This window comes from Bacillus marasmi, from assembly GCF_902168435.1.
GTDB classification, from domain to species: domain Bacteria; phylum Bacillota; class Bacilli; order Bacillales; family Cytobacillaceae; genus Bacillus_BU; species Bacillus_BU marasmi.
In genome coordinates this window covers 1-43,279 of record NZ_LR656188.1, presented here as the reverse complement: position 1 = coordinate 43,279, position 43,279 = coordinate 1, and the positions used below count along the sequence as shown (strand labels likewise).

General features: G+C 40.9%; 57 protein-coding genes. 5 read left to right on the top strand and 52 right to left on the bottom strand.

The features are described from left to right. Positions 1-41 precede the first annotated feature (41 nt). The 3 genes from FXW34_RS21645 to FXW34_RS21635 are packed head-to-tail and all read right to left on the bottom strand — an operon-like array spanning position 42 to position 2,348. Entirely contained in the window at positions 42-503 is a 462-nt protein-coding gene (locus FXW34_RS21645; protein ID WP_147536113.1) for a hypothetical protein, read from the bottom strand. Between the two features lie 11 nt (positions 504-514). Then, positions 515-1,096 (bottom strand): replication-relaxation family protein, encoded by a 582-nt coding sequence (locus FXW34_RS21640; RefSeq protein ID WP_147536112.1) that lies wholly within the window; start codon positions 1,094-1,096, stop codon positions 515-517. After that, on the bottom strand, positions 1,038-2,348 hold the full coding sequence (locus tag FXW34_RS21635; protein WP_187119062.1) for an FtsK/SpoIIIE domain-containing protein: 1,311 nt from the start codon (positions 2,346-2,348) through the stop codon (positions 1,038-1,040). Before FXW34_RS21635 ends, FXW34_RS21640 begins: the two co-directional genes overlap by 59 nt. A gap of 275 nt (positions 2,349-2,623) precedes the next feature. Between FXW34_RS21635 and FXW34_RS21630 the strand changes: the two genes are divergently transcribed. Both FXW34_RS21630 and FXW34_RS21625 read left to right on the top strand, forming a co-directional pair. Next, a complete protein-coding gene (locus FXW34_RS21630; RefSeq protein ID WP_147536110.1) occupies positions 2,624-2,854 on the top strand; it encodes a helix-turn-helix domain-containing protein in 231 nt (76 codons plus the stop codon). A gap of 85 nt (positions 2,855-2,939) precedes the next feature. Further along, the gene (locus tag FXW34_RS21625; protein WP_147536109.1) at positions 2,940-3,470 is read left to right on the top strand and encodes a hypothetical protein; all 531 of its coding nucleotides are present in this window, start codon (positions 2,940-2,942) and stop codon (positions 3,468-3,470) included. A gap of 42 nt (positions 3,471-3,512) precedes the next feature. On the opposite strand, the gene FXW34_RS21620 is transcribed toward FXW34_RS21625, so the two are convergent. The 3 genes from FXW34_RS21620 to xerA are packed head-to-tail and all read right to left on the bottom strand — an operon-like array spanning position 3,513 to position 6,013. Further along, a complete protein-coding gene (locus tag FXW34_RS21620; RefSeq protein WP_147536108.1) occupies positions 3,513-4,565 on the bottom strand; it encodes a GH25 family lysozyme in 1,053 nt (350 codons plus the stop codon). After that, positions 4,565-4,972, bottom strand: coding sequence for a phage holin family protein (locus FXW34_RS21615; RefSeq protein ID WP_147536107.1), 408 nt, complete (start codon positions 4,970-4,972; stop codon positions 4,565-4,567). The genes FXW34_RS21620 and FXW34_RS21615 overlap by 1 nt, the downstream gene beginning before the upstream one ends. 48 nt (positions 4,973-5,020) lie before the next feature. Continuing rightward, positions 5,021-6,013, bottom strand: coding sequence for a site-specific tyrosine recombinase/integron integrase (gene xerA, locus FXW34_RS21610; protein ID WP_246141247.1), 993 nt, complete (start codon positions 6,011-6,013; stop codon positions 5,021-5,023). Positions 6,014-6,134: 121 nt separating this feature from the next. On the opposite strand from xerA, the gene FXW34_RS23115 reads away from it, so the two are divergent. Further along, on the top strand, positions 6,135-6,296 hold the full coding sequence (locus tag FXW34_RS23115) for a ribbon-helix-helix domain-containing protein (RefSeq protein ID WP_187119061.1): 162 nt from the start codon (positions 6,135-6,137) through the stop codon (positions 6,294-6,296). A gap of 111 nt (positions 6,297-6,407) precedes the next feature. On the opposite strand, the gene FXW34_RS21605 is transcribed toward FXW34_RS23115, so the two are convergent. The 46 genes from FXW34_RS21605 to FXW34_RS21390 form a co-directional block, all read right to left on the bottom strand. Beyond that, the gene (locus FXW34_RS21605) at positions 6,408-8,909 is read right to left on the bottom strand and encodes a BppU family phage baseplate upper protein (RefSeq protein WP_147536106.1); all 2,502 of its coding nucleotides are present in this window, start codon (positions 8,907-8,909) and stop codon (positions 6,408-6,410) included. A gap of 28 nt (positions 8,910-8,937) precedes the next feature. Continuing rightward, positions 8,938-9,072 carry an XkdX family protein gene (locus tag FXW34_RS21600; protein ID WP_147536105.1) on the bottom strand — a complete coding sequence of 45 codons (135 nt, stop codon included), beginning with the start codon at positions 9,070-9,072 and terminating at the stop codon, positions 8,938-8,940. 1 nt (position 9,073) lies between these two features. Further along, positions 9,074-9,367, bottom strand: coding sequence for a hypothetical protein (locus tag FXW34_RS21595; RefSeq protein ID WP_147536104.1), 294 nt, complete (start codon positions 9,365-9,367; stop codon positions 9,074-9,076). A gap of 12 nt (positions 9,368-9,379) precedes the next feature. Beyond that, entirely contained in the window at positions 9,380-11,968 is a 2,589-nt protein-coding gene (locus FXW34_RS21590; protein WP_147536103.1) for a phage tail protein, read from the bottom strand. Between the two features lie 11 nt (positions 11,969-11,979). Beyond that, entirely contained in the window at positions 11,980-12,807 is an 828-nt protein-coding gene (locus FXW34_RS21585) for a phage tail domain-containing protein (protein WP_147536102.1), read from the bottom strand. A 10-nt stretch (positions 12,808-12,817) separates the two neighbouring features. Then, a complete protein-coding gene (locus tag FXW34_RS21580) occupies positions 12,818-15,865 on the bottom strand; it encodes a phage tail tape measure protein (RefSeq protein ID WP_147536101.1) in 3,048 nt (1,015 codons plus the stop codon). Beyond that, the gene (locus FXW34_RS21575; RefSeq protein WP_187119060.1) at positions 15,866-16,249 is read right to left on the bottom strand and encodes a phenylalanine racemase; all 384 of its coding nucleotides are present in this window, start codon (positions 16,247-16,249) and stop codon (positions 15,866-15,868) included. A gap of 56 nt (positions 16,250-16,305) precedes the next feature. Next, on the bottom strand, positions 16,306-16,608 hold the full coding sequence (locus FXW34_RS21570; protein ID WP_147536100.1) for a segregation and condensation protein B: 303 nt from the start codon (positions 16,606-16,608) through the stop codon (positions 16,306-16,308). 24 nt (positions 16,609-16,632) lie between these two features. Then, the gene (locus FXW34_RS21565; RefSeq protein ID WP_147536099.1) at positions 16,633-17,109 is read right to left on the bottom strand and encodes a phage major tail protein, TP901-1 family; all 477 of its coding nucleotides are present in this window, start codon (positions 17,107-17,109) and stop codon (positions 16,633-16,635) included. A gap of 11 nt (positions 17,110-17,120) precedes the next feature. Then, positions 17,121-17,528 (bottom strand): DUF5072 family protein, encoded by a 408-nt coding sequence (locus FXW34_RS21560; RefSeq protein ID WP_147536098.1) that lies wholly within the window; start codon positions 17,526-17,528, stop codon positions 17,121-17,123. Between the two features lie 4 nt (positions 17,529-17,532). Then, positions 17,533-17,880, bottom strand: a complete 348-nt coding sequence (locus FXW34_RS21555; RefSeq protein WP_147536097.1) for an HK97 gp10 family phage protein — start codon at positions 17,878-17,880, stop codon at positions 17,533-17,535. Further along, positions 17,877-18,197, bottom strand: coding sequence for a hypothetical protein (locus FXW34_RS21550; RefSeq protein WP_147536096.1), 321 nt, complete (start codon positions 18,195-18,197; stop codon positions 17,877-17,879). The genes FXW34_RS21555 and FXW34_RS21550 overlap by 4 nt, the downstream gene beginning before the upstream one ends. Beyond that, the gene (locus FXW34_RS21545) at positions 18,194-18,520 is read right to left on the bottom strand and encodes a phage head-tail connector protein (protein WP_147536095.1); all 327 of its coding nucleotides are present in this window, start codon (positions 18,518-18,520) and stop codon (positions 18,194-18,196) included. The genes FXW34_RS21550 and FXW34_RS21545 overlap by 4 nt, the downstream gene beginning before the upstream one ends. Before the next feature lie 2 nt (positions 18,521-18,522). After that, the gene (locus FXW34_RS21540; RefSeq protein WP_147536094.1) at positions 18,523-18,786 is read right to left on the bottom strand and encodes a hypothetical protein; all 264 of its coding nucleotides are present in this window, start codon (positions 18,784-18,786) and stop codon (positions 18,523-18,525) included. A gap of 14 nt (positions 18,787-18,800) precedes the next feature. Then, the gene (locus FXW34_RS21535) at positions 18,801-19,787 is read right to left on the bottom strand and encodes a major capsid protein (protein ID WP_147536093.1); all 987 of its coding nucleotides are present in this window, start codon (positions 19,785-19,787) and stop codon (positions 18,801-18,803) included. 12 nt (positions 19,788-19,799) lie between these two features. Beyond that, complete coding sequence (locus FXW34_RS21530) at positions 19,800-20,504, bottom strand: DUF4355 domain-containing protein (RefSeq protein ID WP_147536092.1); 705 nt, start codon at positions 20,502-20,504, stop codon at positions 19,800-19,802. Between the two features lie 296 nt (positions 20,505-20,800). Further along, positions 20,801-21,019 (bottom strand): hypothetical protein, encoded by a 219-nt coding sequence (locus FXW34_RS21525; protein WP_147536091.1) that lies wholly within the window; start codon positions 21,017-21,019, stop codon positions 20,801-20,803. A gap of 10 nt (positions 21,020-21,029) precedes the next feature. Next, positions 21,030-21,269 (bottom strand): DUF2829 domain-containing protein, encoded by a 240-nt coding sequence (locus FXW34_RS21520; RefSeq protein ID WP_187119059.1) that lies wholly within the window; start codon positions 21,267-21,269, stop codon positions 21,030-21,032. 44 nt (positions 21,270-21,313) lie between these two features. Further along, positions 21,314-22,210 carry a minor capsid protein gene (locus FXW34_RS21515; RefSeq protein WP_147536089.1) on the bottom strand — a complete coding sequence of 299 codons (897 nt, stop codon included), beginning with the start codon at positions 22,208-22,210 and terminating at the stop codon, positions 21,314-21,316. Between the two features lie 135 nt (positions 22,211-22,345). Next, positions 22,346-23,671, bottom strand: a complete 1,326-nt coding sequence (locus tag FXW34_RS21510; RefSeq protein WP_147536088.1) for a phage portal protein — start codon at positions 23,669-23,671, stop codon at positions 22,346-22,348. Further along, positions 23,672-25,069 (bottom strand): phage terminase large subunit, encoded by a 1,398-nt coding sequence (terL, locus tag FXW34_RS21505; protein ID WP_147536115.1) that lies wholly within the window; start codon positions 25,067-25,069, stop codon positions 23,672-23,674. After that, complete coding sequence (locus tag FXW34_RS21500) at positions 25,062-25,622, bottom strand: terminase small subunit (protein ID WP_147536087.1); 561 nt, start codon at positions 25,620-25,622, stop codon at positions 25,062-25,064. Before FXW34_RS21500 ends, terL begins: the two co-directional genes overlap by 8 nt. Before the next feature lie 225 nt (positions 25,623-25,847). Further along, positions 25,848-26,375 (bottom strand): hypothetical protein, encoded by a 528-nt coding sequence (locus tag FXW34_RS21495; protein WP_147536086.1) that lies wholly within the window; start codon positions 26,373-26,375, stop codon positions 25,848-25,850. Then, positions 26,372-27,757, bottom strand: a complete 1,386-nt coding sequence (locus FXW34_RS21490) for a DEAD/DEAH box helicase (RefSeq protein WP_147536085.1) — start codon at positions 27,755-27,757, stop codon at positions 26,372-26,374. Before FXW34_RS21490 ends, FXW34_RS21495 begins: the two co-directional genes overlap by 4 nt. Beyond that, positions 27,754-28,038: a PDDEXK family nuclease gene (locus tag FXW34_RS21485; RefSeq protein WP_147536084.1), complete on the bottom strand. Its 285-nt coding sequence runs from the start codon at positions 28,036-28,038 to the stop codon at positions 27,754-27,756. Before FXW34_RS21485 ends, FXW34_RS21490 begins: the two co-directional genes overlap by 4 nt. Before the next feature lie 552 nt (positions 28,039-28,590). Next, positions 28,591-31,014 carry a virulence-associated E family protein gene (locus FXW34_RS21480; RefSeq protein WP_147536083.1) on the bottom strand — a complete coding sequence of 808 codons (2,424 nt, stop codon included), beginning with the start codon at positions 31,012-31,014 and terminating at the stop codon, positions 28,591-28,593. 19 nt (positions 31,015-31,033) lie between these two features. Beyond that, the gene (locus FXW34_RS21475) at positions 31,034-31,258 is read right to left on the bottom strand and encodes a hypothetical protein (protein ID WP_147536082.1); all 225 of its coding nucleotides are present in this window, start codon (positions 31,256-31,258) and stop codon (positions 31,034-31,036) included. A 12-nt stretch (positions 31,259-31,270) separates the two neighbouring features. After that, positions 31,271-31,438, bottom strand: coding sequence for an NrdR family transcriptional regulator (locus tag FXW34_RS23760; RefSeq protein WP_425457460.1), 168 nt, complete (start codon positions 31,436-31,438; stop codon positions 31,271-31,273). Beyond that, a complete protein-coding gene (locus FXW34_RS21470) occupies positions 31,425-31,712 on the bottom strand; it encodes a MazG-like family protein (RefSeq protein WP_147536081.1) in 288 nt (95 codons plus the stop codon). Before FXW34_RS21470 ends, FXW34_RS23760 begins: the two co-directional genes overlap by 14 nt. Then, complete coding sequence (locus FXW34_RS21465; RefSeq protein ID WP_147536080.1) at positions 31,703-32,728, bottom strand: hypothetical protein; 1,026 nt, start codon at positions 32,726-32,728, stop codon at positions 31,703-31,705. The genes FXW34_RS21470 and FXW34_RS21465 overlap by 10 nt, the downstream gene beginning before the upstream one ends. After that, positions 32,728-32,973, bottom strand: coding sequence for a DUF3310 domain-containing protein (locus FXW34_RS21460; RefSeq protein WP_147536079.1), 246 nt, complete (start codon positions 32,971-32,973; stop codon positions 32,728-32,730). Before FXW34_RS21460 ends, FXW34_RS21465 begins: the two co-directional genes overlap by 1 nt. Next, on the bottom strand, positions 32,945-33,136 hold the full coding sequence (locus FXW34_RS21455; RefSeq protein ID WP_147536078.1) for an IDEAL domain-containing protein: 192 nt from the start codon (positions 33,134-33,136) through the stop codon (positions 32,945-32,947). The genes FXW34_RS21460 and FXW34_RS21455 overlap by 29 nt, the downstream gene beginning before the upstream one ends. 32 nt (positions 33,137-33,168) lie before the next feature. Beyond that, a complete protein-coding gene (locus FXW34_RS21450; RefSeq protein ID WP_147536077.1) occupies positions 33,169-33,354 on the bottom strand; it encodes a hypothetical protein in 186 nt (61 codons plus the stop codon). Between the two features lie 99 nt (positions 33,355-33,453). After that, positions 33,454-33,870, bottom strand: a complete 417-nt coding sequence (locus FXW34_RS21445) for a hypothetical protein (RefSeq protein WP_147536076.1) — start codon at positions 33,868-33,870, stop codon at positions 33,454-33,456. A gap of 12 nt (positions 33,871-33,882) precedes the next feature. Then, positions 33,883-34,491, bottom strand: a complete 609-nt coding sequence (locus FXW34_RS21440; RefSeq protein WP_147536075.1) for a beta clamp domain-containing protein — start codon at positions 34,489-34,491, stop codon at positions 33,883-33,885. Between the two features lie 2 nt (positions 34,492-34,493). Next, the gene (locus FXW34_RS21435; protein WP_222705342.1) at positions 34,494-36,473 is read right to left on the bottom strand and encodes a DNA polymerase; all 1,980 of its coding nucleotides are present in this window, start codon (positions 36,471-36,473) and stop codon (positions 34,494-34,496) included. Then, positions 36,473-37,222 carry a DUF2815 family protein gene (locus FXW34_RS21430; RefSeq protein WP_147536073.1) on the bottom strand — a complete coding sequence of 250 codons (750 nt, stop codon included), beginning with the start codon at positions 37,220-37,222 and terminating at the stop codon, positions 36,473-36,475. The genes FXW34_RS21435 and FXW34_RS21430 overlap by 1 nt, the downstream gene beginning before the upstream one ends. Beyond that, the gene (locus FXW34_RS23110) at positions 37,222-37,383 is read right to left on the bottom strand and encodes a hypothetical protein (RefSeq protein ID WP_187119058.1); all 162 of its coding nucleotides are present in this window, start codon (positions 37,381-37,383) and stop codon (positions 37,222-37,224) included. The genes FXW34_RS21430 and FXW34_RS23110 overlap by 1 nt, the downstream gene beginning before the upstream one ends. Then, positions 37,380-38,552 (bottom strand): DUF2800 domain-containing protein, encoded by a 1,173-nt coding sequence (locus FXW34_RS21425; RefSeq protein ID WP_222705341.1) that lies wholly within the window; start codon positions 38,550-38,552, stop codon positions 37,380-37,382. Before FXW34_RS21425 ends, FXW34_RS23110 begins: the two co-directional genes overlap by 4 nt. After that, positions 38,552-38,992, bottom strand: a complete 441-nt coding sequence (locus FXW34_RS21420; protein ID WP_147536072.1) for a hypothetical protein — start codon at positions 38,990-38,992, stop codon at positions 38,552-38,554. The genes FXW34_RS21425 and FXW34_RS21420 overlap by 1 nt, the downstream gene beginning before the upstream one ends. A 74-nt stretch (positions 38,993-39,066) precedes the next feature. Next, on the bottom strand, positions 39,067-39,384 hold the full coding sequence (locus FXW34_RS21415; RefSeq protein ID WP_147536071.1) for a hypothetical protein: 318 nt from the start codon (positions 39,382-39,384) through the stop codon (positions 39,067-39,069). 44 nt (positions 39,385-39,428) lie between these two features. Further along, positions 39,429-39,632: a hypothetical protein gene (locus FXW34_RS21410; protein WP_147536070.1), complete on the bottom strand. Its 204-nt coding sequence runs from the start codon at positions 39,630-39,632 to the stop codon at positions 39,429-39,431. Positions 39,633-39,662: 30 nt separating this feature from the next. Next, a complete protein-coding gene (locus FXW34_RS21405; RefSeq protein WP_147536069.1) occupies positions 39,663-39,911 on the bottom strand; it encodes a hypothetical protein in 249 nt (82 codons plus the stop codon). 119 nt (positions 39,912-40,030) lie between these two features. Further along, positions 40,031-40,213 carry a hypothetical protein gene (locus FXW34_RS21400; protein WP_147536068.1) on the bottom strand — a complete coding sequence of 61 codons (183 nt, stop codon included), beginning with the start codon at positions 40,211-40,213 and terminating at the stop codon, positions 40,031-40,033. A 78-nt stretch (positions 40,214-40,291) separates the two neighbouring features. Beyond that, the gene (locus tag FXW34_RS21395; RefSeq protein WP_147536067.1) at positions 40,292-40,648 is read right to left on the bottom strand and encodes a hypothetical protein; all 357 of its coding nucleotides are present in this window, start codon (positions 40,646-40,648) and stop codon (positions 40,292-40,294) included. A 153-nt stretch (positions 40,649-40,801) separates the two neighbouring features. Beyond that, positions 40,802-41,017, bottom strand: coding sequence for a helix-turn-helix transcriptional regulator (locus FXW34_RS21390; RefSeq protein WP_147536066.1), 216 nt, complete (start codon positions 41,015-41,017; stop codon positions 40,802-40,804). Positions 41,018-41,185: 168 nt separating this feature from the next. Here FXW34_RS21390 and FXW34_RS21385 point away from each other — a divergent pair, with 168 nt between their 5' ends. Both FXW34_RS21385 and FXW34_RS21380 read left to right on the top strand, forming a co-directional pair. Continuing rightward, positions 41,186-41,788 (top strand): LexA family protein, encoded by a 603-nt coding sequence (locus FXW34_RS21385; protein ID WP_147536065.1) that lies wholly within the window; start codon positions 41,186-41,188, stop codon positions 41,786-41,788. Positions 41,789-41,851: 63 nt separating this feature from the next. After that, positions 41,852-43,258 carry a recombinase family protein gene (locus FXW34_RS21380; RefSeq protein WP_187119057.1) on the top strand — a complete coding sequence of 469 codons (1,407 nt, stop codon included), beginning with the start codon at positions 41,852-41,854 and terminating at the stop codon, positions 43,256-43,258. Positions 43,259-43,279 lie beyond the last annotated feature (21 nt).

The following is a 43,279-nucleotide window of genomic DNA, read 5'->3' as shown; positions in this document are numbered from 1 at the left end:
GTAGAGGACGGCACATAAAAACAACTAAACAAAACGAGGAATTATATAGCATTTCCGACTTGCTTGAGGATGTTTAAGATTAAAGGCGATAGCTGGATGAGAACATATCCTAATCCGCAATTCATCATCACACTCCACCCACGGTCATTCATGCCAAACATGAAGAAGAAACAAGCTCCAACAATGATAATCGATGCAATCGGAAAACTAATGGCAACGAGCAGCTCGACAACTGGATCTAGTGCATGAGCGATTATTTCAAGCGACTTTTCGCCGATGGCAGCCGTTGCCGTTGCGGGAATTGCTTCTGGAGATGCAGCAAACGCTCTTGACGCACCCAAAACCGCACCTATTGGAGAACCGAAAGCCAAAGGAAGGGCTAACCCTGCCCCTAGCTTTCCAATTTTGTCAAGTTTGTCATGGAATCGTTCCTTCTTTGCTCTATCCCTCTCCCTATATCCGCCAGACATAAAATCTTTAATAGACATAGCTTGCGTTCTCATGTTGTGCCCTCCTATTTAATGTCATCCCACAAATACACCTGGCATTTAAGACCTTCGCACAGTGCCTCTAAGCGTTTCTTACGGTACGGTGTTGTCGTTACCCACACAAGCACAAACTGAGGATTAAACGTATATAACTCTTTATATCTCTTAATTTTTTCTGTGTTCTGGGACATGGCTTGTTTATAATCGACCTCAACAAAATGGTGGAGTTTGTTAGAAGTGTAGACCGCATCAGCTACAAGCGATAAAGAGGAATTAGGGATGGATATTTTTACTTCATTCTTCCAGGTAGATGGTTTTCCCTTTGCGATGAATAGATCGTTTCTCATAAGAAAGTGATTCACCTGAACCGTCTTTTTTCTCACCTTCTCAGCTTGCACACGTTCACGGCCAGCTGCGTTCAAATAATACACTTTTTTCCTTTCCTCGGTGAAATATGACAGGTATTCACTCATGTTACCGAGCACACGTTGAGCATTTCGAGTCTGACCAAGTTCGTGCATTTTTTGCAATTGTTCCCTTGATAAAAAATCACATTTCCGTAAGCTCAAAAGTATCGCTTCTTCTCGTCTTTCTTTCTCCAATGTCACTTTCCCTCTGCTCCTTTCGTGGTCGAATCACAATATGAGGTTTGATCAACTTATCAATTTGATCGTTATCGATAAAAGGTGTTTGCACAATCTGTGTGCCATCAGGCGTCTTATAAATAGCACGACCTGGTATTGGCAAGGATTCTGCTCCCGACTCATCAAGCACTACCCTAGAGGCTACAGCGTCACGCAATTTATAAGTGATGACCGTATCGCAGTTTTGTTTGATTTGAGCATTCATCACCTCGGCTTTTGGGTACTGGGAGCAATAGATCAACCTGTAACCTAAGCCTGCACCGATTCGCGCTATTTCCGAGAGCGCTTCTTCGCACTGCTTCGCTTTTTCCTTTTTATCTTTCCCCGTGACGATGTTGGGCGAGATTTGTGCTGCTTCATCAACCACAATGATATGTCGAGTGCGAATGCCAGCTTCTTTAATGTCCTCGCATCCATTCTGATCAAACTCCCTTTCTGTTTCTTTCATTTCGTTTTTAACTTTAGTTAACACTTCAAGCGCACTCTCCAAGTCTGTGGCCACAGACTCAACTTGTTTCGCGTTTTTAAAACGTGTGAAGGCTAAACCACCTTTAAGGTCAATCAGCGATAATTTGACGTGCTCTGGATTCTGATGGATAACAGTCGAAATGATTAGTTTTAGAAGAACAGTTTTACCTTTACGTGTGGCTCCTGCTAACGTGATATGTCCTTGCTCAAGATCATGCGTGATGAAACCATAACGAGTTTGCCCGAGAGGTATCTCCCAGTTGGAACATTCATCAAGCATTGTCTCATCAAATAGAAGATTAGTTGGAAGGTCATTACAAAGTACTTTTACTCGCAGCATACCATCGAACTCAAGCTCGACGTCTTTTTGATGTACGCTACTTCGCGTTTGGAAGATGTCTCTTATCTGTGTCAGCAAATTAGTTTCAAAGTTTAATTGTAAAAACCGTTTAAAATCGATATAGGTTTTCTTATTGTTCAAGCCATCACGAATGTGGTCCAGCTTGCCTTCAAAATCTGAGAAAGATAGTCCCAGTGGAATCCTGTAAACGTACTCTGTTCCCCAATCATGCTTCTCCTTTCGGTGCAGCTGGATAGTTTTAATATCGCCGTTCTCTTTTACCGTTAGCTTGCAGTTATAACAAATTTTTTGGATTTTTTCGGCATCGTTGACGAGAGCAGACTTTTTTAAAAATGCTAATCCAGCTAAACCACCAAACATTGTTGCTGACGCAATTTCAAAGAGCATCCCACCACCTTCTTTCATTTATCTATTGATAAATAGTTTACTTGAAAACGAATTATAAAAATGTCGATCAATCCATTGAGGCAGTAGATACGTGATAATACGTGATAGTGTGCATGTAGCGACTTTGAAAGCGAATAGTGAAGCGTATTTGATACTGTATAGTAAAGTGTATTTGATACTGTTTGTACGATATTCCAAATTAATTATCCGAAAAGGTATAAAAAATTGAACTTTAGGACAAAACTAGGCTAAATACATATGACGAGGTGTGAAAAATGTTTAGCTTTTTTGGACTAGGTAAGGATAGAAGTAAGTTTGGAAAATGGTTAGATAGAAGGGGAATTTCCCAAAAGTGGGTAGAGGATAACGCTAAAGTGAGTAAAGGTACTGTTAGTCGATTATGCAGTGAATCAGATGCCAAACCAAATGGATCCACAGCAAATAAGATTCTGAAAGCACTAAAGAAAGTAGGTCATAGCGTAGATTACGATGATTTTTGGATGTGAGCTCCCGCATAAGGGGCTCTTTTTATTATTAAAGAGGATTGTTTCATACAATATAGAATTAATAATTTGAAAAGGAGGAATTGTAATGAAGAAATTATTTTTGTTGTGTTTTGCTGCTTTATTTTTAGCAGCCTGTGGATCAGATGAAGTTGTAAAGGAAGATCCAAAAGAAAAAACTGAACAGGTTAAAGAGAAAAAGTCCTCGGAGAAAAAAGAAGAATCAAAGAAAAAAGATGCCCCGAAAAAGGAAGAAGCGAAGATTAACACTTCTGTTTTTGCCTATGCTAAAAAAGTTGAAGTAACAGACGCGAGAGATATTACTCAACATATCACCGTTTTTGTACATATGAGTGAAAAAGTAACACCTGGATTAGCCACTCAACACGTATTCAATCAGACATATAATTTTATACAACAAGCTGATTTGGACGGCGCAAAAACCGTAACGATTGCTGTTAAACAAGGTGATATTAAAATTGCACAAATAACTGTTAATAAAGAGGATTTTACTCCGAATGATACCGAACCAATGATAAAGCTAGTTTTAGCTGCATCTACAATCGATTCAATGGTTCCAGAAGTTAAAGAGTTTGGTGTTGCTACAGGTAACTGGTAAAAAGATTAAAAGCCCCTCCGATTATGGAAGGGCTTCACTTTTTTACTTTACAATCGCACCAGTGCTAGGATGTCCGTAGATTTTAACACGTCCAAAATTAGCAGTTTGGATTTCAAAAACCCAACCGCCAAGATCTTTTAAGATTTCATATGATAAACCACCGAATTTCGATGGTTTAAGCGTTCCGGCAATGTTGGAAGGATTAGCCTTAACTGCTGGTCTATTAAGCTTGTAAACTGTCCACGTTGACGCCGTAGCTGGAAGATGGATTGTTCTTTTTGCTGCTGGTTGTGTTTGAACAGGAATATTTCCTTTCAACATCAAACGTTGGCCAGGATAAATCTTATTAGGATTTTCAATCCCGTTTAGATTTGCAATGTATCCGACAGTAAGGCCGTATTTTGTAGCAATAGCGCTCAATGTATCGCCTTTTACAACGATGTGCATATAAGCATCATTATTCGGATGAGCTGTAGTCGGTTGAGGTGCAGCTGCTACTTGTTCGCCCGTGAACCAATCTAACGGTTTGCTGCCAGTCAAAATATTGATATCAAGATTACCATCATAGCCTGGGATACGACCAACACTTGTATATTGGTGCAAGTCACACGGATAAGCAGGCTTACTGTTCAAATCCCCGTTATTTTTGCCGTAGTGAGGAATCCAAACTGCATCAGCTTCCGATAAATCCAAATGAAAGCTTGTGAATAGATGGTGTGCGATATACACTCCAACTTTTTTAGCTCCTAATTCACGGAGTTTTTTAATGTACGCTGATACACCAGCTCGCATATCAGACATTGATTTCTCTTCCACATCAAGCCAATACACTTCTGGACTAAACTCTTTGGTGCGATTATAAAAATCTGTAGCCTCAACTTCCATATCAGCAATGCTTACGCCTCTTACCCACGCATATGCTTGGGTTGGTACGCCACGTTTTCTAAATTCGGCATGGTGTGTTTTATAGTGCTTGTCGATAGTTTTTGAGCCATATTGAGTGCGTATAATAGCAAGGTCAACGTGCTTAGCTAACTCGTCATAGTTAATATTACTTGGTACTTGGTGGTGTGAAATGTCGATGATTTTACCCATTACTTGCCATCCCCTTTATCTTTAAGTTGTGAAAATGCTTGTGATAAGAAAGTTGGAACTTTAACACCCATTTTCCCTAAATTCTCAAAAATGCTGATACCCTCAAGACCGATTAGAAACATAATCATGCCGTTACGTGCTACGTCTCCGCTGCCAGTCACAATGTCCAGCTGGTTAGCTACGATAACAAGCACTATCATAGCGCCTTTTTTAAGCAATCCCTTTGCTGCAGTTTTCGAACTGATACTTTTTGTATAAAAACCAGAGAGGATGCCAGTTAAATAATCAGATGCCATTAAAACAAAGTAAGCCAGTATCAATTGGTCAAACCCCCCGAGTAGGTACGACGTAACGACAGTCCCTCCTCCTACGATTGATGAGTAAAGTGTGTCTGTGTTATGTTTCAAAACATACCATCTCCTTTTAATAAAAATAAAAAGAGCCCCGAAGGACTCTTATTGAACATGAAATTTCTTATGTGCCTGTTTCTTCCGTTCTTCAGAAACATGTGCATATATCATCGTTGTAGACGGCTGCTCATGACCTAAAATATGTTGCACGTCTGCAAGGTCTGCTCCATTTTCCATCATGAGCGTGGCCGTTGTATGTCTGAATACGTGAGGTGTAAGTTTCTTTGAAAGCTTTGCACGTGATTGTATTTTTTCAACAATTCTTTCGATGGCACGCCCCGACATCTGTCTAATTGGTCTGCGCTCCGTTGCGAATAGATATTCACAATCATCATTTCTGCTTTTTAAATACTTTCTCAGCTGGTGCATGGACTTGATGGACAGGTAAACGATTCTTTCTTTATCACCTTTTCCGATTACGTGCATGGACATTTCTTGGCTATTAATATCAGATACTTTCATGTTTCTAATCTCTGACAAACGGCATCCTGTGCTATACATCACCTCCATAATCGCCCTTTCGCGTAGGCTTTTGCACGAATCTCGAACAATCTCAAGTTCTTCAATCGTTAGGCCTTTTGGTAATCTTTTCGGCTTTTTAGGCGGGTTAATCTTTGCAGATGGATCGCGCAACAACATTTCCTCTTTTACCATCCACCCGAAAAATGTTTTTAACTTAGACAGTTTAGATTCCACAGTGCTCATCATCCACTTGCTATTACTGGCTAGATACTTCCGTATATCTGATGTTGTAACCTGGACAACCGCCTTATTTACATATGCGGAGAACAACGCTAAATCATTTCGATACCCAGACAACGTGATCTCTGATAACCCCTCAATTTTCCGAGCTGCTAGATAAATATCAATCTTATCCGCAAAATCATTCTCGATGTCCTTCTCAGACCTTCTTGTAATTTCGTAGTTGCTCAACACTTCCTCAAGTCTTACTTCCAGTTTCATCATCTCGACGTCAGGTACCAAAGTGCTCACGGTTACTTTTAAATCGTTAGCAAGTCTGGCTGTGTCGTTTGCCAATATATCTCCATCTCCCTTAGTTTGTATTGGTTATATAACCCTTATAACTAGAATACAAACAAACATTCCCGTTGTCAACAACAAGTTATATAACTTATACTGGTTATGGAGGTGCTACATAATGGCAGTAGACAAAGATAAAAATAAACAAATATTAGTGACCTTCCCAAATGAGATGGTCGACCAAATCGAGCAGTATTGGCATGATAAAAAATTACAAAATAGAAGTGATGCAATTCGCAAGCTTGTTGAAATAGGACTAAAAAAAGAGCAATCGGAGTGATCCGGCTGCTCTTTTAATTGCATTTAAATAGATCTGTTGCAGTGCTTACAGGCAATCTGTTTCTTGCCATTCACAAACTTTGCTTACGTCGCAATATCTTCCGATTGTGCATTAATCAACGTTTCTAAATTCATAACTACCTATCCAATACTTTATTTCGTTTGTATCAAATGGAGTGCTGTTATTATAAATTAACCACATGTATGTCTTTTCAACATCAGTACACCTAATACAAGGACTTGTTAATGGTAGTAGTTCTCTTGTGCCTAATCCTCTTGTGTTGTCCATTGACATTAACATGGTTTCGTTCGTTCCACTTTTTGACAAAACTGCTTGACTAACAAAATAATCTTGTTTTTGACCACTGTCTGATGCTGTATTTAAAGTAGCAACAATATCGTCATGTTGACCTTGTATATAATAAATTCCATCGTAGTATCGGTTAACTGCTTGTTGACCGTAGTAATCTTCAATGATTATATCTTCAAGTGGTCTAATTTCAACCTTAACATCGACTTTAGAACCTTCTATGTGATAATGGACTTTTTCCTCCAACACATATCTGCTTACTGATTTTGTGTTATATGCCATTATTCTGTTCTTAACATATACATCAACTTTGTCACATTTAACTGTTTCATCAGTCACTAATCGTTTACCGTCACAAATAACTTCAATTTTATCTGTTATCCCTGTAGCGAATCCTGTTTCAGCGTCACCATTACTACCATGACATCCGCCTGTTCTCGCTTTAGTTCCTCCATCCCCATTGTTAACAGCTTGAACATAATAAGGTCCAATCCAATCTGTTAAATCAGCATTAATAACTGTACCACCTGTAAACTCTTGTGGCTCTGATTCTGTGTTTACATTTTTATTAATTAAATGAAAAGCAAACAGTTGATTGACAGAAAACTTTTCAAAAGTGAATTTGATGTCAGAGTTTGAACCGTACTTTGAATATATATCCAACACTTTATTAGTGAAATTAAATACCACTAGGTTTTTCTTAGGGATAGTTAATGATTCAACCGTTGAACTTGAAACAATACATTCCTTTTTAATGCTAAACAACGGATCTGCAACGTCTAATGTTTTAGCGTAATTATCAGGCAACAGACTATAATTAACCCTCATTGTTGCTTTTACTGTACCGTTATTATAAGAAACCTCGGTAACTCCATTTTGCTCAACTATTTCAAATTCTTTTCCAGTGTCTAAAATATCCACCCATGAAGAGCCATCTTTTCTCGCAATAATAAATCTCCAACCCCACCGATTAACAGAATCGCCAATATTACCGTAATTGCGTGATATCGCCCTTAATTTGTGTGGCTTTGTTTGGTCTGATCCAATAATTTCTAAAAATTGAATTGCGGAATAGATTTTAGCCAATTCATATTCGTTAGCGTTAATATCACCAGCAGAGAACCTTTCGAACGCTTTAAACGTCTGCTCGTTCAAACTCAAAATATTGCTATCTCTTTTTACTAAATAATCATTCAATAAGCATTGTTTATCGAAGGTGTATCTTTCAGGGGTACAGTCCACAACACCGTAATATACTGCACCATCGTCAACCTTTGTGTAATCGATTATAATTTCACAAGTAATCCCACTATTGTTGTATGGAGGAATAATAACGGTTGTAAATCCATTTGCATTTTCTGTTACTTCAAATGCACTGTCTCCACCACATACTTTTTTGTCATCGCTGTCGTGGATATCTATTCTATAATTCATGGAAGCGTGGTTGCGAGCGAAAGTTTTAAGGAAATAGGACTTATCCATGTCAACTTTGCCGTATATTTTTGCATCAACAATAGCAGTAAGCAATTTAGCGTATTTTACATCCGTATCCCTGTCAACTGTGCTATATGCTGAGAATGGATATTTATTTCCTTGCAACATTCTGTATTTTTGAATGGCATCAAGTGTTACTTCTGTTACACTTCCTGTTGCCGGTGTTGCGTTATTAACAGGAGTTGTCCCTGTTATCATATTTCTGAGATTTTGTGTAATATCCGCATCATCAATCAAAGTGACTTTATCTCTTTTATTAGCAAGTCCACCATCAACATATATTTGCTCCGCTTTTTGAGCCATATCCGTCGTAAGAGTTTGGATATCTGACCGAGCTTGTGCATCAATACCCGTACCATTATCACGTAAATCCTGTACTACAGTTTCGATGTCTGCAAGTGCTTGAGTAATGGATTGCAACTCGTTTGTGCTCTCGACAGATTCGTCATCCAGCAAGCCTCGACTAGCTGTATAAGCAAACCGTCCAGATACCGCGACCTTACTTGAGCCGTCAAGATACACCATCACCTCCGCGAAATGAACACCAGGCACGATATAAGCTTGCGTAGCCAATACGACCTCGCACTTACCTGCTGTTGCATCCGTGATTGTACAGTCCTGGAAAACAGATAGCTTGTCCGGCTTCTTGACCGCTAATCTTACCGCAGTTCCAGTTAGATCGTACGGTTCCCCGTCGCTTAGGATGGTGATAGACAGTTTAATCGTGTTCAAATCGTTCGTGTTAACGATGAATTGTTTATTTCTGAGCTCTTTTACTGTGTCTACAGCAACATTGAAATTTTTCAGCATTTCGCACCTCCTCAAAATAAAAAGAGTCCTATGATGTATAAGACTCTCCGGTTATTACTTGGTATTGTTCTTCGGTGATTTTACCGAATTGCACATATTTTTTAATGCGCGATGCGTCCTGGTAAATGGACCAATCGTTTTCAGCTTGTTTATGCCAATCCATTTCATAAAACCCCCTTGAGCATCAACTCAAAGATAAGATCAGTTTGCTGTTTCTTCATTTCGGCCACCTCATCGATTTTTGGTGGTGTCTGATAATTATCGCTAAGGTCAAGTGATAATAACTCATTGGTAATCGATCCCCCTACTACCGTGTCGTCATTGACAATAATGTACTCGGCCTTAACGCCTCTTAATGCTCCATCACTCCACACAATATCTTTATCATCAATAGATACATCGTTTACACCATCTATTACGTTTAAAATATTCTCATCTTTATACAGTACAATTTTCACATTTTCACCCACTTATTGATACGTTATTTCTACAGTGCAGGATGTTGTACAGATAGCGTAGTTTGAACCGTTATCAGAATATAGTCCGAAACCGCGATAAGAGCCGTTTGCAAAAGCAGCGTAAACACTAGAGCTAACATTAATCCAACCTGAATGTCCCCATCCTAGACTAATGCTACCAATCTCGCCGCTAAGACTAGGTGCTCCTCCTGGTTGTCCTGTATGTCCGTGCGCACGCAATGATAATCTTTGCGGTGACGAAGATCCTCCGTTATTGGTTCTTGTGACATGTACTCGCATGGATTTAATCGTTTTTCCTGTGCCGATTGTGTCTAGGATAGATGTGCCGAAGAACCAACATCCTCTACGATTTCCGTAGCCGTAATTACCTTGCTTAACACCATCATTTGACCAGTAACCAGACTCAGACCAGTTGTTACCGCTATTAGTACCAATTTGTCTAGTTGCTTCAGGTGGTGGAGGTGGTGTAGGTGGAACTGGGGCAGACGGAAACGTAAAATTACTCAATACATCGCCGCCGCGAGCCTCATAAATATTTTGTGTTGCTCCTGCCGGTGCTGCTCCGTACCCTCTAATGATTCCGGTATCAACAGCTGCAAGACCTGAACTAGAAGCTAATCCATCGCAGTTATCTATATAAACATGTGAGTTTGACTCACTGCGAACAACGTCGGCCACATTCCACCCTTTACAGTTATGGAGTCTCGCAGCCGTGCCGCCTGAAACGACATAAGCAGCGTAACTTTTGTTGTTGCCAAACACTTCCATGCCTATTAAATTCACATATTTACATCTATCGGCTTTTATTGCCGCGAATGTTTCCGAATCTGTGTTGACCGTACCGTTTCGCATTTCGATGCCGTTTGTACATCCTTTCGCTAATACGGTGCCGATTACTTTGTTGAGCTTGGTCTGGAAGTCGATAATGATATCACCTGAGCCGTGGAAGCCGAAAATATTGATATTTTCAAAAATGTTTCGGCCGTTATCAACATGGACACGGATTGTACATACAGCATAGTTAATCTTATCTAGACTATCCAGCGCACCCTGTACTGTCCTTTTAGCTGTTCCCCAAGTAAAACCGTCATCATTGTCGTCACCGTTAAGTGGGTCAACGTAAAGATTAACATCTGTTTTATTAACTCTCTCAACAGTAGGCGAGTATAAATCACCGACATAGAGTTTATCAAAACCTCCTCGCTCAGCGTCAAGGTCTGCGATAATCTCTCCCATAGCGTCCAGCACTTGCATTTTTCCGTTACCGTTTTCAGGTCCTCCAAGGATTAAGGTACCGCCTCTAATTCTGTCAAATAGCATATACCCAACAGTGATGAGGTCGGCAACAATCCCCTTACCTGTCATCGCATAATTGAAGGTTTGACCGCCATCTTCAGAGCATCCAATTCCGGCAGAATTAATGACCACTAAAATGTTAGGGTCTATTTTATCAATCAGCAAAAAACCACCATTCTCAGGGAAGGTGATTTCTGTTTGAGCATTCTGTAAATCCTTCGTGGCTTGCTGGACAGCGATGGCAAGAGCTTCAAATGGTAAAGGTCGCTTACCGTCTATCGCGTCAGCAATCGTCTTGGTTGCGTTGTGGATGCGTCTTTGCTGCTCGAATATATTGCTAAAGTTGGATAGCGTCACATCGCAATCAAGCACTTTTCCTTTTCGACTAAGCTTCTCAACGATCTCAACAATCCTTGCGTCAACTTTAAAACCATTTAATCTGTCATCAACTAGGATAATCGTGTCACCTTCATTCGGATGGTTACGATTGTACCCAGCTGCTCGCAGGTCTGATAATTTAACGGTTAAAGTGATTTTCCAACTGTTGTCCACTGCTTCTTTTAATCGATTAGTAGCAGTTTCTGTATCCGTAACACGGTCATCACGTATCGCTTTAATTGGTCTGACTCCATAAACTTCAGCAAGTGGCGAGGTGTAGGTTATGTGTAGATCATCCTTGCCAAAAAATTCTCCGTAGGTGCTAAAGTCAAGCGCATCAACTTCACGCTCAAGTGATTCCAGGTTAAATTTATGGCGGTACTGGAAGTCTGTAATGTTGCCTATCTGCGTCCGTAAATTGATGTTGTTTCCAGTAACACTAAACTCAGCACCGTATCTCTCAATGGCAGTTTTAAAAAGTTCTAATCCGTAGTCATCCCCGAAATTTTCAAATTCTCGGGCGTAAAATGTGCCGATAATGTTATATGAATAGCCTGAACCAGTGAAGATGAAAGCCATCATATCATCGAAAGTTTTTGAACTGCTAAACGTTTCGTATATAACGTGATTTCGCATATCATCGAAAAAACTGTGTAGGCAGCTAAACTCCCTTGTGTAGCTGTTCCCTTCTGACACATCACGTAAAAGCATGATAGGGTATTCTTCACCAGCAAAATCAATAACGCGCCACAGTTTATCGATATTGTCGAAAAAAGGTGCGTTGCTTCTTGTCTTGTGTAATTTTAAATAGAATTCCTTTTCGCCATTAACCCGGCGCTTTCTGATAATATCGGAGGCGCCTGTTAACGGGTAAACTTCGCCATTCAAATCCTTAATTGCTAACATTCTGCGCCTCCTTATCTATAATAAAACGGGAAATCAAACTTCAGTGTTCCTGATGTTGCCCCAGTAACTTTTATTTCGTTCCAGCCAGGCTCCAATCTAATCAGTTCGAGGTTTGTGTCTCTTACAATTGACAGGTCATTCTTCGTTGAGTGGACACCATCAATCTTGATACCGTGACCAGCTAATGTCGTGCCTGTATAGCTCCACACCGAGCCGTTGGTTAGATTCTCAAGTTTAAGGTTGGTGCTTGCTCCAAGGTATTCGATTACTAGCCCCATGCCCTCCTCTGGATCTACGGCTTCAGTCCCACCGTTGTAAACTTGGATGGTGGTAGGATTGTTAAACGAGTAATCGTATTCTATATCCATGTTCAAGGTTGTGTCCGGCGTTTCAGCAAACGGTAAGCCGACCGTTTTAAAGGTGATAGAGTCGATTCCGTATTTGCCGTTTTGGTCAGGTGCTAAATTGCTATTTCTGCGGACAAGATACCTTTTCTTGTATCTGATTTCAGCTTCATAAAAAGTCTCATGGCCGTCAGATGTTACTAGGCCGTTATATCGCCCTTCGTAAATCCAGAAAGGTTCTACTCCACCTAACCACTTTAAAACCTCGTCGCGTGTATCTGCGTACTCCATAACATCAGGAGACTCAAAAACAAACGGAGTAACGATTGTTTTCGGTCCATAATCAGCGCCTTTGTCAATGTCACCAGGTCTGCCTTGAATCTCTGATTTATACTCTCTGACATCTGCGGTTGAAACGAGAAAATCACGGGCGATGAGCCCAATCTCGGAATACAATTTCTTTTCACCGTTTAACTTTTCAATTAATACGTCCAATTAGGCTCACCTACTTCCCGTAAAATCCGTCTGTAATTCTAGACCGTCTAGCATTGCCGCGTTCAACATAAGTGCGTACTTGCTCACCGTCCCACTCGTTATAAACGTTAATCGTTGGTTGATCGTATCCTTCTGACCTGTCTAGTCGGTCTTGGATGATGATCGTGTCACTGGTCTGCTTGGCTGATTCCCTTGCATATTTCATGCTGACATCATGTGGGATAACTTGGGCACCGTTTGGCAAGTTGACTAGCTCACCTCTACCACCTTCGTTCATGATGGCGAAACCGCCTTGCCAGTTATCTGTTCCTCGAGCAAGTTGTGGTATTTTACCTATGTGGACACCCGGTATTTTGTTAATGATGGAGATTGCACTGTTAATTCCACTAATAACACCGTTAACGAAGCCTTTTACTTGTCCGACTAGCTTACTGACGGCACCAGAAATACCACTAAAAACGCCACTGACAAACGAGGTTAAACCATTCCAAGCGCCTTTAATGGCATTAAACACGCCCGTAATTTTGTTTGATACGCCGTCCATGATGCCTGATATAATGCTTCGGATACTATTAAAAACACCAGATACTACCGAACTTAATCCGCTGATAACAGTACCGATGCTATTAATCGCAGAACCGATAAAGGTCATGATGTTCCTAAAAACTCCACTTACAACGCTGAACACTGTGGTGAAAATACCTGTTACAACCTCGATAATCGGTCTGATTACATCGATGATACTAGCAATTACCCCAGCTACAAAAACAATAATCGGCACAATAACTGCCATGATTGCGTTAATGATTCCGGCTATAAATGCGACTATCGGACTCACAACTGAAATGATATTAGCGACTACCTCAACGACCACCGTCACGATTGCCATGATGATTGGCAACAATGCCTGGATAACGGACATAATCACTCCTATGATTGCAATAAATGCAGGTGCAACAGTCTGAACAATGTTCATAAACGCTGCAATCACGCTTTGGATAACAGGCAGTAATGCACTGATAAGCACACCTACTAACGGCACAACTTGAGCGATTATGCCAGCCACGATTGTAACAACTTGCATGATAACAGGAACTAATTGATTAAATAGCGAAATCACAACCGGTAATACGGTTTGAATGATAGACATAAACGTCATGCCTACTTGCATCACCACAGGAATCAAGGTTTGTAGTGCAGACATGATCATCGGAATAACTGCAGATGCTAGTTGACCAATCGCTGTGCCGATGGTGGTTACTACCGGAATAATCATTTGGGCAATCTGTTGGAAAGCTCCAATAATCTGAGGTCCGAAGTTTTGAAATAGCATGATGACCATTTTTACCACTGGATTCAGGCCAAGAAGAATAGATCCTAGTTGTATTCCAAAGCCACTACCTACTCCACCTGCATCCTGGAATCCTGAAATAATACTTGAGAATAGAGTTGTGAATATTGGGATAACTGCTTGGATAATCCCCCAAATTGTTTGAAACACAGCTCCTATTTGTGAGCCAATCGTGCTCAATGTGCTTATGATGGTCGGGCCCATATTGCTGAATGCTTCACTGAGAGAAGCTGCAACATTTGCCAAAATAGGTTGGATAGTTGTCCACAATCCTTGCAGTATAGGAGTAATGGTTTGTATTACACCTGTGATTTTGTCACGAATAAAATCAAACACCATCATCACATTATTTCGAAAGGTTTCGCTTTTTACCATCGCCACACCAAAAGCGACTCCAAAAGCAGCAATTGCACCAATTACTAAGCCGATTGGACTTATTAAAAAGCCAAGAGACGAAACAAGACCGCCTATTGCTAATGCCATGATTCCTAATACTGTTAGTACAGGACCTGATAACGCGGCAATTCCTAAAGCAAAAGCGATGATTTTCTTTGTGCCGTCATCCAAACCGTTGAACTTTTCTACTAGGTCAGTAACAAACTTTGCTATTTTTGTAATTAACGGGGTTAACTGACTCATAACGCTGATTGTTGCTGACTCAATAGCACCGCTAAGGTTTTCGAGCGCCCCACCTATACCTGCTTTCATTTGTTCAGCTGCAGAGGCACTAGCGCCCGCAGAGTTTTCAAGTTCTTTCGTTAAACCTTGTAAACCTTCCTGACCTTCATTGAGTAGGATGAGCATACCGGATGCGGCTTCTGTACCGAAGATGGTGGATAATGTTGCTAGTTTTTGGGTTTCTGTCATTCCAGCCATCGCAGTTTCTAACTCTCCCACGATTTGGTGCAACGGCTTAAAGTTTCCGTTTGCATCGACTGCGCTAAAACCTAATGCTGACATAGCTTCAGATGCTTCTTTAGTAGGTGCAGCTAATCGATTAAAAGCCATTCGCAATGTGGTACCCGCGTTAGATCCATCAAGACCAGCGTTGACCATAATACCGGTAGCAGCTGATAACTCCTCGATGCTAATGCCTAAACTGCTTGCAGCTGGTGCCGCGTATTTAAACGCGTAGGATAAATCACTAATCCCGGCAGCCGTTTTATTGGCTGTCATAGCTAAGATATCAGCAACCTCGTTGGATTGGTCTGCTTCTAATCTAAAACCATTCAGCGCACTGGCAATCGTATCAGCTGTTAAAGCTAGATCCTCGCCAGATGCTTCAGCCGCAGAAATGATACCAGGCATTGCAGCAATTACTTGATTAGCATCAAAACCTTTTGCCGCCATTTCAGTCATGGCTACGGCTACCTCACTGCTTGATAAAGATGTAGAGGCACCTAATTCGAGAGCAGCGTCTGTCATTTCTTGTAGCTGGCTTGCACTTGCACCAGCAATAGCACCAGCTTTACGGATTGCACTATCGAAGTCTGCGGTTGTTTTAATCGCATTAACAAATGGCATCGTAACACCTGCAGTAATACTTGCACCTGCAATCGCCATTTTCTGACCAAACGAACTAATCCTGTCACCAGCTGCCTTGGTTCGTTCTGATAATTGATTCAATGTATCGTTAGCACTCTGAAACGCCCTATTAAAACCACTAGCGTCTCCTGTGATTTTTGCACTTAAAGTATAATCAGCCATCTATTTACCCCTTTCTTTCGGGATAGGCTTTTTCATTCCGTTTGCCTTGTAGACCATGTCTACCCAACCCTTACCGTTTTTCTCTTCCATTTCGAGAATGGTTTTGACGGCGTTTTCGTTGTATTCCTTGTCTGCTTTCGATTGCTTTTTAGGGAATAACTCCATAAACTTGCGACCTTTTTTACGGTTAGCGTTCGCTTCAGCGTTTAACATGGCATTCCGCATCCAGGTCGTGTCATGGATAAATTTATTTTCATGCTCTTTCCGGATGAACATCTTTTCCTTTTCGGTTAAAAGGTTAAATTCACTCGGTGACATATGAAAATGGACAACAAAAAAAGCTAGGTCCTTTTCATAAGAAAAATCCCTAGCCAATTCTGCCATTTTTATATCGTTCGGAGTTGGATCATATTCTCTCGGTAGACTGCTCTCAATGAGCTCTACCGGAACATAAAACCCAAATCTTCCTGTAATTTCTCAACAATCGCCATATTGACAGTGATTAAGCCGTTTTCCTCAACCACTTTTTGAAACATCTCTGCTGCCTCTCTCTGCTTCACGACTGAGTTTGTATTCTCTTCAATTAGTGCGAAAGAAAACAAAGCTTCTAGAGTAGCATATGGCATGATGCCATTGTTGCGGGTAACCTCGCCGACTACGCTTGTTTTCGTAACCATTTCAATCGTTTTCACTTTTTGGGTATTGTATTTCAACGTGTAAGTCGTTCCATCAACAGTAAACATATGTTATTTCACTCTCCTAAACTATTAAGGTGTAACAGGGATGGCAACATCCTCAAGGTCAACCAGCGGACCAGTACCGTCAAACGATGCAGTGTAAGTGACTGCATCATCATAAGGAGCTTCAACAGGGTAGCTTTTTAATAAAGCAAGACCGGCAAACATTTCTGTTTGTGCTTTCTGATTAGTTACCTTTAAGAGAACAGGCTCATCAGAATCGAAGGCTGCTTTCAACTGCTTATGAGAATCATCGCTGCGGACATAGACGCCGTCGTTATCGATGGACCATTCCTTACCGCCAGCAATCTTTTGTTTCCATCCATCTGCACTATCTTTAGCTGTAACCTCGATGGTGTCTTTATCACGGTTGATAGTAAGACCTTGTTGACCAGCGATAGCTAAAAGTGCAGCTCCTGTAACATCCCAAATGGATAAGATAATATCTTTACCGGCAATCGCTTTGCTAAGCTGTCCAGTTAATTGTGTGTATAAAGCTGAACTCATTTGAATTCCTCCTAAATTTTCATTTTATATCCTGAGAAAACAACAAAATCAAAACCGATGACGCCGTGCTTTGTTCCATCGACTTCATTGATAATCTGAGAAACACCGTTCGGAATTTGAAGGGTTACTTCATAATCACCAGGCAACTCGATATCCTCTGTTAAAGCTTCTTCAAGCTTGTGGACTGCCTCGAATAACTGCACAGATTCTGGACCAGTAGCGTGAACATGAATCACTGACTGATATCGGTCTTTCATCATCGTTTTACTTTTCTCAGGGATAGAGCCAAGCATTTCAGCATGGTAATAAGGCATAGGAGCGTTAACCGGCACGCTATCATAACAACGTAATCCAGTATTCTCCTCAACTTTTTGAATAACGGCTGCTAATACCGTTGTAAATGATAGTTTCTGAAGCACGGTATCACTCCCTTAATTTATTGCGTAGATCCTCTTTATAAATAGGTCGCTGTGTGTCGACATTTCGCTTTAAATAATATTGTCCTGGCACGTAGCCACCATTGACTAATCGATGCCCATACTCAACGTGTGGAGCGTAATGGACGTTGTATCCCATCTCATCACCACGGTATTGTGCAGACTTACGTAACTGTCCGCCGCCCTTGTAATCTCCAACAGGTGTGCCCCCAGATTGCTGAGAACGTGTGTAAATGTCACGGATGTTTTTCTCAGCCACTTCTTCAAAATCAGCCTCGCTTTTCTCAATCAGCTTTTTAGCCAATTGAGTAGTGCCTACCCATTCAAATCTCACAGCTCATCACTTCCATACCTGTTAACGACTAAAATGCGCCAACGGTCTGTGTCCTCGCCTCTGATTTGAGTAATGGTGTGATACTTTCCATCAAACTGGATGGTGACAGCTTTCAGAAGGTTTTCCTTTGTTTCTCGCGTGATGATTTTACGGTTATGTGCCGTAACCTCGCGATTGTCTAAGGCAATTTGTTCAGCTGTCCAATTGGAAAAGCGACCTTCTGACTCACTGATCTGCACGAGCTCCATAATCGGATTATTCAGTGCATCAGTGCCTGTCTGTTGATGGGCAAAAAGAAAAAGGGGTTGAAATCTCATAGAAACCTCAACACCCCTCTATTAGCATTAGCTGCTTTTTCTTTCAATCTGAGAAAGTTTTCAAAATCAGCCTCGTATTCTTTTAAAATATCATCCACAAACGAAACGCTGAATGTGTCAACGTTCTCTTGCTTAATACCTTCGTGGTAGGAGCGATTGTGCATAGCGCAAATCACTTCCACTGCAATGGAGTCTAGCTCCTCTGGAAAAGCAGTTAAGCCCAGTCGTAACTTAATACGGTCCGTTGCAGTCTTTTCTAACTCATTCAGCAATCCCTCAGTTATGTCAGGCTTTCGAATAAGAACCCTAGATGCAATATCCATGGTTATTCACCGTCTTTCAAACTAACCTCTGCTTTTTCAGCGCCCTTTTTCCCTCTTGCTTTTTTGCGTTTAGGTTGTTCCTCTTCTACAACTTCATCTTCTACTTGTTTTATAAACGGACCCTTAAATTGGTTTTGTTTATTCAGCAAGTATTCGATGCGCTCTTGAGAAACTTCAAAGCCAGCACGAGGGTAGGTTTGCCCTACCTCGTACAAGCGCTTATTATCCTCGATATCGAAGAAATTAGTAATTACTTTATATGCCATCTGGATTCAGCTCCTTAGGCGTTTGCAGTTGTGCCAAAAGTAAATTTCACAACGCGGATTTTTTTAGTGTCGTATACCTTTGTCCAGTTAGTTCCAGTAGCTAATTCAGCATTAGTTGGGAAATCACCAGCTACTTCCGTCTCAGTCCATTTAATACCACGTGGGTGGAATAATTGGATACGACGGTTGATTAGGTAATCGATACCAGCAGAGTTCTGAGCGTCACGATCAACTTCTGTTGGAACAATGTTAGGGTCTGAGCCGTTACCTTGACCGATAGCACCTTGACCAAACAGGAACATGTCGCCGATACCAGTTGTTGTGCTGAACGGTACCATATCGTCAACGATTACACGTTTGTCCATGAAATACGGAATTGGTTTGCCTTGATCAGCGACTGGTACGTATTCAATCAAGTTTAACTTGCGTAAAAATGTTTCAGTGTAAGAATTCATCATTACCGCAGTTAATAGCTCTTTGCTATCTCCAAGTAATTGAGTCGAATCTAAAAACGCTTCTGGTGATAACACATTAGCGCCGGCAGCCTTCTCTGAAATATCAAATACGTTAGTAGCCATTGACTCGGCCGCAAAAATACCTTTTAAAATGTTTAATAAGATACGTTGGTCTTGACGTACCCAATAATCAGATACTAATTCTGCAATTTTACCCATTGGGTCAGTGCCGGATAAAGCACCAGCTAGGTTGTTAGCCCCCCACATTTGAGCACGCATGATTTTACGCGCTACATCTTTGCCGGTTGTGATACCTTCAGCAGTTAAGTCTGTTGCTTCTGCCACAGATGTTGCTTCTGTATCAGCTAAATCATTCCAGTAAGGCATGTCCATTAATTTAGACGGTCCACTCGCTAAAATGTTAAACTGTGGATCGTTCACGATAATACCTGATTGATACAATGCTGATTTTTCAACGGTGCGGTTTGTTACATACTCCGTAAATACTTCTGGTTGGATAACATCTGCTAATTTTACTTCTGCCATCTTTTATTCCTCCTATTTGCCTGCTAAGGCTTTTAATGTTTTGTATCGTTCGGGATCTTCTCTTTTCAAGCGTCCCTGCTCCGTTAAATTAAAATGTTCTTTACTAAATGGATTCTTCAGTCCTGGATTCGGATTCACTTTAGGTGATTTACCGGACAAAGCTTTTTTAACGCCTTCTTCGACCTTTGCATTGATTAAATCCACAAACGCTTTTACCGCATCCTGTGTGTCCTCGGCTGTTTCTTTCACCACGAATGCAAGCACATCATCATTGGCAGTAATGCCTTTTTCAGAAAGCATTTTAGTAGCTTCTTTGGATAAGCCGTAGAAAGCTTCTTTTTTCTTGTACTCCTCGAGCTCACCTTGAAGCTTTTCCAATTCGTATTGCTTCTTTTGGTCCTCGTTCATTTTGGCAAGCTTTTCAGCCTCTTTAATCGCCTTTTCAGCTGCTTTCTTTTCACGGGCCAGTCGTTGCTTTATGATTTCTTCTAGCTCATCCTGCGTGTAGGTTTTCGCTTTTTGACCTTTATCTTTGTTACTGCTACCCTGATCACTTCCGTTATCCTGATTATCTTGATCGTCGTCTTGGTTATCTTGATTATCAGAATCGTTATCATCAGCAAAGAATTGCAAGTTTAACGGCAATAACGGTTTTCTTACTGGTGGTGCCCAAGTAATCACAGGTTTTGTTAACGGTAAAAATGGATTTAATTTCATGTCTATTCTCCTCACTCTTTATAGCCTTGGTGGGCTTTATTATTAACGCATGCAGTTTAACGTCACCAGCACGGTTATGGACATAAAAAATAGCCCCGGCAATTGCTAGGACTTAATACTTCTTACAACCTTTAAACTCTCTTAATCTATACATAAACTCGCTACCTATTGGAATTCTCAGAGTGTTTCCGCATTTGCTGCACACGTGTAAGTCTGAGTGAGCGATTAACTTATAGTCATGTCTTGCTTGTCCAAGTCTCACCCATAACCATCGAAATAGCTTCATTCCGGCACCTCTATTCATTTGCACTTAAATAAATATCTTGTTTAGCTGACTCAATCATGCCGAGCTTTTCCAAGAAAGAAATATCGCCGCATGACCCAGTGATAAACTCGCCATTAGTTTGCATAATCTGAACCACTAACCCTTTAACAGCGCCTTGTTGGTACAGTTTAGTTATTTCCTCAACTAGCCAAGCGACATCGTTGTTAACAAGATTTTTTACGCTTCCCATATTTCACCGCCTAACCGTTTTCAACCTCTTCCCAATCAATTGCTAATAGATCACTTATGCTAGGAACCCACGTGTTAAACGAATTATTCACATTCTTGATAACTAAAAATGGCTCTATAATGGCATGTTCAAAATCTGTTCCTTTGTGTAATTGAATGTACATACCTTTGCCATTCCATCCACGACGAGCAATCGTTGCACCATCTAATAATCTGCGTAATGCCCAACTAAAGTCACCTATTGTTTGCATCTTTACTCCTCCGCCTATAGTTAAATTCATTTGCCTCACCCTTTTTAATCGTTTTCAATCGGTACAGTTGTAGTCCTGCACCAGGCGTGAAAAGGTGGATAATTAACGCCCACCTTAGCATTGTTAAACTCAAACTTCTCACCGTTCAGTCCTCTACAAGTTGGACTGGTGCGACGGTCCATAACGGAGCTAATCTCATAACGCTTAATACCCGCATCCATAAAGGCTTGCTTATTAGCTTGATTGGTCACGAAAGCACTCTCTGTAACAATTAACCTCAGAGAATCATTTGCACCAACGCCCATTCTGTTTTTGATGATTCGAGCCATTGCCTGATAATCATCGCCACGGATAATGGCGTCTCTGATTTCATTGGTGAGCATGTTAATGAGTCGTTCCTTATTCGCCCAGATACGGTCTGAAAAGTTCGCACCGTTAATCCACTTCTGATTGATGGTCTGTTGAAGCGTAATATTATTCACACTAAAAAAGGATGGGGCATTGTCCAATCCCTTCATCGTTGACAGGTATCCTTTTTCGTATGCTTCACGTAATAACTTTTCAAAGCCTTCCTGTTCAAATGCTCCAAGCTCCATCATCTGCATCCTGATATTAAGCTGCAAACCCTCTAGCCTATTCAACTGGTAAATCGATTCACGAACAGGCATAAGGTGAGCATGCTGAGGATACTTCCTCGCGAATGTGTCCATGTCTTGATACAGTAGATCGCGCTCAGCCGGAGATAATGCCAGGACTAATTGACGATATTCGATTACTTTATCAGTGCCATATCGTGTGTAATAGCTAGCAATCTCTTTCTTTACGCTTTCCTCAACTCTCAAGTATTCCTTGCGGAGCTTTTTATCAAGTTTGGCATTTTGTTTGTCCTGGGAGATGAACAGTTGCTCCATTCGTTTTTCCCAGTAAGATTTGTTAACCATGACGTTTTCCTCGATACCGCCCAGCGTAATAAGAAACAGTAATTATGGTGAGGTAAAATATAAAATCAACTAACAGGCCCTCAGAGACGATAATAATAAAATTTATTAAAATGAGCGCAGGGATTATAAATTTCATTATTCCTCACCGCCAGTTTCAAAGTCCCCGTTATTATCTTCCGGATATGGATTGCTCTGGTTTTCAGCAGCCATACGTTCAATTTCTTGCTTAGGATTATCAACGATAGACAGAATACCGAGTTGAGTTTCCTTCGAAACAACACCCTGCAGTTTGCTCGCTGTGTCGGCTTCATCCTTGGTATTCCGTGGGATGTTTCTCGTAAACTTGTAATTAAGATTACGCCACTCATCTTTTTTAGACTGCTCTATATTTGTAGGCAAGTTGAACACCATTTTAAATCGACGATTCATCCCTGATACAAACTTTCTATCCTTCATGGCTGCCATGTTCTTCATCGGTTGCAATTTAAATTCAAGTGCAACACCAGAAGCACTGCCAAAGGATTCATCGTTGATATTGGCCACCATGCTAATCTGATAGATCAGTCTCTCGAGACGGTCCAGTAAATGCTCTTGTGAATCGTCACCGTTTGGCTTTTCCATAAACTCAGCAATGATGTCTTTGATGTTATCCGAACCGAATAAATTGATAATGCGGTTGTCACGGATATTCTGAAGCGAAGTTTCATCCAACTCAACGCCAAGTATTTTCAGATAAGCGTCGGCGAAATAGTCAACGTCGTTCGCCTTTTCTGAAATTGCTTTATCATAAGCATTGATCAATGTCTCCACTGATTCAAAGATTGACTTGCGCTCCTCGTTCTCGATGTATTCAATAACCGGCACGCCGTCGTAAAAATTCGATGCTGTTTCACCGAAAGCAACATCGTCAACCTTTCCAGACAATGCAACTTCTTCGCTTGCTGTAAACAATTGACCTTTTAACTCGTCGTCATCGTTTATCAGATAACGGACCGCAAATAAAGGCTTCTGTGCAATCGTATCATCGTAAACAATGAACATATCCAGTGGATTATTATAGGTGCAGCACGTTTCCGACTCCTCATTCTGGTAAAGGATCTCGAAGCCGTGGCCATAAATGGAGCAAATTTTTGATAACTCTGCTACGTTATCATCCATATCATTTCTTGTCTGAAATTCGTCTACTCGCTCATTTACACCAGGCTCGTCATGTGAAACCTTAACAGGAATCCCGATAAAATAACCGTTGAACGTGTCCACGATGTATTTTGCATAGTTAACCACTAGGCGGTTATCCGGTTTATACTCTGGCTTATCTTCCTGGCTTAAAATAGGCGCGTCACTTTCATACAATTTTTTAAGCCGTTCATAACGTGGTATCTCTGCCTGGTGCAGCTCGATAAAATGTTGCACGACATCTGATGTAATCTCTTCTTCTGCTGGGTGTATGAAAACAGCCATCTATATCCCTCCTTTGAACGTTTTAATTTGAACTGATGCTCCCATTTTTTCAGCGATTCCGGTGAGAGCATCCGGAGCATCGTCGTGTGCATTCTTACCCTCTTTTTGATATGTGGTTAATACTTTATATAATTCCGGCCATTTATTACGCCATCCCTCTGGAAAATAAACATGATCCATTACCCATGTAGCATTGGATAGAATACGAGCTTTTTTGTTTTTACCCTGGAAGAACCAATTAAACTTTGTTTTATTCGATTTAAATTTTTCCTTCAGAATACGTTCAACGCTTCTGGCATAGCCCCGACCGCCGTTATTAGATTCAATATGAGCAATGTTAACCTCAATATCATAAAGCTTTTTAGCAAGTAAGGGCTCAGTTACTTCCATACCTTCTTTGGTGTAAACGACATCCAGAATGTAAGCATCATCGTCGAAAGTCTCGCCATAAATAAAAGACGCCAGGTAATCAGAACCTTCGTCTGCGGTATCAGTGTAAGAAGCGATTCGCTTAAACACAGGTTTATTATTCGCTTGATACGTTTTGAAATGGGAATACAGCTTTCCTTGTATGTCAATGGGCTCCTGTTGGTAGTTGGCTGATGCGATATCAGCACCCATAGTCTTTGTTTTACGGTCATACTCTTTACGACTTAATACATCCTCACAGAGCATCGTGCCATCGTCTTGCAAGGCCTTCATGTTTACGTGCTTCACTTTATATCCAAGCTTGGGCAATTCTTCTAGAGCCTTACCTGCTAAGTCCTGACTGTGCCACCTTGTCATGATTAGAATGATTTTACCGCCAGTCTCTAAACGAGAAAGCATCGTATTCGTAAACCATTCCCAGTGCCCTTGCAGCACATTTGCGTTATTAGCCTCTAGTGAGTTTTTAATCAAGTCATCGATGAGAATATAATCAGCACCAAATCCTGTCGCAGTACCTGTGGGAGACGTTGCTAGATAGTTGCTGTAGCTACCATCCAACGCCCATAGATTCATAGCGCCGTCGCCTTGCTTAATGCGAATGCCTGGGAACACATCTGAATAGACGGCTCTGTTTGGGTCTGCCTTTAATTCTTGAATAGTGTTTCTCACACTTTTAGAAAACGTGGTAGACAAGGTTTCGTTATACGAACCAGTCATAATTTTAAGTTTAGGATTATTACCCAAAAGCCACTCGACAAAATTACCTGCAGTTCTAGATTTACCGTGACGAGGCGGCATGTTGAAAATTAATACATCGTCATCAGATTCAGAGAAGGCTTGCAGATCGTCAGCAACCTCAATCAAATATTTACGATCATACTTGTAAAAGTCGGGCGATTTTAAATGGCAATACTCAAAAAAATCACGTTTTGCCAATGCAATCTGTGCACCCAACTGGACCTTATTCATGTTTACCACTTCGGGCCAACTCCCGAAGCTCCTCTGTTGTTAAGCCTTCATAAGGATTATTCACATTCATGTTTCCAGAAAGCTCAAGCGTATCCTTGAACATGCCTAAGTGACGTCCGATAAGCTCCAAAGCTTTCACCTTATCGTAAGACTCAACGGATATACCGAACTTTGTTTCTTTGATTCCTGAAATGGCAGCCTTCACATTTTCGGATAGTGAATCTGTATCAGCGATTTCAACCTGTTTATACTCGCCACCAGAATCAGTTTTCTTGGTGATAACCTTGGCAAAATCAGCACCGTTAACAAAAGCAATCTTTGCAAGCTCTTTTAAAACTTTATCCTGGGTAATCTCAGTACGCTTTTCACGTGCTTTCATGCGCTCATTGATATATTTCTCAACCTTAGCATTTCTTAGCATCCTGCTACCGTTTACACTTGCTGTCTCATCATTCTTCACACGGGGATAAGCTGCCTTGTAAGCCCTTGTCGCATTAAGGTCAATTAAATACTCATCGACGAATCTTTTCTGTTTTTCCGTTAACTTTGCCAAAATTATCACCTCCTGGTCTCTTCTTCACGAAACAAGAGGCAAAAGGACACAAAGAAACTTTCTCGTTGATCCGGACTAACCAAATGCAACCGATACACTTCTTCATACCCTTTCGCCTCCTGGCAAATAAAAAATGCACCTGCTAAATTAACAGGCGCATTGAAAGACGTTTATTCTACACTAATATGATAACAGAAAACCTTTCAACATTTTTTCAATATTTTTTTAACGGGTAAACTCAAGCGACGAAATACCAAACAACAACACTGACAAATCATTGATAGCAATCTTCGTGTCTCGGTATATCGTTCCCTGCTCCACTTTGTACAGCTCGCAAAGTTCAGGCACTGTAAGCCGTTTTTCGTTAAGATATCTGCAGTTAATAATTTTATATCTCCTAAACTCTTCGTCGGATCCATTTAAGCAACTTTCTCTGAAATGCCCTAACATCTTTTCGAAGTGATTCATCATCTTCAAAGTTTTTAACTGATATTTCATCAATGATTCCAGTGTCAGTTCTTCTAAGTCCAATATCGTATCCTCGTATTCTTCGACCTGTTCTTCCACTCCTGCACAATGATCTTTTAACTTCCGGTAGTTTTCCAAAAGAAGTTTCGTATTCCTTAACCGCCAATCCTTTTCTCTTTTCTTGTGCTCTCGCTGCTGGGCTTTATATTGCTTAATCGCTTCGTGGCTTGCTAAAGAAACGATTAATTCGATTTGCTGTTTTGACAGGCTGATTTTTCCACTCACAAATGCTCACCATCCTTATGGACTTTTTCAATTCTTGCTTTCAATGCTGCCATTAAAGAATCTTGGGTGCTGGTCTTGTTTTCCAACGCAGCTGCTACATCCTCATCTACTCCACCTTCAACTGTTAAGTGATGGATAATCACTTTCTCTGTCTGTCCTTGCCGATGGAGACGCTTGTTAGCTTGCTGGTATAATTCCAAGCTCCAATTCAACCCGAACCAGATCACGTGGTTTCCTCCGTCTTGTAAGTTCAAACCGTATGCAGCTGATGCGGGATGGGCAAGCAGAATATCGATTTCACGGTTGTTCCAATCTAGTTCATCCTGCGGAGTTTTCAACTCTCGTACTCGAAGGTGTGTTTTCTCTAAAGCTTTCTTGATTCTTGCTTTGTCATGCTGAAAGTTATAAAACACCAAAGCCGGTTTCCTGTTTAATCCCTCAACCAATTCCATAAAGGCTTCCAGTTTACATTCATGGATGTTGACTATGTTTCTGTCCTCGTCATATACAGCCCCGTTACACAGCTGCAGTAATTTATTCGTTAGCACGGCAGCTGAGCCAGCATCGATGGTGGACTCATCCACCTGCAGTAACATTTCTGTTTCCAACTTGTTATATGCTTTTTGGGCTTTATTATCTAAGATGACTGGAATGTTGTTGTACGTGATGTCCGGAAGCTCCAAGTAGTCCTCTGCTTTCATACTGACGCATATATCACCAATCAATCGTTGGATGGCTTCATCGGCTCCCGCCTTCGGTGCATAGGTGAAAACTCGTTCTCGATTTCGCTGATCCGGCTCAAAGTATCGTTCACGGAAACCCGTGATTCTCTTTCCGAGTCGCTCCCCCTGGTCCAGTAAAAACACCTGCGCCCATAAATCCAAAAGCCCGTTTGGGGCTGGTGTCCCTGTTAATCCCACGATTCTCTTAATGTGAGGTCGTACCCAGGACAACGCTTTGAATCTTTTAGCCTGGTGATTTTTGAAACTACTAAACTCGTCTACAATCACCATATCGAACGGCCAGGCATTTCGGTAATGCTCAACCAACCACGGAATGTTTTCACGGTTAATCACGTAAATATCTGCTGGTGTGTTCAAGGCTTTTATTCGTTTGGCTGCGGATCCAAGCACGGTAGAAAATCTTAAAAGTTTCAGGTGCTCCCATTTGCTTGCTTCTCTTACCCATGTGCTTTCGGCAACCTTCTTGGGGGCAATCACTAAAACTTTGTTTATGGTAAATCGGTTATATTTCAAATCGTTAACGGCTGTTAAGGTGATGACCGTTTTTCCTAGCCCCATATCTAACAGCAATCCAAGCGCTGGTGTATTCAACACTCGGTTAATACAGTACCGTTGATAGCTGTGCGGAACAAATTTCATTTAGCTTCGCCTACTTCTTTGATAAAATCATCAACGCCTTCTTTACTGTCAATCACTCGGACACTGCACCCGAAGGAGGAAATGTCGTTCATTTGTTTAATTTGCAATGGCCTCGGCTTTTTGCCTGGTGCTTTTAGTTCTACAAAATAAATTCTATTGACGGGAAAAATTACAAGTCTGTCTGGAACACCATCATTGCCAGGCGACTCGAATTTGTACGCTTTCCCTCCTGCTTTTCTTACTTTGTCTCTTAGATAGGTTTCAATATCTCTTTCTCTCATTCCGTACTAAACACCCTCAGTATATTTTGACATTTGTTTGCTATTTCTTTGTCAACCCAAGGTGGATTTCCATCGGTGTAAAACCACACTGTTTTCGCACCGCGCATTACTAACTCGGAATAAGTAAATTCGAAATGGCGGTCCGAAGGTATAAACCGGTAATGTCGATTAAAAAGAATCTGACAACCGTTTTTTAAAATGACCTTTCCATACGGTAGATTCTTTTTCGTGTTTTCGATTTTTGACACCTCAATCGCTCCAATCATTTAAAGTGTTACTTTCTACGTACGCACGCGTATAGATGTGTGAATTAGGCGTATTAGGCATAATAGGCTTATAATATTCTCTTTAATCTACCTAATTTTTATTTATATATAGAATTAAGGTAACAAAGGTAACATTAATAAATAAATGGAGTTAAAGCCTTGATAAATCTACATTTGTAAGTGTTACCTTCTCCGTTACCTTTGTGTTACCTTTGTTACTTTGTGTGTTACCTTTGTTACTTTCTAAAATCTTGATTTTATAGAAGGTAACACTAGAAGGTAACACCTAAAAAACCTTAACGCAGCCTCCTTTTACTAATCCATATGGTCCGTATCGCAAGGGTTTGTGTTGTTTTTTCCATCCGGGAATCTTCTCTAGGATTGCATTTATTCGAAGTACATCTGCGCGTTTTATATACTTTAAATCCCCGTAAAACAGTTCAACCCAAATTTCCTGTGCACAGATTCTGTCTCTTTTTACCCAATCCGGACTAGGCGCAATTTTTCCAAATTCACCGTTCCAGAATAGCCGTCTACTATCTTTAGACAGGTCGTTCCAATTTGGAGGTACAAGGCGATCAACGAATTCGAGAATTTCACTTTCCCACACATCCACAGCTTTATGCTCTTCTTGGGCTTTTTTAGCTTCCTCTAACAAATCATCCTTTAATATCAAGGACTCCCCTAATCTCCAATTCATAACGGCTTCAGCCCATATCTGGTCAACCTCAATAGGTAAATCATCGAAAACATTTTTAATTGGTTCTTGTTTCGCAGTGTCAACCGGCCAAAACCGCCTATCCCCCGTTGCATCATTTAAAAAATCATGCTCGTTTGTGGTTCCAAAAAAGACACATCTTCTAGGGAATTTTTCTGCTTTTCTTGCATAAGCTGGTCTATAGTTATCTACTTTTCTACTTAAAAAGCTTTTAATTACTTCTCTGTCTGACCGATTATAAGCGTGCATTTCTGCAATCTCTAAAATCCAGTTACCGGGCAACAACTCAGCTGCCTCTTTCCCGTCAAAAGTTTTTAAATCGTCGGAAAACCAACTTTTTGCCATAGTATCAAAAATAGTTGATTTCCCTTGACCTTGATTACCTACAAGAACAACCATCGTGTCATACTTGCAACCCGGTTCCATTACCCTGGTCACTGCAGCTGTGAATGACTTCCTAGTTACTGCCCTCACATAAGGGGTATCATTAGCACCTAAATAGTCGATAAAAAGAGTATCTAATCTCTTTGTACCGTCCCAAGATAAGCCGTTAAGGTAATCCATAACAGGATCGAATCTGTTTTTTGAAGCAACCTGTGCAAGTGCAGCATTTACTTTGCTTTCACTCCAAAACTCTAAAACTCGTTCTAAATAGACCATTAATCCATCGTCGTCAATAGAGGACCATTGGAATAACCCCTCATCCTTCTCACGTGGGTGCCATGGCAAAGGACCTTGACCAACAATAATGTTTGAGAATTCATCAAGTTTAATTTTACCTTTTATATTTGAGTCATTTTCTAAGGCAATCATGATGTTTCTGCTACTTTTAACAGGCTTACCCGTATTAGGATTCAATTCAAGCTTTCTTATCCAGTTAAAATCATCATCTGTTGCAGGTACGTCGGTAACAGGCTCACCAAAATCAGCTACCACGCGTTCATACCGTTCTTGGTTAATAAGTGCACCAACGCCTGCATCATTTAACGCGAAGGCTGCCATCTGTGTGAAAGATGGCAACTTATTAACAGGCGTATCAGGCTTTGCCTCGTCATCTAAATCCCCGTACTTGTGCATCCGGACCAGGTCAAACGCGTTTACCAATCGACCACTACACGGGTCTGTCGCATGGTGAGAATATAAGAACAAACCGTGCTCATACACGATGGCACCGCCCACGGTAGAACCGCCCAAGTAAGTGAGACGGTCATCGACATCCGTAGGTGTATAAATGCCAGGTAAAAAGGTTTCGATTGCCTGATAGATGTCATATTGTCGGCAGAAAGCACCGACTACCCCTTTCTTTTCTAATGGGTTACCTTGCTTAGCTGCAAGCCTTACATGCGCTTGATTAGCACCTGGTACTTCTGGCCACTCTTGAATGTTGCGCCAATCTCCATACATCGCGAGTAAACCGTCTGTATCTAAAAACGGCTTATCACCATACATGAAAACATATTGACTGTCTGCACTACATGACGGCCAATACATCAACCGAGATGCTTCGAACGTAGTCGGGTCCGCAAGACTCATCCCGATTAATGAAGCTAACTTTCTTGCTAAAGGCTCATACTCGTCAGCTGATGCTGTTCTGTTTAAAGGAACAAGTACACGTAACCGGGGTTTATTCTCCTCATGTTTTCTGGTGCTATAGGTAGCATAAGCACACCCGAGCCCCTCCAACTTGGTGAGTACATCCCTTGTGCCTCCTGCCGGTATATTATCAAGGTCAAGGGTTAACACATCCCGGCCTATTACATTGGAAGCCTTGCGCCGATCTCCCGTAAGAGTACCGGCAACAAAGCCCCCAACATCTTTCAATTCATCCTGCCTCGACTTTGGAAGTTTAAGGTATTCTGCCAGTGTTTCTGTGCCACGCACTGCTGTGCGTAGGCGCTCCACCAGCTCTGACCAGTAAAGCGTTTGAGCAGGCCACTGCGTGGCTTTGCGACTGCCCGCAGCAGAGATGATTATTTGTCTATCGAATTGCATGGCACATTACCTCTTTCTACTAGCCATTGAATTTACTGCCGCGTTTTCCGTTTTTATAACCCTTATTAGGTTTTTTGGGCTTCTTCGGTTTTTTCTTTTCATCATCTTTTTTGTATCGCTTAATGATGTTACTAAGCGTGCGTATCTTTTTTGCTTGCCCGTTGTTGGTTTTGGTTAATTCGATGTTTGCTAATGTCAGTTCGCCAATTTTGTCATTGAGTGCTTTATAATCGATATCATCCACGAGCGACAGCCCCTAAGATTTTTTATTTTGTATTCTTTTTTGGACATACTCATCAAGAGTGTTACATAAGATAGTTTCAAAGGTACTAAACCGAGTGAGGCAGTTTGGACACTCCCGACGTCTCCAAACGCCTCCATTTTTACGCCTACTGTTATAAACATGAGTTTCATTTTCGCACACTGGGCAGTTCACAGTTTCCACCCTCTTTTACTTGTTCTGCGATAGCAACCGCCACTGCCGCAAGCTGGATCAGTTCTCCATATAAATCATCTGCATCAGATTCTTTAAAACTCGCAAGTCCCATATGTCCTTGCATGGCTTGGGCTACTTCCCCGAACTCTTCACCAAGGATTGCTAACCAAACACCTAGAGGATGACGCTGTTTCCCCCACATCGCATTCTGGCGTAAACGTTCTGCAGCCACATCAACCAAAACTGATTCTTCTAGCTCCATAACTTCACCAACTTTCTCAATGCCTCATTTTCAGCATTCAGCCTAGCGATTTCATCGTCAGTAAAAGAATGTGTTGTTTCTAAATCATCTTTTAAGAATTCACACTTCGCGCGGTAAGCATAGACTTGATCGTTGAGATTAATATTTTCCATTCTTAACTGGTGCAACTCATCCTCTACATCAGCACAAGCTGCATGAATGCCTTCAAGCTCTTTCAGCTTTTCTTCAAGTCCAAAAATCTGTTCCTTGTACACTTTCTCAGCCTCGCCAGCTTTTGCGACAACTTCCTCGTATTCAGCCGATAACATTTCGAACTGAGCCTTCCAATTGGTTTCTGGCTCTTTGATTTCAGGTGAAGGAGTCGCAAGCAAAGTGTCGGGAACTATCTTTGAAGCAGAGTCCTTTAACTCATCCCAAGCTTGTTTCCCGGCTTCTACGAAACTCATGGGCTTTTCCTCCTCGGCGGTAACAGTTTGACGACCTCGACGATCAATGATGCGACCTTTGAGCTCGTCTTTATGTTTTTGTTTCCAGTTGATTAGTTTTTTATAAGGGACGCCCAATCTTTCAGCGATTTGTTTATCTTTCAAATTCTTATTCAGTGAAATATATTTTTCAACTGGAAGCCAATCTTCTTTAACGGGAGCAACTGCCACAACCTCTTCCTCCTTAACTCTTTCTTTTATTTCAATTCGGTTATTCCGCAAAAACTCATAAAATGCTCTTTCATCCATTCCCAGTGCTCTGCGGATAGGTGTTCTCTTTACACCTTCAGAGATGAGCCTTTTTACTTCTGAAATGGTCATGTCCTGACCTTTAATGAGAATATTTTTGTATGGATCTTCTTTTCCACTTTCAAGTTTTTGGCCGATGTCACGCATCTCTTCATCTGTTGAACATCCTTTGCATACGTGAATATGTGAATTGGAACCTTTTTTATTTTTCTCGCATGATTCACAGACTTTGAAAAGCTCATCCAACTTACATAGCAGATTTAATCGCTCGGCCTTTTCCATCAGCTATCAGCCTCGTAACCTTGCAATCTTTTAAGATAGCCTTCTGCTTTCTGTAAATCTTCCAAGCCGTTTTTTTCCTTGTACCGGCAAATATATTTAAGAGCATTCCCAATCGCAAAACCTTCAGCAACCGTAAACTTTCTATCTGGAAAGTACCGTTCGATAAATTCAATCACGTCAATATCACCTTTATGGTAATGAAGAGGTTTTTCAATCTTATCGAATAATTCCTTTATAGTTTCCATTGATTAACCCCTTTCTTGTTTTGTCATATTTCCACACAAGGCGGTTTCTATAGTAAAGCTCCCTAAACCACGCTTTATCACCAGTGGCAAGAGCTAAATCAATCAGAGGAGATAAATCATAAACTACTTGCTGACCGTTAATAATTAACTTGCTTTCTCTCATAAATTTACCTCCCTGTTTTCATATAATGTTGATTAAAAAACCCATTTGCCTAACGCTAACCCTATTGCTAAAACAATGAAAATTAACGCAAACCCTAAAGCTAACAAAGGTGTAAAAAAATCGTAATCGCCAGCTTTATCAGATATAAAAACAAACCCGAGTAGCCCAACAATAATTAGCAATAGTAGCAAGCTCCAAAAAGGAATTGTAAATGTCATGTTCTCACCTCTCTCCTTGCGGTCTTTTTCAAAGGCTCGAACAAATGAACCTTATGACCGTCCTCAATCCGATACAACAACGTCCATTTAGGCGAGCGTTTACGTTTCCGCGCCATTACCTATAACCGCCTCTGGAATATGATCAAACTCTTTAAAGTAAGAGCTCATATCCTGTAATGTGAGAACTCCTTTGGCGTTATTCTTGTTGTAATATACTTTTATGGAGTCTGGATCCACCGTAAGCATCTGGTGAAATCCTGAAATTTTCTTGGTAAACATTTCGTATGTTTTGAAGTTTATGATTAATTCTCCAACTCGCACGGGAAGCACTTTAGAGGAAGAATACAGACTCTGCAATCGTTCTAATTCTGCCATCTTGGTTTGCACTTCTTTAGGAAAAGTGTGGGAACCCTTGTGTAATTTCCGAAGCGCTTTGGCTTCATCAACTTTCTTTTGTTTTGCTTGTTTCATTTCTGCTTTAATGGAGTTAATATCACCGCTGACGATAGTTAGCATCAAACATTCCTCCTAACTCTTTCGGACTGGTAAAATTAATGCTAGTAAACTTTTATCCTCGTTCTCGAATACAACCGGGCGAAATGAACCGTGAAAGTGTATCGTGACGGTTTGGCACCCAGTAGTCTTAAACAGCAACAAGGCTTGTAATAGGTACAAAGCATCTAGGTATAGGGAGACTTCAAATTGAACATCGAACTCGTATTGGTATTTCACTAACGGCGAATCATATCGCACCGTGCACTCTGTAAAATCTAGTCTCGGTTTTTCTTCTACAATTGAGCCGACGTCATAAATAGATGCGGCTGCGTGGAGTATATCCTTGAGATTTATTTCAACAACTTGCTTTGCCAGGCGGTAGTCTGGAATAATCCTAGAAATATCAGGATAATCACCTTCTAGCTTTTTACCCGTTGGGGTTAACACTGCTCCATCTGTTCGATTATGAATGTTCCTCGCTAAATATAGTCGATGAGCATCCGTGACAACGGCATCCCCGTTTTCAAGGTGTTTAATCCCTGTGAGCATTTTGTATCGTTCCGCGTTCGTCACCACGTGAGCACTTTTACAAACTTTCTCAGCATGTTTCATAAAAGTTTTGTAATCTAACAAGTTTTTCACCTCTAATCCTTCTGGTAATAATCCGCAATAAACCCTGCTGCTTTTAATGGGAGCCCTGGTGCCCAACTGATAGGCTCGCCCATGATTTCTGTCACTCTGTCCAGGTCTGCCAGCTGTCTCGGAACATCCAAAACAACCTCATCATGAATGTGCATTAATGTTTGGTATCTGTTAGCTTCAAGTCGGAATAAGATTTCTGCTAAGCAGTCACGAGCAATCGCTTGGACTATGTTCTCCGTTAGCTTACCGCCGTAGGTAGATTGCTTTTCCCACTTCTTTGTTGTTTGGTTCAAGCCGTAATAGTGAATAGCTTCTTTTCCAAAATCATTTTCAGCTAAGAACGGCTTAACATAAAATAGCTTTCGTCCACTTGGGAGGGTTACCGTTAAAAAATCTAAACCGTTTTGAATATCACTTTCACGAGCAAGAATTAACCCTCTCACACCTGCAGGCTGTCCCGTTCTCATCACAGACAACGCTGCATTTTCTAAACTGAACCATAGATCTTGAATTCGTTTGTTTGAGGATCTCCACCGCCTCACGATGTCTGGAAGTTCTTCTTCGGTTAATCCCATGTTGAGAGCTCCCATTGTGAGTAAGGCACCAGCTGCACCTTGATACCCTAGAGCTAATTCCGCAACCTTGCCTTTTTGACGCAATTCATATTCTGGATTACCCTTTTTGATTAATTCCAAAGGCACACCGAACATTTGACTGGCTGAAGCTTCGTATATTTTTCCATGTGTGTTGAACACATCTAACCGCCATTGTTCACCTGCAAGCCACGCAATCACCCTGGCTTCAATAGCTGAGAAGTCTGATATTAGAAGCACGTTTCCTTTACTCGGAACAAAAGCCGTTCTGATAAGCTGTGAAAGTGTGTCTGGGATATTTCCGTAAACAATTTTCAATGCTTCATCTTTACGGTGAACCACCAACTGGCGAGCATGATCTAATGTCTCAAGATAATTTCTAGGAAGATTCTGAACTTGAACTAAACGACCTGCCCAACGTCCAGTACGGTTAGCACCGTAAAATTGTAATAACCCTCTAACACGACCATCGGTGCAAACAGCATCGACCATGGCTTGATACTTCTTCACGCTTGTTTTCGATAGTTCTTGGCGAATCTCAAGCACTCTTTTTACTTTGCCTGATGTGGTCTCGATGAGATTAGAAACCGTTTCTTTTTGTAAGTTTTCGACTTCAATCCCTTGCTCTGCCAACCATTTCGATAACTGCTGAGCACTGTTCGGATTGGCTAGTCCAGTAATACCGCCTGCTTCAACCGTTAAGACTGCTGTCGTTAGGTCACTTACATGTAAAGCACCTTCAATCATTTGCATGTCTACGGCAATTCCTGTTGCATTAATTCGTTGATCAAGCTCCCATAATCTTTGTTCTTGTTCTGGTATAGGGAAGTTTGAAAGCTTTCTCGCAATCTCTTTTTCGGCTTCGACGTCTTGAGTACAATATTCTTTAAAAAGTTCCCATTTTTCCGGCTCATGATGTGGCAATGTCCTGGTGCGGTCACCATTCTTTTTAGAAGGTTTCGTAGGTGTACAGAAAAGTTTAATAAGTGCTTTTCCGGCTGACATTTTTTGTTTTTCTTGAGGTAAACCCAATGCAACTGCAGTCGGTCCTAACCCTGCCGTATACCCGCAATACAAACCGTGGAACATGGTGCAACGCCATTGGGAAAGCCATGCGAGAGGATTCCATTTAAAATGCTCAGCTAAGCTAAATATTTCAAAAGCTGCATTATAAGCTTTCTTTATGACATTTGGGCTTATAAGGGCTTGAATTATTTCTTGTGGAATCTTTTCACCGTTGGCTAAATCTATAATTTGAGTAGGTTGTCCGTTGACTGAGTACGCAAACAGTAATACTTCAAAATCAGGGCTCTGAACATACTTATAGAGCCCTGATTTCTTAATATCGATTGAAGAATACGTCTCCAAGTCAATATTCAAAGTGTGAATCATATCCCGTACACGCCACCAATTGGCTGCCCAGTGATAGGGTCAAACTGTTGTGGTTGCTGAGGTTGAATCTGTGGTTGTGTCGGCTGTTGCATCGGTTGCATCGGTTGAGTCGGTGCTGGTTGCATGCCGTAAGGCATTTGAACATTAGGCTGTTGGTATTGCGGTTGTTGATAAGTTGGTTGTGGTGCAGGTGCTCCTCCGAAATCTTCATTTGCAGCTGGTGCAGCAGAACCTAATGGCTCACCATCGCGAGTTTTTTGAACGTTAGTTGATAAATAGCAACCTACCCCTTTTTTCCCTGCTTGAGCATATGGAGCAAAGTTCACGGCAATACGGCCATACATACCGGAATAAACTTCAGTAGGATCCATGATTGGGTTTAAGTTAGCATCTACAATCTTAGGCGGTTGATCTACTTTAGAAGATGCAGAGAATACCCAATGCCCCTTGCATTCTTCACCGAATGGCATTCCATCAGAAGGCTTCACACCGTCACCGTCATAAACTGGAATAGCAACCATTGGAGGGATAACCCCGTTCCAGCATTTTGATTTACCATTTTGTTTAGCTGCTTCGATAGCTGCATCAATGCGTTGTTTAGTAGCTACATCAGATTTAGGAACGAGAATAGTTACGCTGTATTTTGGCTCTCCGCCATATTGGTTTTCGCGAGGTTTTAATAGATTTACATAGCTGAAACGAACTTCACCTGTTACGATACGAGTTGGATTTTGTTGATTTGACATTATTTCACTTCTCCTTTATTAATCATTTGTTGAATTTTACTTGATAAAATAAATAGTCTTCTGCTCAGCTCTCTACGAGTTTCATAATTTGTTTCCTTTATCATTGCTTCCCTGATTTCTTTTGCCTCATCTCTAAGGATATCTAAGGCAATGTTTTTCACGCGAAATCACTCGCTGCATCAGGCTTGCTAATCGCCTGACGTTTATCACCAATAGGTGCAAGTGTAGGCTTACCGGATGTCTTAACAACAAGCCCTGGCTCTTCTAGCAAACTTCTAAACTCTGCTTTACCAAGTTGTTTCTCAAGCTTCGCAACGGTTAATGGCACCCGTTCATAAAGCATCGTTTCAGCGATATTGTTTTCCTGAAGATGTTTAAAGGCTTCATCGATATTCTTATATGAGCGAGATCCACGACCTTCAACAGCCTTCCAGCCAGGAATCTCATTACCTTTCAAGCACTCCGCAAGGGCATAGTCCTTCAAAGCACTAAGCCATGCTTCGATGTAAGCCCCTTTCTCGAGCATTTGCCCGACTTCTTCATCTGATAGCAAAGGCGGTTTCAAGCTTGTGAAATCAGCCAAAGCAGTATATTGGTCAGCACGTGCTCGACATTGTGCTTTCGCTTTGCAAAACTTGCAATGTTCACCAGGAACGAAGTCACCATCACCGTTATATGCTCGCATGGCGATTGGTTTAATCTCCTCGCCCCAAGCCAACAGGTCAGATATGGACAAAGTGTATTCTGAGATGCTGTCCAATCTTGGTTGGATAATAGCAAGATGAATAGTATCGATTAGATACAGCAGGCTATATTCCAGGTAAGCTCCAAGTGCATAAAGCTTCATCTGTGGATTGTCCTCCGCACTTACCGGAACACCCTTCCCGTACTTAAAATCATTAATGTATAAAGTGTTTCCACCAATGATAATGCAATCCACCGTACCAAAGCCTTCCGGTGCATACGTGCTGTAATTCAATCGTTTTTCCACTGCTACATAGGGAGCAGATGAAAGACTTAATGTGAGCCCTTGCAGATATTCTAGATAGGTGTCTGTGTGCTTGAGCATTTCATCCTGGTATAACTCATGCTTTTTCATTTTGTTTAAGCGAGTGTTAAATGTGCGCTGACTCATAGGCTCGGTGAAGTGTTTTCTAAGTTTCAATTCTGCAATTTCATGGGCCAGTGTGCCTTCTTCTGCGAAAGTGCTTGTTGTATCCGGAAACTGTTCCTCTAACCGTACCGAAGGGGTACAAGTTAACCATCTATGTGAAGCACTTGCTGATAATAGTGCATGGGCACGCTCAGCGTGTGCGATTTCTTTGGTCACTATATTTTCGCCCCCATCTCACGAAGCTTGGTAGCGAATGCTCCGTATTGCTCTTTTGGCAATTGCATTAGAGCAGCTGCGCCAAATGCTTGAAGTAATTGAACAAGATCTTCGCGTTTGCCAGCATCCACTAACTGTGTGGCAGCTACCGCGATTTGCTCCATGCTGTAAGTAGGTGCTGATGTTGGTACAGCTTGGGGCGTTGCCTGTTGCTGAACTGGCACGGCTTGAACAGGTGGCGCAACAGGAGCTTGTTGAACTGGTACTGCTTGAACAGGTGGTGCAATTGGTGTCTGAACTACAGGCTGATGTGCCACAACTGGTTCTTGAGCAACCTTCTCAGCAATAAAGCTTGATGCTTGCCCGCCTTTTAATGCCTCTGCAAGTGCTTGGATGGCGCCAGCTAGCTCAGGCGCGTTTATATTTACTGTGATATTCATTGATAAGTAGCCTCCTAAATTGGTAAAATAACAGTGATAAGTTTGTTTCACGGCTCGTGTTGGTAGCACGGGTCTTATTTTTTCTCTTTCCAATCTACAACGAATTTTTCCACTTTGTACCAACCCACAAGTGACTTATGCGTTTCAGTTTCAAAATCGCAATAGAAGCCTTTTGATACAAAATAATCTCGAATAACCTTCAGTTCTCTTAAATCACTAGCTGCTGTTATTGTTTGCTGCCACCCGGAGTAACCTTCTAACGCTGCCTTCTCGATTTGTTTCACGATATTTTTTAATGTGTCTCCTGATAAAACGGATTGCTTATAAAATTCAATACCTACGTCGCTTAATTTACGCATATCCTCAGGGGATTTAAGTTTGATCTCACTCACTTTTCTCACCTCCCTTCAAGCACTAATTGTTATCGGAATGTGAACTAAACTCTATTAAATCTGTAAGGTAGTTCAAGCCTTTGTTTTCCTTCTAAAGTTCTGTTTGCGAAATCCCATGTATCATCACAACTAGTTAATTCAATAATGGTTTTTAATGCTGATTCGTAACGTTCTACTTTGTTCTCTAGGTGCTTTATTTTTTGTTGTAATCCCATTTCAATCAATTTATCTGAAATAAATTCACCCATCTTTTAACCACCTCTACTTCGCATTTTGTTTCAACCGAACTTACAAGTATCAATTCCGTTATATGTCCCTAACCAATAGGTATCATCTTCGTGCCAATATCCTTCGTCGTGGTCATATCGATAACAGTAAATTTCACCATCTTCATTAACGAAAGGGTTGGTATATGTGTCGTAACAAGGAGTTCCAATCTTCCAATATGTCATTACTTCTTCGTCAAGCATAGGACAATAAATCTTTCCCCACTCTTGACCATTTGACCAGCTTAGTTCTTTATCCATTTCTCCACTTCCTTATGTCGCAATTGGTTTCAATTAATCCATGAACCCAGTAATTTTTGAGATTACTAGAGCAGGTACTGATAGAACAAACAAGATGCAAAGCATAAAAAGGTAACCCATTATTCCCAGCCCCCGTTTGCTAATTGGTAAAGCACTTTGTTTTTTAACTGAAAAGCTAGTTGAATCAGTCCTTTTCTTGAAAGCATCAATTTCCCATCAATAACCTTGAATTGATCATCAGGTATATTTTTATAGACGGGATACTTTGCTTTCATTTCACTGATTGAAATGCCTTCTCCCACAGGTCCACCTCCTAGAAATATTCATTAAATCTTTCATCAAGTTTCGCCAAGGTGCCAAAAAGAGAAAGCCGTTTAGGCTTAGTTTTTGCTTTCCAAATAAAAGTTTCTAAGGTCCACAAAGGAATCTAAATGGTATTCAGAAAATCCAATACCGTATTCGATTGATCTTTTTGAAACATCATAAATATCTTCAGTAACACGGAAATATTCAAAAGTTCTGAAATACAAGGTTTTAAGGTTAATTTCTTTATGGTGGCGTTCGAAGAGACAATCAACAGTAACGATATTTTCATCTATTCCTTGAATTGAATACGCAATTAATTTAGGCGCCCTATTTTCACGGGACGTCATGAACTCGATAATCTCCTCGAATAACTTTCGATCCCCAATAGACTTTAGTGGTTCAAGATTTGTTGCTAAGTATTTGCCATCCATTTTTACTACCCTCTTTCTTATTCATTTCAGCAAGGATTCGAGGGATGGAAGTCTTTAGAAAGAATTGCTCCATCTCCCCCCAGGTATCCTTACTGATATCCGGGAGCGATATTTCCACCTTTTCTATTGAAATGTTTTCCATATCCCGCACCATCAACTACAGATTCTCTGTAGTTGGCCTTTAAAAAAAATGATGTCGCCCGCATTAACCTTAGTTAGTGTTACAAATTTCAAAGCTGTATCCATGCGAAATATTTTTCGGTATTTTTCATATTGGATGTATGTTTTCTCTGACATACCAAGTCTTTTTGCCATTTCAACTTGTGTGAAGCCCCCTAAAATTCTAGCTTGCTCAATGGTGTATTTCACAAGCTCACCTCCTTCTGTTAACTACTTTACTACAGAGTTTCTGTAGTTTCAATAGAAAAATACAGATTTTCTGTAATTAATTAAAATTTATTATTTTTTAATACAGAAAACCTGTACAAATTTACAGTATATAATTATAATGAGTTATAAAGAAACGAGGTGAGAAAAATGAAAATCGGGGATAAAATAAAGGACTTGCGTAAAAAACATAAGTTAACGCAAGAGGATCTAGCAAAGAAACTTGATGTTAGACCTACAGCCGTTTCTGCCTGGGAGAGAAATGCTAACAAACCCTTAATGGATAAAATAGTGGTTATGGCCGAAATGTGGGATGTTCCTGTTACATACCTATTAGATGTGGATGATATTGGAGAATCATCTGACATGGAGTTACTACCTGTGTATGGAAACATCAGTTGCGGTAACGGTGTGCTCGTATATGATGCGCCAGAATCATTCGAAGCCACACCAAAAGATTGGTTAAATGGCGGAGAGTATTTTTACATGACTGCTAAAGGTGACAGTATGATTGGTGCGAGAATACACGAAGGCGATCTGCTTCTGATAAGAAAACAAGACGAAGTAGAAAATGGAGAGATTGCAGCCGTTGCGGTAGATGATACGGCTGTATTGAAAAGAGTATTTAAACAGGATGATTCCGTTATTCTCCAATCTGAGAATTCTAAATATCCCCCGATTTCTTACATACCGGGTCAAAATAAACGGATTAAGATAATCGGAAAGTTGAAAAAAGTTGTATTAAATTTCTAGCTAGGTGTTTAATCATCGGAGTGGGCGACGGCTCACTCTGTTTTTATAGAGAGGATGAGTAACATGACTATCGGAATTTATATCCGTGTTAGTACGCAAGAGCAGGCAAAGGAAGGTTATTCTATTCCAGCTCAAAAAGAACGTCTTATTGCCTATTGCACAGCGTTAGGCTGGACAGATTATAAATTTTACATCGATGAGGGTGTGTCTGCAAAGGATTTGAACCGTCCAGAGTTGCAAAAAATGCTGGGAGACGTTAAGAAAAAACTAATCTCAACCGTGCTAGTATACCGCCTTGACCGATTGACCAGGAGAGTAAAGGACTTATACACTCTATTAGATGATTTCAAAAACAACAGCTGCACTTTTAGATCAGCGACTGAACCATATGACACATCCAGCGCGATGGGTAAAATGTTCATCGGGTTAGTTGCTTTACTCGCTCAATGGGAGGCTGAGAACCTTTCAGAGCGCGTCAAAATGGCTCTCGAAGAAAAAGTTTCTGGAGGAGAACGTGTCGGCGCAATTCCGTATGGTTTTGATTTGGATGAGAAGGAAAAGCTAGTCGCTAATGAGAAAGCTGAAATTGTTCTTGATATGGTAGACAAGGTTAAATCAGGAATGACTGCAAACCGTTTAGCCGAGTTTTTAAATGTAACCAATGGCGAAAGGAATTGGAGAGCGAACAGCGTGTTACGAGTGCTACGCAATCCTGCGCTTTACGGTGCTACAAAATGGAACGATAAGATTTATGAAGGAACTCACACAGGTATCATCACTAAAAAAGAATTTGAAAAGCTGCAGTTGGTTCTTGATGACCGAGCTGCACACCATAACCGAGACGTGGAGAACGAATACCTGTTCCAAGGCGTGCTTAACTGCCCAACTTGTGGTCATATCTTATCAGTAAATCGATACCTAAGAAAACGAAAAGACGGATCAGAGTATCAAGGATCCATATATAAATGCCAAGAATGCTGGCGAGAAGGCCGTAAAATGATAAGTGTTGGTGAGCAGCGCTTTACGGATGCTTTGCTCGAGTATATGAAGCATGTTGAGTTTAAAAATATTCCTCAACCTAATCCAGTTGATGATAAAAAAGCCGTTTTAGAGAAACAACTCGAGCAAATAGAGAGAATACGCGCTAACTACCAACGCGCATGGGCTGCTGGGAAGATGATGGATAAAGAATTCGATAGCCTGATGGATGAAACGCTAGAACCTTACGAATCCGTCAAAAGCCAATTAAATGGTTTAAAAGATAACGATCCAATTGACGTTGAAGCCTTAAAAGAAATCGTATTTACTTTTAATCAAACTTTTAGCTATTTGACTAGAGATGAAAAGAAAAGTTTTATCGCTCGATTTATCCGACGTATTCATTTTGTAGTCACTCCAACTAAGCCAAAAAATTATAGAAATAAGAAAGGTAAAGGGTTAGTCGTGATTACTGATGTCGAATTCTATTAGTTTTTATGTGCCGTTACCAGT

Bases quoted from the DNA above. Each gene is read 5' to 3' on its own strand.
- FXW34_RS21520 (WP_187119059.1), bottom strand. From the start codon at position 21,269: ATGCAAACAATAGGTGACTTTAGTTGGGCATTACGCAGATTATTAGAT.
- FXW34_RS21545 (WP_147536095.1), bottom strand. From the start codon at position 18,520: ATGGATATTGCATCTAGGGTTCTTATTCGAAAGCCTGACATAACTGAG.
- FXW34_RS21630 (WP_147536110.1), top strand. From the start codon at position 2,624: ATGTTTAGCTTTTTTGGACTAGGTAAGGATAGAAGTAAGTTTGGAAAA.
- FXW34_RS21480 (WP_147536083.1), bottom strand. From the start codon at position 31,014: ATGCAATTCGATAGACAAATAATCATCTCTGCTGCGGGCAGTCGCAAA.
- FXW34_RS21565 (WP_147536099.1), bottom strand. From the start codon at position 17,109: ATGAGTTCAGCTTTATACACACAATTAACTGGACAGCTTAGCAAAGCG.
- FXW34_RS21405 (WP_147536069.1), bottom strand. From the start codon at position 39,911: ATGGATAAAGAACTAAGCTGGTCAAATGGTCAAGAGTGGGGAAAGATT.
- FXW34_RS21460 (WP_147536079.1), bottom strand. From the start codon at position 32,973: ATGGAAACTATAAAGGAATTATTCGATAAGATTGAAAAACCTCTTCAT.
- FXW34_RS21535 (WP_147536093.1), bottom strand. From the start codon at position 19,787: ATGGCAGAAGTAAAATTAGCAGATGTTATCCAACCAGAAGTATTTACG.
- FXW34_RS21510 (WP_147536088.1), bottom strand. From the start codon at position 23,671: ATGGCTGTTTTCATACACCCAGCAGAAGAAGAGATTACATCAGATGTC.
- FXW34_RS21530 (WP_147536092.1), bottom strand. From the start codon at position 20,504: ATGAAATTAAATCCATTTTTACCGTTAACAAAACCTGTGATTACTTGG.
- FXW34_RS21580 (WP_147536101.1), bottom strand. From the start codon at position 15,865: ATGGCTGATTATACTTTAAGTGCAAAAATCACAGGAGACGCTAGTGGT.
- FXW34_RS21570 (WP_147536100.1), bottom strand. From the start codon at position 16,608: ATGTTTACTGTTGATGGAACGACTTACACGTTGAAATACAATACCCAA.
- FXW34_RS21605 (WP_147536106.1), bottom strand. From the start codon at position 8,909: ATGCTGAAAAATTTCAATGTTGCTGTAGACACAGTAAAAGAGCTCAGA.
- FXW34_RS21540 (WP_147536094.1), bottom strand. From the start codon at position 18,786: ATGGCATATAAAGTAATTACTAATTTCTTCGATATCGAGGATAATAAG.
- FXW34_RS21550 (WP_147536096.1), bottom strand. From the start codon at position 18,197: ATGAGATTTCAACCCCTTTTTCTTTTTGCCCATCAACAGACAGGCACT.
- FXW34_RS21380 (WP_187119057.1), top strand. From the start codon at position 41,852: ATGACTATCGGAATTTATATCCGTGTTAGTACGCAAGAGCAGGCAAAG.
- FXW34_RS21515 (WP_147536089.1), bottom strand. From the start codon at position 22,210: ATGGTTAACAAATCTTACTGGGAAAAACGAATGGAGCAACTGTTCATC.
- FXW34_RS21410 (WP_147536070.1), bottom strand. From the start codon at position 39,632: ATGGGTGAATTTATTTCAGATAAATTGATTGAAATGGGATTACAACAA.
- FXW34_RS21600 (WP_147536105.1), bottom strand. From the start codon at position 9,072: ATGGATTGGCATAAACAAGCTGAAAACGATTGGTCCATTTACCAGGAC.
- terL (WP_147536115.1), bottom strand. From the start codon at position 25,069: ATGAATAAGGTCCAGTTGGGTGCACAGATTGCATTGGCAAAACGTGAT.
- FXW34_RS21620 (WP_147536108.1), bottom strand. From the start codon at position 4,565: ATGGGTAAAATCATCGACATTTCACACCACCAAGTACCAAGTAATATT.
- FXW34_RS21525 (WP_147536091.1), bottom strand. From the start codon at position 21,019: ATGGGAAGCGTAAAAAATCTTGTTAACAACGATGTCGCTTGGCTAGTT.
- FXW34_RS21465 (WP_147536080.1), bottom strand. From the start codon at position 32,728: ATGGAAAAGGCCGAGCGATTAAATCTGCTATGTAAGTTGGATGAGCTT.
- FXW34_RS21635 (WP_187119062.1), bottom strand. From the start codon at position 2,348: ATGCTCTTTGAAATTGCGTCAGCAACAATGTTTGGTGGTTTAGCTGGA.
- FXW34_RS21645 (WP_147536113.1), bottom strand. From the start codon at position 503: ATGAGAACGCAAGCTATGTCTATTAAAGATTTTATGTCTGGCGGATAT.
- FXW34_RS21450 (WP_147536077.1), bottom strand. From the start codon at position 33,354: ATGACATTTACAATTCCTTTTTGGAGCTTGCTACTATTGCTAATTATT.
- FXW34_RS23115 (WP_187119061.1), top strand. From the start codon at position 6,135: ATGGCAGTAGACAAAGATAAAAATAAACAAATATTAGTGACCTTCCCA.
- FXW34_RS21575 (WP_187119060.1), bottom strand. From the start codon at position 16,249: ATGGCAGAATTGGCTAGGGATTTTTCTTATGAAAAGGACCTAGCTTTT.
- FXW34_RS21490 (WP_147536085.1), bottom strand. From the start codon at position 27,757: ATGAAATTTGTTCCGCACAGCTATCAACGGTACTGTATTAACCGAGTG.
- FXW34_RS21470 (WP_147536081.1), bottom strand. From the start codon at position 31,712: ATGGAGCTAGAAGAATCAGTTTTGGTTGATGTGGCTGCAGAACGTTTA.
- FXW34_RS21445 (WP_147536076.1), bottom strand. From the start codon at position 33,870: ATGCTAACTATCGTCAGCGGTGATATTAACTCCATTAAAGCAGAAATG.
- FXW34_RS21430 (WP_147536073.1), bottom strand. From the start codon at position 37,222: ATGTCAAATCAACAAAATCCAACTCGTATCGTAACAGGTGAAGTTCGT.
- FXW34_RS21485 (WP_147536084.1), bottom strand. From the start codon at position 28,038: ATGAGAGAAAGAGATATTGAAACCTATCTAAGAGACAAAGTAAGAAAA.
- FXW34_RS21590 (WP_147536103.1), bottom strand. From the start codon at position 11,968: ATGTTAGCAATTAAGGATTTGAATGGCGAAGTTTACCCGTTAACAGGC.
- FXW34_RS21625 (WP_147536109.1), top strand. From the start codon at position 2,940: ATGAAGAAATTATTTTTGTTGTGTTTTGCTGCTTTATTTTTAGCAGCC.
- FXW34_RS21385 (WP_147536065.1), top strand. From the start codon at position 41,186: ATGAAAATCGGGGATAAAATAAAGGACTTGCGTAAAAAACATAAGTTA.
- FXW34_RS21455 (WP_147536078.1), bottom strand. From the start codon at position 33,136: ATGAGAGAAAGCAAGTTAATTATTAACGGTCAGCAAGTAGTTTATGAT.
- FXW34_RS21420 (WP_147536072.1), bottom strand. From the start codon at position 38,992: ATGAATATCACAGTAAATATAAACGCGCCTGAGCTAGCTGGCGCCATC.
- FXW34_RS21395 (WP_147536067.1), bottom strand. From the start codon at position 40,648: ATGGATGGCAAATACTTAGCAACAAATCTTGAACCACTAAAGTCTATT.